The organism is Cereibacter sp. Soil_C_27, from assembly GCF_057657095.1.
This window is the reverse complement of record NZ_JBDGJD010000001.1, coordinates 1-54,353: the sequence shown is the minus strand read 5'-3', so window position 1 is coordinate 54,353 and position 54,353 is coordinate 1. Positions and strand designations below refer to the sequence as shown.

General features: G+C 68.4%; 53 protein-coding genes (1 of these 53 running past the window's edge). 23 read left to right on the top strand and 30 right to left on the bottom strand.

Going from position 1 to position 54,353, the window contains the following annotated elements; translation table 11 throughout:
- Window positions 1-246: the 5' portion of a heat shock protein HspQ gene (hspQ, locus tag AC3A5Z_RS00265; protein ID WP_487518600.1), read on the bottom strand. The gene continues 81 nt to the left of window position 1, outside the view; only the first 246 of its 327 coding nucleotides appear in the window; it begins with the start codon at window positions 244-246; its stop codon lies beyond the left edge, outside the window.
- Window positions 247-547: 301 nt separating this feature from the next.
- Between hspQ and AC3A5Z_RS00260 the strand changes: the two genes are divergently transcribed.
- A complete protein-coding gene (locus tag AC3A5Z_RS00260; RefSeq protein ID WP_487517426.1) occupies window positions 548-1,129 on the top strand; it encodes a transglycosylase SLT domain-containing protein in 582 nt (193 codons plus the stop codon).
- Between the two features lie 40 nt (window positions 1,130-1,169).
- On the opposite strand, the gene AC3A5Z_RS00255 is transcribed toward AC3A5Z_RS00260, so the two are convergent.
- The 4 genes from AC3A5Z_RS00255 to AC3A5Z_RS00240 form a co-directional block, all read right to left on the bottom strand.
- Entirely contained in the window at window positions 1,170-1,775 is a 606-nt protein-coding gene (locus tag AC3A5Z_RS00255; protein ID WP_487517425.1) for a LolA family protein, read from the bottom strand.
- Window positions 1,776-1,858: 83 nt separating this feature from the next.
- Window positions 1,859-5,185 (bottom strand): DNA translocase FtsK, encoded by a 3,327-nt coding sequence (locus AC3A5Z_RS00250; RefSeq protein WP_487517424.1) that lies wholly within the window; start codon window positions 5,183-5,185, stop codon window positions 1,859-1,861.
- 11 nt (window positions 5,186-5,196) lie between these two features.
- Window positions 5,197-6,375, bottom strand: coding sequence for an aminotransferase class I/II-fold pyridoxal phosphate-dependent enzyme (locus tag AC3A5Z_RS00245; RefSeq protein WP_487517423.1), 1,179 nt, complete (start codon window positions 6,373-6,375; stop codon window positions 5,197-5,199).
- A 124-nt stretch (window positions 6,376-6,499) separates the two neighbouring features.
- Window positions 6,500-7,825 carry an amidase gene (locus tag AC3A5Z_RS00240; RefSeq protein WP_487517422.1) on the bottom strand — a complete coding sequence of 442 codons (1,326 nt, stop codon included), beginning with the start codon at window positions 7,823-7,825 and terminating at the stop codon, window positions 6,500-6,502.
- A gap of 81 nt (window positions 7,826-7,906) precedes the next feature.
- Here AC3A5Z_RS00240 and AC3A5Z_RS00235 point away from each other — a divergent pair, with 81 nt between their 5' ends.
- Window positions 7,907-9,130, top strand: a complete 1,224-nt coding sequence (locus tag AC3A5Z_RS00235; RefSeq protein WP_487517421.1) for an FAD-dependent monooxygenase — start codon at window positions 7,907-7,909, stop codon at window positions 9,128-9,130.
- A gap of 24 nt (window positions 9,131-9,154) precedes the next feature.
- Here AC3A5Z_RS00235 and AC3A5Z_RS00230 read toward each other — a convergent pair whose 3' ends face one another.
- From AC3A5Z_RS00230 to trxA, 3 genes are read right to left on the bottom strand one after another with little or no spacing between them, the layout of a single operon-like run.
- Entirely contained in the window at window positions 9,155-9,331 is a 177-nt protein-coding gene (locus AC3A5Z_RS00230; RefSeq protein WP_487517420.1) for a Trm112 family protein, read from the bottom strand.
- Window positions 9,328-9,972: an LON peptidase substrate-binding domain-containing protein gene (locus AC3A5Z_RS00225; RefSeq protein ID WP_487517419.1), complete on the bottom strand. Its 645-nt coding sequence runs from the start codon at window positions 9,970-9,972 to the stop codon at window positions 9,328-9,330. The genes AC3A5Z_RS00230 and AC3A5Z_RS00225 overlap by 4 nt, the downstream gene beginning before the upstream one ends.
- 27 nt (window positions 9,973-9,999) lie before the next feature.
- Window positions 10,000-10,914 carry a thioredoxin gene (gene trxA, locus AC3A5Z_RS00220; protein WP_487517418.1) on the bottom strand — a complete coding sequence of 305 codons (915 nt, stop codon included), beginning with the start codon at window positions 10,912-10,914 and terminating at the stop codon, window positions 10,000-10,002.
- Between the two features lie 131 nt (window positions 10,915-11,045).
- On the opposite strand from trxA, the gene AC3A5Z_RS00215 reads away from it, so the two are divergent.
- Window positions 11,046-11,684, top strand: coding sequence for a GDSL-type esterase/lipase family protein (locus tag AC3A5Z_RS00215; protein WP_487517417.1), 639 nt, complete (start codon window positions 11,046-11,048; stop codon window positions 11,682-11,684).
- Window position 11,685: 1 nt separating this feature from the next.
- On the opposite strand, the gene AC3A5Z_RS00210 is transcribed toward AC3A5Z_RS00215, so the two are convergent.
- Genes AC3A5Z_RS00210 through AC3A5Z_RS00200 form a run of 3 tightly spaced genes read right to left on the bottom strand, consistent with a single transcriptional unit; the run spans window position 11,686 to window position 13,458 of the window.
- Window positions 11,686-12,432 carry a VOC family protein gene (locus tag AC3A5Z_RS00210; protein ID WP_487517416.1) on the bottom strand — a complete coding sequence of 249 codons (747 nt, stop codon included), beginning with the start codon at window positions 12,430-12,432 and terminating at the stop codon, window positions 11,686-11,688.
- A gap of 9 nt (window positions 12,433-12,441) precedes the next feature.
- The gene (locus tag AC3A5Z_RS00205; RefSeq protein WP_136793079.1) at window positions 12,442-12,792 is read right to left on the bottom strand and encodes a DUF1428 domain-containing protein; all 351 of its coding nucleotides are present in this window, start codon (window positions 12,790-12,792) and stop codon (window positions 12,442-12,444) included.
- 24 nt (window positions 12,793-12,816) lie between these two features.
- The gene (locus AC3A5Z_RS00200) at window positions 12,817-13,458 is read right to left on the bottom strand and encodes a TetR/AcrR family transcriptional regulator (protein WP_487517415.1); all 642 of its coding nucleotides are present in this window, start codon (window positions 13,456-13,458) and stop codon (window positions 12,817-12,819) included.
- Window positions 13,459-13,662: 204 nt separating this feature from the next.
- On the opposite strand from AC3A5Z_RS00200, the gene AC3A5Z_RS00195 reads away from it, so the two are divergent.
- A complete protein-coding gene (locus AC3A5Z_RS00195; protein WP_487517414.1) occupies window positions 13,663-15,867 on the top strand; it encodes a DEAD/DEAH box helicase in 2,205 nt (734 codons plus the stop codon).
- Window positions 15,868-16,023: 156 nt separating this feature from the next.
- On the opposite strand, the gene AC3A5Z_RS00190 is transcribed toward AC3A5Z_RS00195, so the two are convergent.
- Together AC3A5Z_RS00190 and AC3A5Z_RS00185 are read right to left on the bottom strand one after the other, a co-directional pair.
- Entirely contained in the window at window positions 16,024-16,638 is a 615-nt protein-coding gene (locus tag AC3A5Z_RS00190) for an enoyl-CoA hydratase/isomerase family protein (RefSeq protein ID WP_487517413.1), read from the bottom strand.
- Complete coding sequence (locus AC3A5Z_RS00185; RefSeq protein ID WP_487517412.1) at window positions 16,635-17,387, bottom strand: SDR family oxidoreductase; 753 nt, start codon at window positions 17,385-17,387, stop codon at window positions 16,635-16,637. The genes AC3A5Z_RS00190 and AC3A5Z_RS00185 overlap by 4 nt, the downstream gene beginning before the upstream one ends.
- 125 nt (window positions 17,388-17,512) lie before the next feature.
- Here AC3A5Z_RS00185 and AC3A5Z_RS00180 point away from each other — a divergent pair, with 125 nt between their 5' ends.
- The 3 genes from AC3A5Z_RS00180 (at window position 17,513) to AC3A5Z_RS00170 (ending at window position 21,282) form a co-directional block, all read left to right on the top strand.
- Entirely contained in the window at window positions 17,513-19,042 is a 1,530-nt protein-coding gene (locus tag AC3A5Z_RS00180; RefSeq protein WP_487517411.1) for a DUF2125 domain-containing protein, read from the top strand.
- Window positions 19,043-19,175: 133 nt separating this feature from the next.
- Window positions 19,176-20,519, top strand: coding sequence for a TldD/PmbA family protein (locus AC3A5Z_RS00175; RefSeq protein ID WP_487517410.1), 1,344 nt, complete (start codon window positions 19,176-19,178; stop codon window positions 20,517-20,519).
- Window positions 20,506-21,282 carry a 3'(2'),5'-bisphosphate nucleotidase CysQ gene (locus AC3A5Z_RS00170; protein ID WP_487517409.1) on the top strand — a complete coding sequence of 259 codons (777 nt, stop codon included), beginning with the start codon at window positions 20,506-20,508 and terminating at the stop codon, window positions 21,280-21,282. The genes AC3A5Z_RS00175 and AC3A5Z_RS00170 overlap by 14 nt, the downstream gene beginning before the upstream one ends.
- On the opposite strand, the gene AC3A5Z_RS00165 is transcribed toward AC3A5Z_RS00170, so the two are convergent.
- From AC3A5Z_RS00165 to AC3A5Z_RS00150, 4 genes are all read right to left on the bottom strand, one after another.
- Window positions 21,283-23,301: an AI-2E family transporter gene (locus AC3A5Z_RS00165; protein ID WP_487517408.1), complete on the bottom strand. Its 2,019-nt coding sequence runs from the start codon at window positions 23,299-23,301 to the stop codon at window positions 21,283-21,285.
- A gap of 154 nt (window positions 23,302-23,455) precedes the next feature.
- A complete protein-coding gene (gene mmsB / locus AC3A5Z_RS00160; protein ID WP_487517407.1) occupies window positions 23,456-24,328 on the bottom strand; it encodes a 3-hydroxyisobutyrate dehydrogenase in 873 nt (290 codons plus the stop codon).
- Window positions 24,329-25,357: an enoyl-CoA hydratase/isomerase family protein gene (locus AC3A5Z_RS00155; RefSeq protein ID WP_487517406.1), complete on the bottom strand. Its 1,029-nt coding sequence runs from the start codon at window positions 25,355-25,357 to the stop codon at window positions 24,329-24,331.
- Complete coding sequence (locus AC3A5Z_RS00150; protein ID WP_487517405.1) at window positions 25,354-26,490, bottom strand: acyl-CoA dehydrogenase family protein; 1,137 nt, start codon at window positions 26,488-26,490, stop codon at window positions 25,354-25,356. Before AC3A5Z_RS00150 ends, AC3A5Z_RS00155 begins: the two co-directional genes overlap by 4 nt.
- Before the next feature lie 205 nt (window positions 26,491-26,695).
- Here AC3A5Z_RS00150 and modA point away from each other — a divergent pair, with 205 nt between their 5' ends.
- The 6 genes from modA to AC3A5Z_RS00120 all read left to right on the top strand — a co-directional run bounded on the left by modA (window position 26,696) and on the right by AC3A5Z_RS00120 (window position 31,759).
- Entirely contained in the window at window positions 26,696-27,472 is a 777-nt protein-coding gene (gene modA / locus AC3A5Z_RS00145; RefSeq protein WP_487517404.1) for a molybdate ABC transporter substrate-binding protein, read from the top strand.
- A 7-nt stretch (window positions 27,473-27,479) separates the two neighbouring features.
- Window positions 27,480-28,178 carry a molybdate ABC transporter permease subunit gene (gene modB, locus AC3A5Z_RS00140; protein WP_487517403.1) on the top strand — a complete coding sequence of 233 codons (699 nt, stop codon included), beginning with the start codon at window positions 27,480-27,482 and terminating at the stop codon, window positions 28,176-28,178.
- Window positions 28,175-29,290, top strand: coding sequence for a molybdenum ABC transporter ATP-binding protein (gene modC, locus AC3A5Z_RS00135; RefSeq protein ID WP_487517402.1), 1,116 nt, complete (start codon window positions 28,175-28,177; stop codon window positions 29,288-29,290). The genes modB and modC overlap by 4 nt, the downstream gene beginning before the upstream one ends.
- A gap of 102 nt (window positions 29,291-29,392) precedes the next feature.
- Entirely contained in the window at window positions 29,393-30,205 is an 813-nt protein-coding gene (locus AC3A5Z_RS00130) for a VOC family protein (protein ID WP_487517401.1), read from the top strand.
- A gap of 1 nt (window position 30,206) precedes the next feature.
- The gene (locus AC3A5Z_RS00125; RefSeq protein WP_487517400.1) at window positions 30,207-31,157 is read left to right on the top strand and encodes a glutathione S-transferase family protein; all 951 of its coding nucleotides are present in this window, start codon (window positions 30,207-30,209) and stop codon (window positions 31,155-31,157) included.
- Entirely contained in the window at window positions 31,154-31,759 is a 606-nt protein-coding gene (locus AC3A5Z_RS00120) for an alpha/beta hydrolase (protein WP_487517399.1), read from the top strand. Before AC3A5Z_RS00125 ends, AC3A5Z_RS00120 begins: the two co-directional genes overlap by 4 nt.
- A gap of 84 nt (window positions 31,760-31,843) precedes the next feature.
- On the opposite strand, the gene AC3A5Z_RS00115 is transcribed toward AC3A5Z_RS00120, so the two are convergent.
- The gene (locus AC3A5Z_RS00115) at window positions 31,844-31,978 is read right to left on the bottom strand and encodes a hypothetical protein (protein ID WP_487517398.1); all 135 of its coding nucleotides are present in this window, start codon (window positions 31,976-31,978) and stop codon (window positions 31,844-31,846) included.
- Between the two features lie 322 nt (window positions 31,979-32,300).
- Here AC3A5Z_RS00115 and AC3A5Z_RS00110 point away from each other — a divergent pair, with 322 nt between their 5' ends.
- Entirely contained in the window at window positions 32,301-32,939 is a 639-nt protein-coding gene (locus AC3A5Z_RS00110; protein WP_487517397.1) for a hypothetical protein, read from the top strand.
- Window positions 32,940-33,022: 83 nt separating this feature from the next.
- Window positions 33,023-33,946: a hypothetical protein gene (locus AC3A5Z_RS00105; protein ID WP_487517396.1), complete on the top strand. Its 924-nt coding sequence runs from the start codon at window positions 33,023-33,025 to the stop codon at window positions 33,944-33,946.
- Window positions 33,947-33,949: 3 nt separating this feature from the next.
- Here AC3A5Z_RS00105 and AC3A5Z_RS00100 read toward each other — a convergent pair whose 3' ends face one another.
- The 12 genes from AC3A5Z_RS00100 to AC3A5Z_RS00045 form a co-directional block, all read right to left on the bottom strand.
- A complete protein-coding gene (locus AC3A5Z_RS00100; protein WP_487517395.1) occupies window positions 33,950-34,591 on the bottom strand; it encodes a response regulator in 642 nt (213 codons plus the stop codon).
- A complete protein-coding gene (locus tag AC3A5Z_RS00095) occupies window positions 34,588-36,012 on the bottom strand; it encodes a sensor histidine kinase (RefSeq protein ID WP_487517394.1) in 1,425 nt (474 codons plus the stop codon). Before AC3A5Z_RS00095 ends, AC3A5Z_RS00100 begins: the two co-directional genes overlap by 4 nt.
- A 55-nt stretch (window positions 36,013-36,067) precedes the next feature.
- Window positions 36,068-36,970, bottom strand: coding sequence for an EamA family transporter RarD (gene rarD / locus AC3A5Z_RS00090; RefSeq protein WP_487517393.1), 903 nt, complete (start codon window positions 36,968-36,970; stop codon window positions 36,068-36,070).
- Window positions 36,971-37,065: 95 nt separating this feature from the next.
- Entirely contained in the window at window positions 37,066-37,704 is a 639-nt protein-coding gene (locus AC3A5Z_RS00085) for an alpha/beta hydrolase (protein WP_487517392.1), read from the bottom strand.
- Complete coding sequence (locus AC3A5Z_RS00080; protein WP_487517391.1) at window positions 37,701-38,615, bottom strand: ring-cleaving dioxygenase; 915 nt, start codon at window positions 38,613-38,615, stop codon at window positions 37,701-37,703. The genes AC3A5Z_RS00085 and AC3A5Z_RS00080 overlap by 4 nt, the downstream gene beginning before the upstream one ends.
- A gap of 114 nt (window positions 38,616-38,729) precedes the next feature.
- Window positions 38,730-39,032 (bottom strand): chaperone modulator CbpM, encoded by a 303-nt coding sequence (locus AC3A5Z_RS00075; protein ID WP_487517390.1) that lies wholly within the window; start codon window positions 39,030-39,032, stop codon window positions 38,730-38,732.
- 4 nt (window positions 39,033-39,036) lie between these two features.
- Window positions 39,037-39,963 (bottom strand): DnaJ C-terminal domain-containing protein, encoded by a 927-nt coding sequence (locus AC3A5Z_RS00070; RefSeq protein WP_487517389.1) that lies wholly within the window; start codon window positions 39,961-39,963, stop codon window positions 39,037-39,039.
- Window positions 39,964-40,047: 84 nt separating this feature from the next.
- The gene (locus tag AC3A5Z_RS00065) at window positions 40,048-42,015 is read right to left on the bottom strand and encodes a sigma-54-dependent Fis family transcriptional regulator (RefSeq protein ID WP_487517388.1); all 1,968 of its coding nucleotides are present in this window, start codon (window positions 42,013-42,015) and stop codon (window positions 40,048-40,050) included.
- Window positions 42,016-42,106: 91 nt separating this feature from the next.
- Window positions 42,107-42,583 carry a hypothetical protein gene (locus AC3A5Z_RS00060; protein ID WP_487517387.1) on the bottom strand — a complete coding sequence of 159 codons (477 nt, stop codon included), beginning with the start codon at window positions 42,581-42,583 and terminating at the stop codon, window positions 42,107-42,109.
- 144 nt (window positions 42,584-42,727) lie between these two features.
- Entirely contained in the window at window positions 42,728-42,931 is a 204-nt protein-coding gene (locus tag AC3A5Z_RS00055) for a hypothetical protein (RefSeq protein ID WP_487517386.1), read from the bottom strand.
- A gap of 16 nt (window positions 42,932-42,947) precedes the next feature.
- The gene (locus tag AC3A5Z_RS00050) at window positions 42,948-44,045 is read right to left on the bottom strand and encodes a WD40 repeat domain-containing protein (protein WP_487517385.1); all 1,098 of its coding nucleotides are present in this window, start codon (window positions 44,043-44,045) and stop codon (window positions 42,948-42,950) included.
- A 13-nt stretch (window positions 44,046-44,058) separates the two neighbouring features.
- On the bottom strand, window positions 44,059-44,382 hold the full coding sequence (locus tag AC3A5Z_RS00045) for a hypothetical protein (RefSeq protein WP_487517384.1): 324 nt from the start codon (window positions 44,380-44,382) through the stop codon (window positions 44,059-44,061).
- A gap of 348 nt (window positions 44,383-44,730) precedes the next feature.
- Here AC3A5Z_RS00045 and AC3A5Z_RS00040 point away from each other — a divergent pair, with 348 nt between their 5' ends.
- The 8 genes from AC3A5Z_RS00040 to AC3A5Z_RS00005 all read left to right on the top strand — a co-directional run bounded on the left by AC3A5Z_RS00040 (window position 44,731) and on the right by AC3A5Z_RS00005 (window position 53,638).
- Window positions 44,731-46,398, top strand: coding sequence for an aromatic/alkene/methane monooxygenase hydroxylase/oxygenase subunit alpha (locus AC3A5Z_RS00040; protein WP_487517383.1), 1,668 nt, complete (start codon window positions 44,731-44,733; stop codon window positions 46,396-46,398).
- Window positions 46,399-46,500: 102 nt separating this feature from the next.
- Window positions 46,501-47,568: a 2Fe-2S iron-sulfur cluster-binding protein gene (locus tag AC3A5Z_RS00035; RefSeq protein ID WP_487517382.1), complete on the top strand. Its 1,068-nt coding sequence runs from the start codon at window positions 46,501-46,503 to the stop codon at window positions 47,566-47,568.
- Between the two features lie 22 nt (window positions 47,569-47,590).
- Entirely contained in the window at window positions 47,591-48,649 is a 1,059-nt protein-coding gene (locus AC3A5Z_RS00030; protein WP_487517381.1) for an aromatic/alkene monooxygenase hydroxylase subunit beta, read from the top strand.
- A gap of 11 nt (window positions 48,650-48,660) precedes the next feature.
- Window positions 48,661-49,029 (top strand): MmoB/DmpM family protein, encoded by a 369-nt coding sequence (locus tag AC3A5Z_RS00025; RefSeq protein ID WP_487517380.1) that lies wholly within the window; start codon window positions 48,661-48,663, stop codon window positions 49,027-49,029.
- Window positions 49,030-49,103: 74 nt separating this feature from the next.
- Window positions 49,104-50,126, top strand: a complete 1,023-nt coding sequence (locus AC3A5Z_RS00020) for an amidohydrolase family protein (protein ID WP_487517379.1) — start codon at window positions 49,104-49,106, stop codon at window positions 50,124-50,126.
- Between the two features lie 4 nt (window positions 50,127-50,130).
- Entirely contained in the window at window positions 50,131-50,892 is a 762-nt protein-coding gene (locus tag AC3A5Z_RS00015) for an iron-sulfur cluster assembly protein (protein WP_487517378.1), read from the top strand.
- Window positions 50,893-50,943: 51 nt separating this feature from the next.
- Window positions 50,944-52,575, top strand: coding sequence for a chaperonin GroEL (gene groEL, locus AC3A5Z_RS00010; protein ID WP_487517377.1), 1,632 nt, complete (start codon window positions 50,944-50,946; stop codon window positions 52,573-52,575).
- Window positions 52,576-52,588: 13 nt separating this feature from the next.
- Window positions 52,589-53,638, top strand: a complete 1,050-nt coding sequence (locus tag AC3A5Z_RS00005) for an NAD(P)-dependent alcohol dehydrogenase (RefSeq protein ID WP_487517376.1) — start codon at window positions 52,589-52,591, stop codon at window positions 53,636-53,638.
- Window positions 53,639-54,353 lie beyond the last annotated feature (715 nt).

Below are 54,353 nucleotides of genomic sequence, written 5' to 3'. Positions count from 1 at the left end.
TTCGCCGGTCTCGTCGGGCACGAGGTTCTGCTCGGAGACATAGGCGACGTAATAGCTCTGCTCGTTCTCGGCCAGCAGGTGATAGAACGGCTGGTCGCGCGACGGACGGCTGTCTTCGGGGATGGCGTCATACCATTCCTCGGTATTGGAGAACATCGCGTCCACGTCGAACACGACCCCGCGGAACGGATGCTTCCGATGACGGAGCACCTGCCCGAGATGGTACTTGGCCTGTGTTTTCAACATCATCTGACGGTCCCCAATCGCACCCATTATTCTGCTGTCCTGCGAATTGTCCACCGGGAGAGGCTAGAGAAGCGGGAAACAGTCTGTGGACCATTGTCCACCGCACCGACATCCTGAACAATCCGCAAATTGCTGCGCCGTGACATGACCGCGCGGAGCGGTGCATATCTGCTCAAACGCCCCGGACTGCAAGGCGGGTTCCGTCCTGCTCGCGTTTTTCTGATCCCCGCGGCCCCGGTTGCCATTTCCCCCAAAGACGCTTTGCCCTATCTTTCGGCAAAACAGAACGTGCGAGGGGCAGATGAGCAGACTTCTCCGTGCGTCGATCCTGATGGTATTTCTGGCGTCCTGCGGCGGTGGCTCCTACGAGGCTCCCCGCGATCTGGAAAACGCCTGCAGCATCGTCGCGGAACGGCCGCAATACTACCGCGCCATGCGCGCCACCGAACGCAAATGGGGCGTTCCCGTCTCGGTGCAGATGGCGACGATCCATCAGGAATCGAAGTTCATCGGCAATGCGCGCACCCCGCACCAGTTCGTCCTGGGCATCATCCCGATGGGGCGGCAGAGCTCGGCCTATGGCTACAGCCAGGCGCTGGACGGCACCTGGGAGGAGTATCAGGACGAACAGCGCGCCCGCCGCGCCCGTCGCGACCGCATCGAGGACGCGACCGATTTCATGGGCTGGTACATGCACGGCTCCACCCAGCGGCTTGGCATCCCGAAATATGACGCGGCGAACCAGTATCTCGCCTATCACGAGGGCCGCACCGGCTTTGCCCGGGCCAGCTACAATGCCAAGCCCTGGCTTCTGACGGTGGCGCAGCGCGTGGGGCAGCGCGAGGCGCTCTATCGCGCGCAGCTGGCATCCTGCCGGCGGTGATCCCGCCGGCGGCCCAGGGTGCCGCCTGAGCGGCGCCCGTTCAGCGGCGGCTGCGCTTGGTTTCTTCGGCGGTGATGCTGAACAGCGAGGCGGGCAGGTTGCCACCCTTCTGCAGCTCGCCCAGGATCACGGTCGTCTGGCCGCCCGCGTCATCGGTGATGACCCATTGGCGCAGCTCCACCGGGTTGGCGGTAAAGACCATCTCGATCGTGCCGTATTCCGGATGCTGCGGGTCCTGCGCCCGGACGCGGGTCGAGGTGCCATCCTCGCTGTGGCCGACCACCATGCGCGCCTGCCCGAGATTGACGTTCTCGGCGAGGATCAGGCTGAGCGGGGTGCGGCTGAGCGGGTATTGCTCGGGCGGCTGGTTCGACTTCGAATCGAAGATCGCCACCTGACCGCCACCCGCCATCACCAGATTGGGATCGGGCGGCGCATATTCGAAGCGCACCCGACCGGGGCGCTTGATGAAGAGCTTGCCGGTGGAGATCGAGCCGTCGGAGTTCACCTGGGTGAAATCCGTCTCGGCGGTGGTCAGCTGGTTCAGATACTGCGACAGCTGGCCAAGGGGGATCTTCTCGGCTGCCGCGGGCAGCGCGAGGGCGAAGACGGCGGCGGGCGCCAGGAGGAAGCGTAACGGGTTCATGCTGTTCAACCTAATCGCTGGCCTCCGGTTCCGCACCCCCCGCCGCGTCACGTTGCGGCGAGGCGTGTTTCAATGCCCCTGTCTCAATGTTCGGGCAGCAGGATCTCGCGCTTGCCGACGTGGTTCGCCGGGGTGACCACGTTGTTCTCCTCCATCTGCTCGACGAGGCGCGCGGCCTTGTTGTAGCCGATCCCGAGCTTGCGCTGGATGTAGGAGGTGGAGCACTTGCGGTCCTTGGCGACCACGGCCACGGCCTGATCGTAGAGCGCATCCTCGCCGCCATCGCCACTGCCGAGGCCGAGCACGAGGTCGATGTCATCGGCCTTGTCCTCCTCCAGCCCCTCGACGACGCCGGACTGGTAGGTCGGCGGGCCGAAGGACTTGAGGTGGTTGACGATCTCCTCGACCTCCTCGTCGGAGACGAAGGGGCCGTGGATGCGGGTGATCTTGGCGCCGCCGGCCATGTAGAGCATGTCGCCCATGCCCAGGAGCTGCTCGGCCCCCTGCTCGCCCAGGATGGTGCGGCTGTCGATCTTGGAGGTGACCTGGAAGGAGATCCGGGTCGGGAAGTTGGCCTTGATCGTGCCGGTGATGACATCGACCGAGGGGCGCTGGGTGGCCATGATCAGGTGGATGCCCGAGGCGCGGGCCATCTGGGCGAGGCGCTGGATGCAGGCCTCGATCTCCTTCCCGGCAACCATCATCAGGTCGGCCATCTCGTCGACCACCACCACGATGTAGGGGATGGTGACGGGCTGGTATTCGTCGGTCTCGAAGACGGGCTCGCCGGTGTCCTCGTCGAAGCCGGTCTGGATGGTGCGCTTGAACATCTCGCCGCGGTCCAGCGCCTCGCGGACGCGGCCGTTGTAGCCCTCGATGTTGCGGACGCCGAGCTTGGACATCTTGCGGTAGCGCTCCTCCATCTCGCCCACGACCCATTTCAGGGCGACGACCGCCTTCTTGGGGTCGGTGACGACGGGGGAGAGGAGGTGCGGGATGCCGTCGTAGACGCTGAGTTCGAGCATCTTGGGGTCGATCATGATCAGGCGGCATTCCTCGGGCGTCAGCTTGTAGAGCAGGCTGAGGATCATGGTGTTGATCGCGACCGACTTGCCCGAGCCGGTGGTGCCGGCGATCAGGAGGTGGGGCATCTTGGCGAGGTTGGCGATGATCGGCTCGCCGCCGATGTCCTTGCCGAGTGCCAGCGGCAGCTTCATCGCCGAGTCGCCGAAGTCGCGGGCCGAGAGGATCTCGCGCAGGACGACCTTCTCGCGGGTGGCGTTGGGCAGTTCGATGCCGATCACGGTGCGGCCCGGGACGGTGGAGACGCGGGCGGAGAGGGCGGACATCGAGCGGGCGATGTCGTCGGCCAGACCGATGACGCGGCTGGCCTTCAGGCCCGGCGCAGGTTCGAGTTCGTACATGGTGACGACCGGGCCGGGGCGGACCGAGACGATCTCGCCCTTCACGCCGTAGTCGTCGAGCACCGATTCCAGCATCCGCGCGTTCTCTTCCAGCGCCTCGACCGAGAGCGGGTTGCGCACGATGTTGGCGGGGTTGGACAGCAGCGCCAGCGGCGGCAGTTCGTACTCCACCTGCTGCTCCTCGAAGCGCAGGCGCGGCTGGGCTTCGGCCACGGCCTGACGCGAGGGCTGCACCGGCTTCTTCAGCGGCGGCTGCACCACGTGCTTCTGTTCGGCGACGCGCGGCACATGCACTTCGGGCGCGGGGTCGAGCACCCAGTCGCTGTCGTCGTCGAAATCCTCGTGCTCCTGCCAGGTTGCCTGATCCTCGACGGTATCGGCGTCGAACATCTCGTCGGCCATCGGCGCGTCATCGTCCAGATCGTCGTGCGCGGCGCCGTGCAGGCGCGGCGGGGCGGTCATCGGGTTCAGCGCGTCGAGCGCCGAGATCGCCAGCGGAACGGCATCCGGCAGGGCGTTGCGGCTGGCGATGAAGCCGGAGGCGAAGGTCTTCGGCTTGGGCTGCGAGGCGACCACCGGCGGCTCGGCGGGCATGCGCATCGGCGCGCCGCGACGCTGGTCGGCCACCATCGGCGGCGACGCCGAGCGCAACCGCGCCACCGGCGGCTCGCGCCGGGCGGCGACAGCGGCGGAGACCGGCGAGACCGGCGGCGCGCTCTGACGGACGCGCGAGCGGATCACATCGTTGATCCGCGCCTTGATGCGCTCGTCGGAGGGGCCGTCGGCCGTCGAGGCGGCATAGGAGAGCGACGGCTCGATCAGCTCGGATTCCGGGTCGGGCGTGCGGCGGATCAGCTGCGGCATGCGGGCCAGCAGGCCGGTGCGGGCCGGGGCCGGTGCGGGCTCGGGTTCGGCATAGCGCGGCTCGGCGCGCAGCGTGTCGGAGCGCATGGCATCGGCGCGGGGGCTGTCGGCGCGGGCGGCTTCGCTGCGCGGCAGCGGCTTGCGCGGCGTCTCGATCCGCATCGAGGTCGGGCGACCGTAGGCTTGCGGATACTCCTCGACCACGTCGTCCTGCGAGGCGGCCGGGGTGACCAGCGGCTTCAGCCGGCTGAGGAAGCTGAGGGCGGCAGCCTTCGGCCCCTGTGCCGGGGCGGTGGCGGCGACGGCGGAGGTGGCGGCGGATGCGGCGGCAAGGCCCCTGCCCTGCCCGTGACGCGGCGCGCTGTGGCGCACCGGATCGTCGCGCACCGCGGCTTCGGCCACGGCGGCGCGGTCCTCGCGGTGCTGGCGGTAGCGGTCCTGCATCGCCAGCGCGGCCTGCGCCGACCCGGAGGCGCCGCGCGTGGCGAGGATCAGCACGTTGTTGTAGGTGACGACCAGCCCGACGAGCAGGAAATGCGCGATCGCGCGCAGCTCGCGCAGATCGAAGCCGCAGACATAGAGGCCCATGGCCAGCAGCGCACCGCCCGCGAGCAGCGAGAACATCTTGAGCCCGATGGCGGCACCGAGCGGCGTCACCTCGAGCAGCGCGCCCAGAACGGTGTCGCCGAAGAGCCCGCCCAGCCCGAAGGAATGCGGCCAGTCGGCGCCCGGCACATGGGTGGCAGCGAAGACCGAGCCCAAGGCCACGGCGATCACGGCAAAGACCACCCGGCTCAGCGCGCGCTCTTCGCCCTTGTGCAGCACGAAGCGCACACCCCAGGCGAGCAGGATGACCGGCAGGCCCCAGGACCCCATGCCGCCGATGATCATCAGCGTCGAGGCCACGGCGGCGCCGAAGCGGCCCATGACGTTCTGCGCCGGTTCGTCGGTGGCGACCATCCAGCCGGGGTCTTCGGGCGAATAGCTCATCAGCATCAGCGCGAAGATCATCCCGGCGAGGATCAGCGCCGCGCCCATCAGCTCGCGCCCGCGCCGTTCCAGCATGGCCTGGGTGTTCTGGTCCAGAAGCGGATCGCGCTGCCTGACGTGATAGGATGCCATTCGTTCCGACCTCACCCGTAAAGGCAGTCGCGAAGCCTGGTGAGCCCGCGCTGCATTTCGTCAATCGGGGCCACCAGAGCGACCCGGATATAGCCCTTGCCGGGGTTTTCCCCGTTCACGTCACGCGACAGATAGGCGCCGGGCAGGACCCGCACCCCTGTCTCCTGCCAGAGCGTCAGCGCCGCGGCCTCGCCATCCGGCACCGGCAGCCAGAGGAAGAAGCCGCCTTCCGGGCCCTTGTAGCCCTGCATCCCGGCGAAGACCTGATCGGCCAGCGCGAATTTCTGCTGGTAGAGCGCGCGGCTCGCCTCGACATGCGCCTCGTCCTGCCATGCCCGTTCGGAAACGCGCTGGATCGGCAGGGGCAAGGGGGCCCCGGCGAAGGCGCGGAGCTGGCGGATGCGCGCCATGCCCTGCGGCCCGCCCGCGACGAAGCCGGAGCGCATGCCGGGCAGGTTGGACCGCTTGGACAGCGAGTGGAAGACGAAGACCCGCTCGGGGTCGGCGCCGGTCGCCGCGGCCACCTCGAGCGCGCCCGCGGGCGGGGCGGTGCGCCAGATCTCGGAGTAGCATTCGTCGGCGAAGATGCGGAAATCGTATTGCTCGGCCAGCGCCATCAGCCCGGCCCAGTAGTCGCGCGAGGCCACGGCGCCCTGCGGGTTGGCGGGCGAGCAGAGATAGGCGACGGAGACCCGGTCGAGGATGTCTTTCGGCAGGCTGGCGTAATCGGGCAGGAAGCCGGTGGCGGCGGTGGCGGGGACGTAGACCGGCTCGGCGCCAAGTGCCAAGGCCGCGATGGCGTAGACCTGGTAGAAGGGGTTCGGCATCAGCACCACGGGGCGCTTGCCGTTCTTCTGTTCGGGGCAGAGCGCCACGGCGGCGTTGAACAGCCCCTCGCGGGTGCCGTTCAGCACCATGATCCGGTTCTGCGCCACATCGACGCCGTAGCGGCGCTGCAGCCAGCCCGAGATCGCGCCCAGCAGCTCCGGCGTGCCGTCGTTGGGCGGGTAGATGCCGAAGCCCGAGAGCGAGTCGGCCAGCACCGGACCGACGAACTCGGGCATCGGGTGCCGCGGCTCGCCGATGGTCATGGCAATGGCCTCGCCGCCGGGCGCATGGGCGTCCAGCAGCGCACGCAGGCGCGGGAATGCGTAATCTGGCAGGTTCGAAAACCGCTCGGGGAAAGTCATTGCTGCCTCATCTGCGGAGTCGTGTCGCTCCGCTTTGTCACAGGATAGACAGAACTTCCCGAGGGGTCCAGAAAAACGCAGGCGAAGTCGCGGCTTGACAGGCGGTGTTGTGTCTTTTTCGCCGTCAGCCGAGCGCCCGTTCGGCGGCCGAACCCATGCGCAGAAGGCGTTCCTCCTGCCCCGGCCCGGCCATCAGCGAGATCCCGCAGGAGGGCTGGCCGGTGGGCAGGCTGAGGCCGCAGAGCCCGAAGAGATTGCCGATCCTCGTGTTGCGCAGGGCGAGCAGATTTTCGGCGACGTAATAGGCGTCGTCGGTCATCAGCCGGGCCGCGTCGGGCGGCAGGATCGGCGAGGTGGGCACCAGAACCGCGTCGTAGACGGCGGTCTTCTGCGTCCAGATCCGGCGCAGCTCGTGCATCCGGCGCCAGCACGCCACGTAGTCGGAAGCGCGGAAATCGGCGCCGGAGCGGAAGCGTTCGAGGATGCGGGGGAACATCTTTTCCGGGGCGGCCTCGATGGTCTTGCCCCAGATGCCATAGGCCTCGGCGGTGAAGAGGATCGCGGCCATCGACATGGCCTCGGTCACCTCGGGGATCTTCGCCCGGGTGATCTCGGCCCCGGCGGCCTCGAGACGGGTGACGGCGTCGTGAAAGCCGCGGGCGGGGGCGTCGCGCAGGTCGTCGAGGGCGACGGTTTCCAGGACGAGGAAGCGCTGGCCCTGAAGGCTCGCGCCGCGCAGGTCGGGGGCGCGGGTGCCCTCCATCGCGGCAAGCAGCAGCGCGCAATCCTCGACGCTGCGGGCGAGCGGGCCGATGGTGTCGAACATCTCGCAGAGCGGCACGGTGCCTTCGAGCGTGACGCGCCCGGCGGTGGTCTTCAGCCCGACGAGATCGTTCCAGGCGGAGGGGATGCGGACCGAGCCGCCGGTGTCGGAGCCGATGCCCGCCGCCGCCAGCCCGAAGGCGACCGAGGCCGCAGCGCCCGAGGAGGAGCCGCCGGGCACAGCGGCGGGATCGTTTATGCAGGGCGGCGTCGCGGTGACGGGGTTGAGCCCGAGACCGGAGAAGGCCAGTTCCGACATGTGGGTCTTGCCCAGACAGACGAGGCCCTGGGCCGTCGCGGTGCGCAGCACGGCGGCATCGGCGGCGGGCACCCGGCCTTCCAGCAGCGCCGAGCCGGATTCGGTGGCGACACCCGCCGAATCGAACAGATCCTTCCACGAGATCGGCACGCCATCGAGCGGGCCGTGCCGCAGCCCGGCCTTGGCGCGTTCGGCGGCGGCCATCGCCTCGTTGCGGGCGCGGTCGGGGGTGGTGCGGGCATAGATGCGACCGGCCTCGGGATGGGCGGCAATGGCGTCGAGATAGGCCTCGGTCAGTTCCACCGCATGGATCGAGCCATCGGCAATCCCGCGCCCGAGATCCGCCGCCGTCATGTAAAGCCAGTTCATCTTTCTTCCCCCGTGATTTGCCCGAACGGTAGCGGCGCTCTGCGCTGTGGACAATCCCACCCGGCCCGCCATATCTAGGCCATGACCCATGATGCCGATATTCTCATCGCCGGAGGCGGGCTGAACGGCCCGGCGCTGGCCCTTGCGCTGGCGCAATCCGGCTTCACCGTGACGGTGGTCGATGCCCGCCCTGCCCCGGCCCGCGCCGAGGCCGGATTCGATGGCCGCGCCTATGCGCTGGCCATCGCCTCGAAACGGCTGCTGGGCATGCTCGGCATCTGGGACAAGGTAGCGGCGAAGAGCCAGCCGATCCTGCAGATCAAGACCAGCGATCAGGCGGGCAACGGCCCCGCGCCGTTCTTCCTGACCTTCGATCATGCCGAGATCGAGGAAGGCCCGATGGGCTTCATGCTGGAAGACCGGCATCTTTACGCGGCCTTCCTTGCCGCGATGCAGGCCGACCCGCGCATCACGCTCCTGTCAGGCGAGAGCGTGGTGGCGCAGGAGGTGACGGCGTCCGGCGTGACGGTGATGCTGGGCTCGGGGCGCAGCCTCGCGGCGCGGCTGCTGATCGGCTGCGACGGGCGCGGCAGCGGCACGGCGGAGCGCGCGGGCATCAAGCGCAGCGGCTGGGGCTATGGCCAGACGGCGCTGGTGACGGCCATCGCGCATGAAAAGCCGCATCACGGCATCGCGCATCAGTATTTCATGCCCTCCGGCCCGCTGGCGATCCTGCCGCTGCCGGGGAACCTCTGTTCCATCGTCTGGAGCGAGAGCGAGGCTGCCGCCGCCGCGATCCAGGCGCTGCCGGATGCGGAGTATCTCGCGGCGCTGCGGCCGCGCTTCGGGGATTTCCTCGGGGAGATCTCGCTGGCCGGGACGCGCTTCACCTATCCCTTGTCGCTGAGCCTCGCCAACAGCTTCATCGCGCCGCGCATGGCTCTGGTGGGCGATGCGGCGCATGGGGTGCATCCGATCGCCGGGCAGGGGCTGAACCTCGGGCTGCGCGACGTGGGGGCGCTGGCCGAGGTGCTGACGCTGGCTTCGCGGCGCGGCGAGGATATCGGCGCGATGGATGTGCTGGAGCGCTACCAGCGCTGGCGGCGGTTCGACGCGACGGCGCTGGCCCTTGGGATGGATACGGTCAACCGGCTGTTCTCCAACGACAACCCGCTCCTGCGGCTGGGCCGCGATCTGGGGATGGGGCTGGTGAACGCCATGCCGAACCTGCGGCGCGGCTTCATCCGGCAGGCGGCGGGGCTGACCGGCGATCTGCCGAAGCTCTTGCAGGGCAAGCCGATCTAGGCACGTCCTGCAGCGGGGCGCGCGTCAGATGGTGCGCGCTTCGGAGACCAGCATGATCGGGATGCCGTCGCGGATCGGGAAGGCCAGCGCGGCGGCCTTCGACACCAGCTCCTGCTTCTCGGCGTCATAGCTCAGCACCGCATGGGTGACGGGGCAGACCAGCGCCTCCAGCATGCGGCGGTCGAACACGGTTCCGGTCATTGCATCACCTCGTCACCATTGCCGCCCCGCAGGGCGAACTCGATCAATGTTACCAGCGTCTCACGCCGGGTTTCCAGCGAGGGCGCCTCCAGCAGCGCCTGCTTGTCTTCAGGATCGAAGGGACAGAGCATCGACAGCGAGTTGATCAGCAGCTCTTCCTCCGCCTCCTTCAGGCTACCCCAGTCGGTAGAGAGTTCCATCGCGGCAAAATAGCGGCCCAGAAGATCGAGGAAGGGCGCGCGGCGGAAGCCCTTGTCGTCCTCGGTGCCGCCGAGATCGCGGGTGAAGGCGGCCCAGTCCACCGAACAGCGGCGGTAGGGGGCGAAGCCCTGCACCTCGGCCACCACGCGGAAGCGCGAGATGCCGGAGAGCGTGACCATGTAGCGGCCGTCCTCGGTTTCGGAAAAGCCGGTGAGGCGACCGGCGCAGCCGATGGCGTGAAGGCGTTTTTCGGCGCCGCCCGGCACCTCGCGCGGCTGGACCATGCCGATCAGCCGGTGCGAAGTCTTCATCGTGTCGTCCAGCATCTGCAGATAGCGCGGCTCGAAGATGTGCAGCGGCAGACGCGCGCGGGGCAGCAGAAGCGCCCCGGGCAACGGAAAGACCGGAATGGTATCCGGGAGATCGGCTGGCTTCATCATGAGGGGCAACCTAGCCCGCGCCCCCCATCAGGCAAATATCATCGACGACAGGCGACGACGGCCCTTGAGCACGATCGGGTCCTGCGGCTTCAGCGCCTCGAAGATGATGAAGAGCTGCGCCCGGGCGGCGCCGTCGTTCCACTCGCGGTCGCGGCGGAAGAGATCGAGGAGCTGATCCACCGCCTCCTCGACCTTGCCGGCGGCGTGGAGGGCGAGCGCCAGATCGAAGCGGGCCTGATGGTTGTCGGGCTCGGCCTCGACCGCGGCGCGCAGCTCGGCCTCGGGGCCGGCGTTGGCGGCCTGCCGGGCCAGCTCGATCTGGGCGCGGGCGGCCTCGATCTCCTTGGCCTTGGCGATGGCGGCGGGGGCGGCATCGGCCAGCGCCTGCGCCTGGTCGAGATCGCCCGAGGCCAGATGGCAGCGGATAAGCCCGCCATAGGCCGCGGCATTCTCCGGCTCCTCGCCGAGGATGGCGGCGAAGGTTTCCAGCGCGTCGAGCACGGCGCCTTCCGACAGCATCTGTTCCGCCGCCTCCAGCGCCTCGCCCAGACCGCCGTCACCGGCGAGGGCGGCGATCTTGTCGACGAACTTCTTCAGCTCGGATTGCGGCAGAGCGCCCTGGAAGGCATCGACCGGCTGGCCCTGATAGAAGGCATAGACCGTGGGGATCGACTGGATGCGCAGCTGACCGGCGATCATCTGGTTCTCGTCGACATTCACCTTGACCATGCGGACCTTGCCGCCCGCCGCCTTCACCGCGGCTTCGAGCTGCGGGCCGAGGGTCTTGCAGGGGCCGCACCACGGCGCCCAGAAGTCGACGATCACCGGAACATCGCGGCTCGTCTCGATCACGTCCTTCATGAAGGTCGCTTCGGACGTGTCCTTGATCAGGTCGCCTTGCGGGGCGGGGCTGGGGGCGGTCTTGTCGCCAAATCCGAACATGGGGTCCCTCCGTCTGACTGTTGCGCCCTATATGCGCATGCCTCTGCAAAAGGCCAAGGGGCAAGTGGCGGCAGGCTTGTCGCGGAGGCGGGCCCGGCCTAGCCTGCCCAGGCACTCGGGGGGAGGATCGCATGCGCAGACTTCTGACATTCGGCGACAGCAACACCCATGGCACGCCGCCCATCGTGACGCCGGGGCTCTACCAGCGTTTCGACGCGGACACGCGCTGGCCGACGCTGGCGCGGGCGGCGCTTGGCGAAGGGTGGACGCTGGCCGAGGAAGGGCTGCCGGGGCGGACGGCGCAATTCGCCGATCCGGTGATGGGGGCGCATATGGACGGGCGGCTGGGGCTGCGCATGGCGCTGGAGAGCCACGGGCCGCTCGACGTGATGACGCTGATGCTGGGGACGAACGACACCAAGACCCGTTTCGGCGCGACGCCCGAGATGATCACCGCCGGGATCGCGGGGCTGCTGGACATCGCGCTCGGGCCCCTGATGCAGATGCGGCATGGCGGGTTCAGGGTGCTGTTGATCTGCCCGCCCGCGGTGAAGGAGCAGGGGCCGATCGCGTCGGAGTTCATCGGGGCGGCGGCGAAATCACGGGCGCTGCCGGCGCTTTACGCGGCGCTGGCCGAGGCGCATGGCGTGGCCTTCCTCGATGCGGGGCGGGTGATCGAGACCAGCGAGCAGGATGGCATCCACTATGGCCCCGCCGAGCATCGCAGGCTCGGCGAGGCCGTGGCGCAGGTGCTGGCGACGCTGGCCTGACTCAGCGCGCGGGGCTGACCAGACCGAAGAGATTGCCTTGCGGATCGAGGCACTGGAGGATCCAGAGCCCGCCCGGCACTTCCTGCGGGCCAAAGATCACCTTGCCGCCCAGCTCCTGCACCCTTGCGGCGGAAGCATCGGCCGCGGCGGAGCGGAAGTAGTAGAGCCAGGTCGGCACGGGCATGTCGGGCACTTTGGTCATCATGCCGCCGATGGGGACGCCGCCCGCCGTCACCTGCTGGTAGAGGCCGAGGGCGCCCATGTCGGTGGCCTCGCCCTTCTGCCAGCCGAAGAGCCCGGAGTAGAAGGCGACGTCGCTGTCGAGCGCGCCGCCGTGCAGCTCGTTCCAGGCCGGCATGCCGGGGGTGCAGGGATCGGGGCGAGGCGGCGGCGACTCCATCGGTGCGGGGGCGAAAAGGACGAAGCGCACGCCGTGGCGGTCGGTGGCGAGGGCCATGCGGCCGACGCCCTCCATGGTCTCGGCACGCTCGGCCTTGCCGCCGAGCTCCGCGACCTTCGCTGCGGCGGCATCGACGTCCTCCACCGCGATATAGCCCTTCCATCCGGGACTGCCCGCAGAAAGGCCGGTGATGCCGCCGATGCCGGAGCCCTGCAGCAGCATCACATGGTAAGGCGGCTCGGCGCCGGGAAAGGCCGCCCGCTCCCAGCCGAGGAGGCCGTGGTAGAAGGTGGCGGCGGCCTCGGGATCGGCGGTGGTCAGGTCATGCCAGACGAATGTGCCCTGCATGATCGCACCTCATGCCTCGAGCACGGTTTCGAAACCGCCGTAGATCATCCGCTTGCCGTCGAAGGGCATCTCGCCGGCCTCCTGCATGCGCGGGTCCTGCATGATGGCTTCCCATCCTTTCACCCGCGCCTCCTTCGAGGGCCAGATCACCCAAGAAAAAACGACGACCTCGCCCTCCTCCAGCTTCACCGCCATCGGGAAGGAGGTCAGCTTGCCTTCGGGCACGTCATCGCCCCAGTTCTCGACCAGTTTCAGCGCGCCGTGCTCCTTGAAGATCGCGGCGGCCCTTGTGGCGAAGGCGACATAGGCCTCGCGCTTGGCGGCGGGAACGGCTGCCAGAAAACCATCGACGTAACTCATCGGACTTCCTCCTCAGGTTCAGGGTCAGGTCTGTGATGCGGCCTTGGCCCGCCGCTCGGGCGTGTCGAACAGCTGTTCGATGTAGCGTGTCAGATGATCGAGGCTGTCGGCCACGATCCTGGCCCCCTGCCCCGCCTTGGCGAGGATGAAGGCGCCCTGCAGCACCGCCTGCGTGTGCAGGGCGAGGCTGGCCGCCGTCCAGTCGCCGCCGACGCCGTAGCGCTGGCGGGCCGCGTCGATATCCGCCTCCAGCGTGGCGGCGTGGCCGGTGATGGAGCGGGCGCAGGCCTCGCGGATCTCGGGCGAGGAAGTGTGGACCTCCTGCACCATGGTGCCGACGAGGCAGGTGAATTCGTGGATCGCGCCGGTCAGGAGGGCGCGGCGGAAGGCGAGATAGGCGAGCACCCGGTCGAGCGGGTCTTCCGGGGCGTGATAGGGGGCGGCGGCGAAGAGCTGGCCGGTCATCGCGGCCCAATGGTCGGCGGCGGCCACCCCCAGCGCGTCCTTGCTGGGGAAGTGGTGGAAGAAGGCGCCCTTGGTCACCCCCGCCTCGCGGCAGATCGCCTCGACCGAGGTGGCGGCGAAGCCCCGGTCGCGGATCAGATGCGTCGCGGCGGCAAGCAATCGGCTGCGTCCATCGGCGGCGGTCTCGGGCGCTGGCGGCATGCGGGTCTCCTTCGTCTAACCATACCAACCAGTCGGTATGTCGTCAAGCCTGACTCCGGCACCTATACATCGCCGGGCTTATGCTGTAGGAGGCCCGCTACGGCCCGAGAGTCCGGGGCGGTGGGCGAGGAGGCCCGACCGCGAAGGGGAATGGGTGCCGGTAAACCCGGACGCATGGCGCGTCCCCCTTTCTAGGCAGAATACATGACACATATCGAAATCGCCGCGCCGCTGGCAGCGGCACTGGCAGCCAAGGGCTATGAGTCCCTCACCCCGGTGCAGGACGCCGTTCTGGCCGAAGAAGCGGCGGGCCGCGACCTTCTGGTGTCGGCGCAGACCGGCTCGGGCAAGACCGTGGCCTTCGGCATCGCCATCGCGCAGGAACTGCTGCAGGGCGCCGACCGTCTGCTGTTCGCCGACGTGCCGGGTGCGCTGATCATCGCGCCGACCCGCGAGCTGGCGCTGCAGGTGGCGCGCGAGCTGGACTGGCTCTATGCCGAGGCGGGCGCCAAGATCGCCACCTGCGTCGGCGGCATGGACTATCGCACCGAGAAGCGCGCGCTGGAGCGCGGCGCGCATATCGTCGTCGGCACCCCGGGCCGTCTGCGCGACCATATCGAGCGCCGCTCGCTCGACCTCTCCGGCCTGCGCGCCGCGGTGCTGGACGAGGCCGACGAGATGCTGGACCTCGGCTTCCGCGAGGATCTGGAGTTCATCCTGCAGGCCGCGCCGGAAGACCGCCGCACGCTGATGTTCTCGGCCACGGTGCCGAAGGCGATCGCCGAGCTGGCGAAGGATTTCCAGAACGACGCGCTGCGGCTGCAGACGGCTGGCGAGGCCAAGCAGCATGTCGACATCGAATACCGCGCGCTGAACGTCACCGCCCGCGACCGCGAACATGCGATCTTCAATCTGCTGCGCTTCTACGAGGCGCGCACCGCCATCGTCTTCTGCAAGACCCGTGTGGCGGTGAACCATCTGCTGGCCCGCATGGGCAACCGCGGCTTTCAGGTCGTGGCGCTGTCGGGCGAGCTGAGCCAGCAGGAACGCACCCATGCGCTGCAGGCGCTGCGCGACGGGCGGGCGCGGGTCTGCATCGCCACCGACGTGGCGGCGCGCGGCATCGACCTGCCGGGGCTGGAGCTGGTGATCCATGCCGATCTGCCCTCCAACTCGGAAACGCTGCTGCACCGGTCGGGCCGCACCGGCCGGGCCGGATCGAAGGGCGTCTCGGCGCTGATCGTGGCGCCGGCGGAGTTCCGCAAAGCGCAGCGGCTCTTGCAGGGCGCCAAGGTCGTGGCCGAATGGGCCAAGCCGCCATCGGCGGACGAGGTGCAGGAAAAGGATGACCAGCGTATCCTCGAGCACCCGCTGCTCGGGGCCGATCTGGGCGACGAGATGGCGATGAGCGCGACCCTGCTGGAGCGCTTCGGCGCCGAGCAGGTGGCGGCGGCTTTCGTGAAGATGTGGCGCGAGGGGCGCTCGGCCCCGGAGGAGCTGCAGGATGTGGGTTCGGCCGCCGAGCCCTCGAAGCCGCGCGAGCGGGCGGAATTCGGCGAGGCGGTGTGGTACACCGTGTCGGTCGGCCGGTCGGGCCGGGCCGAGGCGCGCTGGCTCCTGCCGAAGATCTGCGACGCGGGCGACATCACCAAGAACGAGATCGGCGCGATCCGGGTGCAGGAGGACGAGACCTTCGTGCAGATCGGCAAGGCGGTCGCGGGCAAGTTCGGCGCCGGGATCGACCTGGAAGCGGGCGTGACCATGCTGCGGCTGGAGGGCGAGCCCTCGATGGACCGCCCGGAACGCGCGCCGCGCAAGAGCTTCGACAAGCCGGAACGCCGCGCCCCCGCCGCCCGCGCGCCGCGTGAAGACGCTGGCGAGACGAAAGCCCGACCGGAAAAGCCGGCCTATGTGCCGAAACCGTCGCGCATCGTCGAGGATGACGAGCGTCCGGCCAAGACCTGGACCCCGGACGACGCCGCGCCGCGCGCCGAGCGCAAGCCCTACGCGAAGCGGGAAGAAGCGGCCAAGCCCTATGCCAAGCGCGAGGAGGGCGCCAAGCCCTACGCCAAGCGCGAGGACGGGCCGCGCAAGCCCTATGTGAAGCGGGAAGAGGGCACCAAGCCCTATGCCAAGCGCGACGACGCGGCCCGGCCTTCGGCGCCGCGCGACGAGGCGGGCAAGAAACCCCGCTGGGCGGCTGGCGACAAGCCGGCGCCGCGCTCGGCCGGGTTCAAGTCGCATGGCGGCGGGACCGAGGGCAAACCGGCGCGGGCGAGCGGGTTCAAGTCGCATGCCGGCGAGGGCAAGAGCTTCGGCAAGCCGGCTTTCGGCAAGGCCAAGCCGGCCGCCGCGCCGAAAGATGCCAAGGACACCAGCAAGCGTTTCGTGCCGCCGAAGAAGAAGTGATCCTCTAGGGATCGAACGAAGGGCCGCGCTCCGCAAGGGCGCGGCCCTTTTCCGTTGTCGGGGTGTTTCGCCGGTGTGTTTGGCCGGGGGGCGCCGTCCTCGGGGGCATCGAGCCCTCTCGGGCGGCATTGCCATGGCGGGCCGAAGCCGGTCGCCTCAGCCGATCAGCGCCTTGATCCCGGCGACATGGGCGGCGCTCGCGCCCAGCGCATCGGCGGCGAGAGCCCGCGCCTCGCCCAGAAGCGCGCCCGGGGCGACGATCCGGTCGACCAGACCCCAGCCGAGCGCCTCTTCCGCCGTCACCTTCATCCCGCCCATCAGCAGCAGCTTGGCCCGCGACGGCCCGACCAGCGCCGCCAGCCGCGCCGGGTCGGAGGGTTGCGGCAGGAAGCCGAGCCGCATCACCGGGTAGAACAGCTTCGCCTCCGGCACGGCGAGGCGCAGGTCGCAGGACAACGCCATGCCCATGGCGCCCCCCGCCAGCGTGCCGTTCAGCGCGGCGATGGTGAGGCAGGGCAAGGCGGCGATCCGGGCCGAGAGCCGCTCCCACACCGGGTCGGTGGCGAGGCCGTTCTGCGCCTCGTCGAGATCGGCGCCGGCGGAGAAGACCTTGCCTGCCCCGGTCAGGATCAGTGCCCGCACCCCGGCGGTAGCGGCGGCCTCCACCGCGGCGTCGAGTTCGCGCAGCATGGCGCCGGTCAGGGCATTGGCCTTGTCGCTGCGGTCGAGGGTGAGGATGCGCAGCCCTTCCTCCGCCTCGACCCGGATCACGCGATCAGGCCCACGGCGCGGCGGATGCGCTCGTCGCGCAGCGAGATCTCCTGCCCGAGATAGCCGTTGGCCGCCGGGCTGCACATCCAGAGCAGCGCGCGTGCCGGCCAGTCGGTGGGGATATGAGCGGAGGGATCGAGCTGGCTCACCGGGTTTACGCCGCTGGCCTTGATCTTGATCTGCATGTCGGTGGCCACGGTACCGGGGGAGAGGCCCATGACCCTGAGGCCGTGGCCCACCTCCTCGACATGCAGGCAGCTGGTCAGCATCGCCGCCCCGGCCTTGGAGGCGCAATAGGCGCTCCAGCCCTCGAGCGGGTTGTGCGCGGCGCCCGAGCTGATGGTCAGGATCGTGCCGCCCTTGCCGCGCATGTGCGGCACGGCGGCGCGCATGCCGTTGAAGACGCCGGTGAGATTGATGTCGATGGTGCGCGCCCAGTCGGCGGGGTCGGCTTCGGCCAGATGGGCAATCGGCTCGATCACTCCTGCGTTATTGATGAGGACGTCGAGACCACTGCAGCGGGCAACGATGGCCTCGACCGCCGCGTTCAGGGAGCCCCAGTCGGCCACGTCGCAGGTGAGCGCGAAGGCCTTGTCGCCGATCTCCTGCGCCAGTGCCTCGATCTCGGTCGCGCTGCGCGCCAGCAGGGCCACGGTGGCCCCCGCCTCGGCGAAAACCCGGGCCGCCGCCGCACCGATGCCCCGGCTGGCGCCGGTGATCGCCACTACCTTGCCGTCCATACCGCTCATGCTCCGCTTCCTTTCCTGTCGTCGTGATGCCTTGTTACCCCAAGCCTGCCGGGAACGGAAAGCCTTGACCCTTTCAGCGCCGCATCGGATGTTGCGGCACCATGTGATGTTTGGGAAGGTAGATCATGCAGATCAGGACACTGGCCGGCAGCACCGCCATGGCCGCACTCGTCTTCGGCAGCGCCGCCTCGGCGGATGTGACGCCGGAAGAGGTCTGGCAGAACTGGCAGGACATGAGCGCTTCCTACGGGCAGAGCATGACCGCCACCGGGCAGCGGACCGAAGGCGATACGCTGACCGTGACCGGGCTGAAGGTGGTGCTGACGCAGGACGGCAGCGCGATCGAGGCACTGATCGACGAGGTGCAGTTCAGCGACAACGGCGACGGCACGGTGGATGTCACGGTGTCGGACGACTACCCGGTGACGGTGACCGTCGATGACGTGCCCGCCGAGGGCGAGACCGCGGGCGAGCCGACGCGGATCGAGCTGCTGGTGAGCCAGCCCGGGCTGAAGATGACCGCGGGCGGCGGCGGCGAGGAGACGAGCTATGTCTTCAGCGCGCCGACGCTGGGGATCGCGGTGACGGAAGTCGACGGCGTCGATGCCGAGGCGATGGACCTCGAGGCCGATGTGACCCTGACCGACGTGCAGGGCAGCTACCTGATCAAGGGGCTGGACGACAAGACGCTGACCAGCGACTTCTCCTCGGCCACCGCCGAGATGGTGTTCTCGATGAAGGACCCCGAGACCAGCGGCACGACGAACCTGCGCGCCAGCGTCACCGACCTGAAGGGCAATTCCGGCGGGACGCTGGTGGGCGGGGTCGACATGGCCGACATGGCGGCGGCGCTGAAGGCGGGCTTCACCTCGACCGGCACCTTCACCTATGGCCCCTCGACCATGGAATTCGACTTTGCCGACGGCACCGACACGGCCAAGGGCTCGGCCAGCGCGGCGAGCGGGCGGTTCAACGTGGCGATGGACGATTCGAAGCTGGCCTATGGCGGCGGCGGCACCGGCGTCAGCATGACGATGAGCGGCTCGCAGATCCCCTTCCCGCAGTTGACGCTGACCTATGCCGAGGCGGCCTTCGATCTGCTGATGCCGATCTCGAAATCCGAGGAGCCGCAGGACTTCAGGCTGCTGACCAAGCTGGTCGATCTGAAGATCTCGGACGAGATCTGGGCGATGTTCGATCCCACGAACCAGCTGCCGCGCGATCCGGCGACGCTGGTGATCGACACGTCGGGCAAGGCCAAGCTGGATGTCGACATCCTCGACCCCGCCGCCCAGCCCGCTATGGAAGCGGCGCCTCCGGGCGAGATCCATGCGCTGAACGTGAACGCGGTGCAGCTGAAGATGGCGGGGGCGGAGCTGACCGGCGAGGGCGGCTTCACCTTCGACAACAGCGACACGACCACCTTCCCGGGCATGCCGGCGCCGACCGGCAAGATGGACATGAAGCTGGTGGGCGGCAACGCGCTGCTGGACAAGCTGGTGGCCATGGGGCTGATCCCGCAGGATCAGGCGATGGGCGCGCGGATGATGCTGGGCATGTTCGCCCGCACCGTCGAGGGGCAGGACGACACGCTGACCTCGCAGATCGAGTTCAGGGACAAGGGCTTCTACGCCAACGGCCAGCGCCTGCAGTAAGGCGCCACGGCAGGACACCAAGGGCGGCCCCGGCGACGGGGCCGTCTGGCTTTTCGACGGTGGCCCGGGGCTGCCCGCTTGTGCCGCTGCCACCGGCGGCTTACCTCGGAGACGGATGCAAGAGGAGACGCGCATGACCCAGTCGCTCGAACGGCTGACCGAAGCCCTGCTTGACGCCGCACGCCGCGCGGGGGCCGAGGCCGCCGATGCGCTGGCCGTGCAGGGCACCTCGGTGTCCATCGACATCCGCGTGGGCCAGCTGGAGCAGGCCGAACGCTCGGACGGGATCGAGCTGGGGCTGCGGGTGCTGATGGGCGGGCGGCAGGCCTGCGTGTCGGTGTCGGACACGTCGGAGGCGACGATCGCCGCGGTGGCCGAACGTGCCGTGGCAATGGCCCGCGAGGCGCCCGACGATCCGACAGCGGGGCTTGCCGCGCCCGAGCAGCTGGCCCGGGACTGGGATCTGGCGGGGCTGGAACTGATCGATCCGTCGGACGAGCCTGCCGCCGCCGCGCTGGAGCAGGACGCCCGCCGCGCCGAGGCGGCGGCGCTGGCCCATGCCGGGATCACACAGGTCGAGGCGAGCGGCAGCTACAACCGGCGCCAGATGCACCTCATGGCCTCGAACGGCTTTTCCGGCGGCTATGCCCGCACGTCCCGCTCCGTTTCGGCGGTGGCTTTCACCGGGTCGGGCACGCAGATGGAGCGCGACTGGTGCGGCGAGAGCCGGATCTTCGGCGCCGACATGCCGACGCCGGAATGGATCGGCTCGCTTGCGGGCGAGCGGGCGCTGGAGCGGGCGGGGGCGCGCAAGCCGAAGACCGGCAGCTATCCGGTGATCTATGACGAGCGCATCTCCTCCTCGCTGATCGGGCATCTGCTGTCGGCGATCAACGGCGCGACCATTGCCCGCGGCGGGTCGTGGCTGCGCGATGCGCTGGGCCAGCCGGTGCTGCCCGAGGCGCTGTCGCTGATCGAGGACCCGCTGCGGCCGCGCGTCTCGGGCTCGCGCCCCTTCGACGCCGAGGGCCTGCCGACCCGCCGCCGCGCCATCGTCGAGAACGGCATTCTCACCGGCTGGACGCTAGACCTCGGCACCGCGCGCAAGCTCGGGATGCAGAGCACCGCCAGCGCCTCGCGCGGGACCTCCTCGCCGCCCTCGCCCTCGGCATCGAACACCGAGCTGACGCCGGGCGCCGTGACCCGCGCCGACCTGATCGCGCAGATGGGCACGGGGCTTCTGGTGACCTCGATGATCGGCTCGTCTATCAACGGCACCACGGGGGATTATTCGCGCGGGGCCAGCGGCTTCTGGGTCGAGAAGGGCGAGATCACCTATCCGGTGAACGAATGCACCATCGCCGGCAACCTGCGCGACATGCTGTTGCGGATCATCCCGGCGAACGATGCGCGGCAGCATCTGTCGTCGCGGGTGCCGAGCCTTCTGGTGGAAGGGATGACCCTTGCCGGAGCATGACCTCGCGCTTCTGACCGACGCCGCGCTGGCGGCGGGCAAGATCGCGATGCGGTTCTGGAAGAAGAGCCCGCAGGTCTGGGACAAGGACGCCAATGCCGGCCCGGTGACCGAGGCCGATCTGGCGGTGAACGACATGCTGGCGGCGCGGCTCCGGGCGGCGCGGCCGGACTATGGCTGGCTGTCGGAGGAAAGCGCCGACACCACCGACCGGCAGGCGGCGCGGCGCTGTTTCATCATCGATCCGATCGACGGGACGCGGTCCTTCATCGCGGGCGAGGATACCTTCGCCCATTCGCTCGCCGTGGCAGAAGAAGGACGGGTGATCGCGGCGGTGGTCTATCTGCCGGCGCTGGACCGGCTCTATACCGCGGCCAGCACCTGCCCCGCGCTGCGCGACGGCCAGCCGATCCGCGCCAGCACCTGCGCCGCGGCGGAGGGGGCGACGCTGCTGACGACGCAACACATGCTGAAGCCGGAGTATTGGCCGGGTGGCGTGCCCGAGGTGAAGCGCAGCTTCCGCGCCTCGCTGGCCTTCCGGCTCTGCCTCGTGGCCGAGGGGCGGCATGACGGGATGGTCACGCTGCGCGACGCCTGGGAGTGGGACATCGCCGCGGGCTCGCTGATCGTGCAGCAGGCGGGGGCTCGGGCCACCGACCGCTTCGGCAAGCCGCTGCGTTTCAACGCCGAGCGGCCTCTGGCGCCGGGGGTGCTGGCGGCGGGCGCCGGGCTGCATGCCGATCTGCTGCGGCGGCTGACACCCTGATCAGGCCCCCGCCGGCAGCGCCCGCAGCGACGTGCGGCGCTGACGCAGCCGCACCGGCTCCACCGGCTTCGGCGCATCTTCGGCAAAGCTCTGACGCAGCGCCTCGTCCAGCGTGCGCACGGCGAAATCGGCGCCGATGTCCAGAGCCTCCTGCAGCTTGGCATCCGAGACCTGTGCCGGGCGCACGGTCATCGTCTTGTCCTCCTCGGTCGGCGGCATGTTCCAGATCACCACGCCGACGCGCAGATGCGGTGCCGCGCGCTTGATACGGCGGACGTGCAGCAGCGAGGCGCGGACCGGTGAGGGATCGACGAAGTTCAGCACGACGCAATCGACGCCGGTCACCACCACCTCGCGGAAGCGGTTCAGCCCGAGGTCGCTGTGCGGCAGATGCTCGGCGGTCGCGCCTTCGGCCCGCATGATCTGCGTCAGCATCGAGGCCGAGACGTCGTCGAGCAGATTGCGCCCGCCGACACAGAGGATCGAATGGCCGGTGCCGTCCTGCACCGCATTGGCCACCAGATCCGGCGTCGCCTCGGCGTCCTTCTCGGGGCCGATGATGGCGATCTCGCGCTCTTCCTCGACGACTTCGGAGAGGTCGATCACGATCTCCTGCGCGGTGGTCGCCACCCGCTCCTGCTGCTCCAGCGTCAGCACGCCGCGACGGTGGTCGTTCTGGGCGATGAGCAGCGCCGGGATGCCGATGTCGCGGTAGTATTCGCCCAGCGTCATCGTCTCCAGCGCCTCTTCGGCGCGCGAGGTGGCCTCGATGGCATCGCCCGCCAGCAGCCGCTGGTAAAGCCGGGCATGAGGCTCCAGCACCGGCTCGTCGCCGAAGAGCGTGTCGAAGACCTCGAACTGCGGGATGTGGCGGCCAAGGACCACGAGACAGACGGTGAGCGGGGTGGACATGACGAGGCCGAGCGGACCCCAGAGCCAGGTCCAGAAGATCGCCGAGATGATGATCGCCAGCGGGCTGACCCCGGTGCGCGAGCCGTAGAGCCAGGGCTCGATGGCGTTGCTGGTGACGGTCTCCACCACGCCGAACAGGATGATGGTCCAGAGCACCATCGACCAGTCGGGCGAGGAGGCGAAGGCGAGGAGGATCGGGAAGGCCGCCGAGAGCACCGAGCCGATATAGGGGATGAAGCGGAGGACCAGCGTCAGCAAGCCCCAGAGCAGGGCGTTGGGCACGCCGATGAACCAGAGGCCGACGCCGATCGGGATGGCGTAGATGACGTTCACCAGAAGCTGCACCAGCAGATACTGCGCCACCCGCCGCCCGGCATCCTGCAGCACCTGCGTGGTGCGGTGCAGATCGTTGGAGCCGACGAGCTTGATGAAGCGGTCGCGCAGCTCGGCCCGCTCCAGGAGCATGAAGACGACGACCACGACGACGAGGCCGGTGGTGGCGATCGGGCTGATCAGCGGCAGGACGATGTCTTGCAGGATTTCCATCGCGCTTTGATCTTCGACGACCTGCACCGCGACCGGATCGGGTTCAGAGGGGGCGGCGCCCGTTGCGGGCGCGGCGTCCTCGTCGGCAATGCGCTCGGCGATCTGGTTGTTGATCGATTCGACCATGTGCGAGACGCGGCCGATGAATCCGTCGCTGCTGCTGCCGGCCTCCATCAGGCTTTCGACCTTGGTGATGATGTTGGCCTGAAAGCGCGGCAGGTTGCTGGTCAGGGTGCTCAGCTGCCAGCCGACGACGAGAATGAACATGCTGATGGCAAGGAAGGCTGCCGTCACAACGATCAGCACGGCGGGCAGGTTGGGCAGGCCGATGCGGCGCAGCCGCGTGGTCAGCGGCGAGAGCGCGAAGGTGATGAGCATGGCGATGGCCAGCGGCAGCACCACGTTCTGCGCGAAATAGATGATCGCCACCACGGCGGCGATGGTGGCGAGCGTCGGCAGGTTGATCCGGCGCGCCTGCATCGGCGAGCCGGTGATCATGCTGTCCTCGGTCTGCGGTGGGGCGCTGCGCGCGTTCGTGGCTCTTGCGTCGATATCCGGCATCCGGTGTCCCCAACCCTGCGCTCCGGCGGGAAGCTCCCGGCGGTCAGACGGGGCCGGGCAAGGCGCCCGCCGTCAGCACCTGCACAACGCCGCAGAAGCCCCGGGCGGTTCCCTGCGATCCGAAATCCTTGATCCCGGATGCAGGATTGCCGCATCAGCCGCGCCCGCGCGTCTCGAAGCGCGGCAGCATGGCCGAGAAATCGCGGCCCTTGCCGCCCTCGTCCTCGACGAACTGCCGGTAGAGCTGCGCCGCCAGTTGACCCATCGGCGTGTCGGCATCTGCGGCCTCGGCGGCCTGCTGGCTGAGCCGCAGGTCTTTCAGCATCAGCTCGGCGGCGAAGCCGGGCTTGTAGCCGTTGTCGGCGGGAGAGGTCGGCCCCACCCCCGGCGCCGGGCAATAGGCGTTCATCGTCCAGCTGTAGCCCGAGGAGGTGGAGACGACGTCGAACATCTTCTGCCGGTCGAGACCCAGCTTGTCGGCCAGCGCGAAGGCCTCGCAGGTGGCGATCATCGTGACCCCGAGGATCATGTTGTTGCAGATCTTCGCCGCCTGCCCCGCGCCGGAGGTGCCGCAATGCACCGCCTTCTGGCCCATGATGTCAAAGAGCGGCTTCACCGTGGCGAAGGCCGCGTCGCTGCCGCCGACCATGAAGGTCAGCGTCCCCGCCGCCGCACCGCCGATGCCGCCCGAAACCGGGGCGTCGAGCGCGCCCAGCCCCGCGGCCTCGGCCTGATCGGCCACGGCGCGGGCGCTTTCGACATCGACGGTGGAGCAGTCGCAGAGCACGGCGCCCGGCTGCATCGCCGGGATCACCTCGGCGGCGACACTGCGCAGGATGGCGCCGTTGGGCAGCATGGTCAGCACCACCTCGGCCCCCGCTGCCGCCTCGGCGGCGCTGGCGGCCTGCGCCACGCCCTCGGGCATCGGCGCCGCGGTGTCATAGCCGGTGACGCCATGGCCCTCGGCGACAAGGTTGCGGGCCATCGGGCCGCCCATGTTGCCAAGGCCGATGAATGCGATCTTCATTTACTGCTCCTCCTCGAACGTCAGTCTGTCCTCGCCCAGAGGGGCGAGCAAATGGTCGACCAGCCCTTGCGGCAGCGCCGCCGCATCGGCGTGTTTCCAGCGCGGGCTGCGGTCCTTGTCGATGATCGCGGCACGAACGCCCTCCAGCAGATCCGCCTCGCCCTGCGCGCGGAAGGTGAAGCGGAACTCCATCTCCAGCGCCTCGCGCAAGGAGGGATCGGGGCCGAGGCGGCGCAGGATCTCCAGCGTGGCGGCGATGGCGAGCGGGGAGCCGCGTTCGAGCGTCTTCAGCGTCTCGGTTGCGAAAGGGGTGTCGCTGGCCTGCAGGCGTTGCAGGATCGCGGGCAGGTCATAACTGGCGAAATGCCGGTCGATCTCGGGCCTCAGCGCGGGAAGGGTTGCGGGCGGCGGCTCGGCGGCGGGGAGGGTCAGGGCGCCGCTGCACAGCGTCTCGATCAGCGCGGGCCAGTCGGCCTCGGGCAGGTAATGGTCGGCGAAGCCCGCGAAGATCGCGTCGCCCGGCCCCATCCGCCGCCCCGTCGTGCCGAGATAGGCGCCGAGCCGCCCCGGCGCCCGCGCCAGAAGCCGGGTGCCGCCCACGTCGGGCACAAGGCCGATGGCGCATTCCGGCATCGCCATCTGCGTCGTCCCGCCGACGATGCGGTGGCTGGCGTGGCAGCCGAGGCCGACGCCGCCTCCCATGCAGAAACCGTGCATCAGGCTGACCACCGGCTTGGGATAGGCGGCGATGCGGGCGTTCATCCGGTATTCCTGCCGCCAGAAGGCGCGACCGAAGCCGAAGTTGCCCTGCACCCCCTCGGCATGGATCTGCGCCACGTCGCCCCCGGCGCAGAAGGCGCGCGGGCCCGCGGCGTCGATCAGCACCAGCGCCACTGCCGGATCGTCCTGCCAGCCGATCAGCGCCCGCTCGATGGCGAGGCTCATCGCCGGGCTCAGCGCGTTCAGCGCTTCGGGACGGGTGAGGGTGATGCGCCCGGCGCGGCCCTCGATGCGCAGATCGACGCTCATGCGACCAGCCCCCGTGCGATGATGACGCGCATGATCTCGTTGGTGCCCTCGAGGATCTGGTGCACGCGCAGATCGCGGACGATCTTTTCGATCCCGTAGTCGGCAAGATAACCGTAGCCGCCATGCAGCTGCAGGCACTGGTTGGCGACCTCGAAGGCGGTGTCGGTGACCTGCAGCTTGGCCATGGCGCAGAACTTGGTGGCGTCGGGCGCGGCCTGATCCAGCTTCCACGCCGCCTGATGCAGGAAGATGCGGGCGGCCTGCAGCCGGGTCTCCATCTCGGCCAGCCGGAACTGCAGCGCCTGGAAGGCGTCGAGCCTTTGCCCGAAGGCGCGGCGCTCGGCCATGTAGGCCAGCGTCGCGTCGAAGGCCGTCTGCGCCCCGCCCAGCGCGGTCGCGGCGATGTTCAACCGCCCGCCGTCGAGCCCGGCCATAGCATAGGCAAAGCCGCGCCCCTCCTCGCCGATGAGGTTGGCGGCGGGCACGGCGCAGTCGTCGAACTGGACCTGCCGGGTTTCCTGCGCGCGCCAGCCCATCTTGTCTTCCAGCCCGCCGAAGCTGAGGCCTGCGGCCCCTGCCGGCACCAGCAGCGCCGAGATGCCCTTCGGCCCCTCGCCGCCGGTGCGGGCCATCACAAGATAAAGGTCGGAATAGCCGCCGCCCGAGATGAAGGCCTTGGTGCCGCTGATCCGGTAGCCGTCGCCTTCGCGCGCGGCCTTCGTGCGCAGCGCGGCGGCGTCGGAGCCCGCGCCGGGTTCGGTCAGGCAGTAGGAGGCCACGACCTCCATCGCGCAGAGCCGGGGCAGCCACTCGGCCTTCATCGCCTCGGAGCCGTAGCGGTCGATCATCCCGGCGCACATGTTGTGGATCGACAGGAAGGCCGCGACCGAAGGGCAGGCCATGGCCAGCGCCTCGAAGACCAGCGTGGCGTCGAGACGGCCGAGGCCGGAGCCGCCGAACCGGTCGGAGACATAGATGCCGCCGAGACCCAGCGCCGCCGCCTTGGGCCAGAGCGCCTTCGGAATGGTGCCCGCCTTCTCCCAGTCGCGGGCGAAGGGCGCGATCTCGGCAGCGCCGAAGTCGCGCGCCATGTCGGTGATCGCCTGCTGTTCCTCGGTCAGCGAAAACTCCATGTTCCCTCCCCGTCACATGGCGGGGCCTGCGCGGCCCCGTGTCGCCCATGCTTCCCCGCTTGGCGCGGGGGATGCAAGGGGGCGTGCTGCGGCCTTGCGGCGCCGCGCCGCAGCGACGGGGATATGGCCGGGAAGAAATAACGCTTGCGGCAATGGTCAGGCACCGGGTTATATCCATTCGGACATAACGCAACCCGGAGCTTCCATGTCGCCGCATCCCCGCTTCAGCCGGGCGCTTGCCCTCGCCGCCGCCTTCGCCCTGCCCGCCACGGCTCAGGCCGAGGAGATCACGGTCTTCGCCGCCGCCAGCCTGAAGACCGCGCTTGACGAGATCGCGGCGGGGTGGAGCGCCGAGACCGGCAATAGCGCGGTGATCTCCTATGGCTCCAGCGGCACCCTGGCCAAGCAGATCCAGTCGGGCGCGCCTGCCGATCTGTTTCTCTCGGCGGCGACGAACTGGATGGATGTGCTGGAGGAAGACGCGCTGATCGACCCGGCGAGCCGCGCCGACATCCTCGGCAACAGGCTGGTGCTGGTGGCGCATGGCGCGGCGGCGCCGGTGGAGATCGGCGCGGGATTCGATCTGGCGGAAAGGCTGGGCGAGGGCAGGCTGGCGATGGGGCTTCTGGACAGCGTGCCTGCCGGGCAATACGGCAAGGAAGCCCTGACCTCGCTGGGCATCTGGGAGGCGGTGGAACCGAAGGTGGCGCAGGTCGAGAACGTGCGGGCGGCGCTGGCGCTGGTCGCCTCGGGCGAGGCGCCCTATGGCATCGTCTATGCCTCGGATGCGGTGGCGGGGGATGCGGCGGGCGACGATGTGACCGTGGTCGGCGCCTTCCCGGAAGACAGCCACAAGCCGATCGTCTACCCTGCCGCCGTCACGGCCACGGCGAAGCCCGAGGCGAAGGCGTTTCTCGAGGTGCTGGGCACGGAGGCGGCGGAGGCGGTCTTTGCGGCGCAGGGCTTCACCGTGCCGAAGTAAGGACCGCATGCCGGACTGGCTGACGAGCGATGAATGGCGCGCAGTGAACCTTTCGCTGCTCGTCTCCTTCTGGGCCTCGGTGCTCAGCCTGCCCTTCGGCATCGCGGTTGCCTATGTGCTGGCGCGCTTCGACTTCTGGGGCAAGCAGCTCCTGAACGGCATCGTGCACCTGCCGCTGATCCTGCCCCCGGTGGTGACGGGCTATCTGCTCCTGCTGACCTTCGGGCGCAGGGGGCCGGTGGGCGCGTTTCTGGAGCAGAGCTTCGGCCTCGTCTTCGCCTTCCGCTGGACCGGGGCGGCGCTGGCGGCGGCGGTAATGGCCTTTCCGCTGATGGTGCGGGCGATCCGGCTGGCGATCGAAGCGGTGGACCCGAAGCTGGAGCAGGCGGCGGGCACGCTGGGGGCCTCGCGCCCCTGGGTCTTCCTGACGGTGACGCTGCCCCTGATCCTGCCGGGGGTGATCGCCGGCTTCATCCTCGCCTTCGCCAAGGCGATGGGCGAGTTCGGCGCGACCATCACCTTCGTCGCCTCGATCCCCGGCCAGACCCAGACCCTGCCCTCGGCGATCTATGCCTTTCTGCAGGTGCCGGGCGGCGATGCGCAGGCGATGCGGCTGGTGCTGATCTCCATCGCCATCGCCATGCTGGCGCTTCTCATGTCGGAATGGCTGGGCCGCCGCGTCGCCCGCCGGATCGCCGGCACATGACGCTCGCCGTTTCCCTGCGCCACGGCTTCGCCGGTTTCACGCTGGACGTGGAGTTTGCCGCCCTTGCCGGGTTGACGGCGCTGTTCGGGCATTCCGGCTCGGGCAAGACCACCGTCATCAACGCGGTGGCGGGGCTGTTGACGCCCGATGCCGGGCGGATCACGGTGGACGATCTGGTGCTTTTGGACCGGGCGCGGCGCATCGCCCTGCCGCCACATCGCCGCAGGCTGGGCTATGTGTTCCAGGATGCGCGGCTGTTCCCGCATCTGACGGTGCGGCAGAACCTGCTCTACGGGCGCTGGTTCGCGCCGAGCGGGCCGGGGGCGGCCTTGGCCGATGTGGTCGAGATGCTGGGGATCGGCGCGCTGTTGCAGCGGCGCCCGGGCGGGCTGTCGGGTGGCGAGAAGCAGCGGGTCGCCATCGGGCGGGCTCTGCTGTCGAAGCCGCGGCTTCTCCTGATGGACGAGCCGCTCGCCGCGCTGGACGAGGAGCGCAAGGCCGAGATCCTGCCCTATCTCGAACGGCTGCGCGACGAGACGGCGATGCCGATCCTCTATGTCAGCCATTCGGTCGCCGAGGTGGCGCGGCTGGCGACGACGCTGGTGGTCATGGAGGCTGGGCGGGTGCAGCGCATCGGCCCGGCGCGCGAGGTGCTCTCCGATCCGGGGGCGGTGCCCGCGCTCGGCCCGCGCGAGGCGGGGTCGGTGCTGCGGGCGCGGCTGGTCGGGCAGGATGCCGACGGGCTGACCCGGCTGGAGACCTCGGCGGGGGTGCTTCTGCTGCCGAAGGTCGATCTGCCGCTCGGCGCGGAGCTCCGGGTGCGGATCGCGGCGCAGGATGTGATCGTGGCGCGGCAGCGGCCCGAGGGGATCTCGGCGCTGAACATCCTGCCGGCGGAGGTGGTGGCGCTGCATCTGGGCTCCGGGCCGGGGGCGGTGGTGCAGCTGCGCGCGGGGGGCGAGCTGATCCTCGCCCGGCTGACCCGCCGCTCGGCCGAGGCGCTGGCGCTGGCGCCGGGGCTGCCGGTCTTTGCCGTGCTGAAATCGGTCGCCGTGGCGCAGAGCGATGTCGGCGGCGCGATCACCGGGCCGGAGTTGCTGCTTCACAGCTAACAGTCGCTGTGCGCCGGTGCCGGTTGCCAGAAGGCGGCGCCTGCCCCACCCTTCTGCGTGACGCGGCCCCCTGCCGCGGGACAACAGAGATCGGGAGAGACCATGGCTACCAGTGATGCCCCGCTCGAAATCGGTCGGCTTGCGCTGACCGTCAACGACATCGGCGCCGTGTCGGCGTTCTACCAGCGCGTGCTGGGCCTGCAGCTTCTCTCGGGCGATGGCGAAACCGCGCTCCTCGGCGCCGGGGAGCGGCCGCTGATCGAGCTGCGCGCCGATCCGGCCGCGCGCCGCCGCAGCCCGCGCGAGGCGGGGCTGTTCCACACCGCCTTCCTGCTGCCCGACCGCCGCGATCTGGGGGCCTGGCTGCAGATGGCCTCCGAGACGCGGGTGCCGGTGGCGGGGGCTTCGGACCACGGGGTGAGCGAGGCGATCTATCTCAGCGACCCCGAGGGCAACGGGATCGAGATCTACACCGACCGCCCGCGCGACAGCTGGCGGCGCGAGGGCGATGGGGTGGCGATGATCACCGATCCGCTGGACTTCGACAGCCTCCTCCGCGCGGCGGAGGCGCCGTGGCGCGGGGCGCCCGAAGGCACGGTGATCGGCCATGTGCATCTGCAGGTCGGCGCCATTCCCGAGGCGGAGGCCTTCTATGCCGGGCGCTTGGGGCTGACGCTGACCGCGCGCTATCAGGGCGGCAGCTTTTTTGCCTCGGGCGGCTATCATCACCATCTGGCGGCGAACATCTGGAACAGCCGCGGCGCCGGGCCGCGCAGCTACCCCTCGACCGGGTTGGCCGAGTTGGAACTCCGCGCCGATCCCGCGACTTGTGCCGCCATCACCGCCCGGACCGGCGCGACGCGCTTCGCCGATCCCTGGGGCACCGAGATCACCCTGACCGAGAAGGAAGCCTGACATGCTGGTGGACGGAAAATGGACGGACGACTGGCAGCCGGTGCAGGTGAAGGACGAGAAGGGTGGCTTCGTGCGCCAGACCTCGAGCTTCCGGCACTGGATCACCCCGGATGGCAGCGCCGGGCCGAGCGGCGAGGCCGGCTATCCCGCCGAGGCGGGGCGCTATCATCTCTATGTCGCGCTCATCTGTCCCTGGGCCTCGCGCACGCTGGTGGCGCGCAAGCTGAAGGGCCTGGAGGAGGCGATCTCGGTTTCGGTGCTGGAGCCGGTGATGACCGCGCAGGGCTGGCGCTTCGGCGACTATCCGGGCGCGGACCGGGATACGCTGAACGGCGCCACCTATCTGCACGAGCTCTACAGCAGCGCCGATCCGGGCTACACCGGGCGCGCGACGGTGCCAGTGCTCTGGGACAAGGAGCGGCGGACCATCGTGAACAACGAAAGCGCCGACATCGTGCGGATGCTCGATCAGGGTTTCGGCGGGCTGGCGAGCGGGCCGGAGCTTTACCCTGCGGCGCTGCGCGACGAGATCGACGCGTTGAACGACTACATCTATCCCCGGCTCAACAACGGCGTCTATCGCGCGGGCTTCGCCACCACGCAGGAGGCCTATGACGAGCCGGTGCAGGATGTCTTCGAAGCCCTCGACACGCTGGAGGAGCGGCTTGCGGACGGGCGCAGCTATCTGATGGGCGAGAGCTTCACCGAGACCGACATCCGCGCCCTTGTCACCCTGGTGCGCTTCGATCCGGCCTATCACACGCTGTTCAAGTGCAACCTGCGCCGGCTGAGCGACTATCCGGGGCTCAGCGCCTATCTGAAGCGGGTGCTGGCGGTGCCCGGGGTGCGCGAGACGGTGAACCTCGACCACATCAAGCTTGGCTATGCCTCGATCCGGGCGGTGAACCCGCAGGGCATCGTGCCTGCCGGGCCGGTGCTCGACTGGGCATGAGCCGCAGCCTCGTCCTGCTGCTGCATGGCGTGGGGGCGCGGGGGGCGGATCTGGCGCGGCTGGGCGAGCTCTGGGCCGGGCTTTTGCCCGAGACCGCGTTCATCTCCCCCGACGCGCCCTTCGCCTTCGATCAGGGCGGGCCGGGGCGGCAGTGGTTCAGCCTTGCCAGCGTGACCGAGGCCGACCGCCCCGCCCGGGTCAGGGCGGCGCGGCCCGCCTTCGACGCGCTGATCGGCGGGCTGATCGGGGATCTGCCGCTGGAGCGGGTGGCGCTGGTCGGGTTCTCGCAGGGCGCGACGATGGCGCTGGATGCGGTGGCCTCGGGGCGCTGGCCGGTGGCGGCCTGCGTCGCTTTCTCGGGGCGCTTCTCGCTGCCCGAGCCGCTTACGCCTTCGGCGAAGACCGGGCTCTTTCTGGTGCATGGCATGGAGGATCAGGCGATCCCGCATGCCGAATCGAGCAAGGCACGCGCGGCGCTGGCGGGGCGGGTGAAGGGCGTGGATCTGCTGCTGCTGCCGGGCGTCGGCCACGGCTTCACCGACGAGGCGGCGCTGCAGGCGGGACGGTTTCTGGCGGCGGAGCTGCAGGGCACGGCGGTCTGAAAGGACCGCCGGTCAGGTTGGGGTGCCCGACCGGCGGCAAGTCCGGCCCGTGAGGGGCTCGGGCCGGAACCTGGAAGCCCTTGATCAGCGGCGGGGTGTCCCGCCCGGGCGGCGCGAGGCGCCGACGCGGACGACCGCAGGCTCCAGCGGGAACACCACGAGACAGGTGGCGAGGCCGGACCCCAGCAGCAGGAGGGCGAGCGTAAGGGTCGTCTGCATGGCAATCTCCACATCCCGGGCGGGCGCCGACGCGGGCCCCCGTGAAACGGGGCTAACGCAGTGCCGGCAACAATCTTACCCGAACGCTTTGCGCATGCACCGGACCTTGGTCCGATGACCTTCAAGCCCGGCTAAAATCCCGTGGCAAAACGGCTTGTCCGACCTTGGTCCGAAGACGGAGCCCGACTTATGGACGAGGATGGGTGGCGGACGTCGGGCGCTTGGTGCCAGAGGTCCCCCGCATCTGTGGGCAGGCCGGAACTCGTGTCATCACCGTGTCAGGCCCACGAACCCCGCGGGCAGACCCAGATGGAGAAGACCGATGACGCTGCACCTGATCACCCCCGCCCGCCTGTTCGCCACCACCTGCATCGCCGCCCTGCTGACCGCGGCCCCCGTCACGCTGGTCGCCGACGGCGCGGGCCTGAAGCTGGAACCGGCCTATGCCCATGCCAGGAACGGCTCGGACGATTCCTCCGACCATGACCGGGGCGACGACAAGGGCGGCGACCGCGACGACGATGAAAGCGACGATGACGACGACCACTCGGGCCACGGCGGGTCGCATGACGACGACGACGACGACCGCGACGATGACTCCTATGACGACGATGACTCCTATGACGATTCGGGCCACCATGGCCGCGGCCATGATGACCGGGGCGACGACCGCTTCGACGACAACCCCAGCGCCAGCGACATCGCCGAAGGCAAGGGCCGCAACGGTGGCAAGCAGGGCAAGGGTGCCAAGGGTGGCAAGTCGGGCGGCAACGGCAGCACCGGCGGATCGAAGCGCGTCGCCAAGATCGAGTCGTCGCGCACGGGCATCGAGGTGACCTATGCCGACGGCTCGCGCGAGGAGATCGAGAACGGTCGCTACGAGCGCAAGGACCGCTTCAACAACACCATCGTGGAGCGCCCCGCCCGCAAGGCCGATTACGACCGCCTGAACGCGCTCTGAGCGCCGCAGGAACCGAGGACATGGCGGCGGCCCTTGCGGAGGGGCCGCCGCCCGCAGACCAGCCGGAGGGGCGAAGGACCGAAATGACCCGCAGAGCCTTGCTGACCTTGCTGACGGTGCTGGCCCTTCTGGGACCGGCCGCAACCGCGTTGCCCGAGCTCGGCGGCGCGGCCTTCGCCAAGGATGGCGACCGGGGCGAGAAGTCGGATGACGACGGCGGGTCGGACGAGTCCGACGACAGCGACAAGGGCGACTCGGACAAGGACGACTCCGACAAGGGCGACGACAGCGACGACGATGACGACTCCGATGACAGCGGCGGCGGGGACAGCGACGACGACGATGACTCGTCCGGCAGCGGCTCTTCCGGGTCGGGCGGCGGGGATGACGACGACGACAACTCCGGGTCCGGGTCGGGCGGCAATTCCGGGTCGGGGAGCAACTCGGGTTCCGGCAGCTCCGGGTCGGGGGACAATTCCGGTGGCGGCAACGCGGGCGGCGGTGGCAACCCCGGCAGCGGTGGGAACTCCGGCAACGGCGGTGGCAGTTCCGGCAACGGCAGCTCCGGCGGGGGCGCCAATTCCGGCAAGGGCGGTGCCGCAGGCAAGGCGGGCGGGTCGGCCGCGCGGCAGGAGCAGGCCGGGGCGCGCGGCGGCATCAATGTGGTGTTCAACGACGGCAGCCGCGAGCTGCTGCATGACGGGCTCTACGAGCGCATCGATGCGCAGGGCCGTCTGCGCGAGCGGCGCGAGGCGACCGGCGCCGACCGGCGGCGGCTGCGCGACATCGGCCGGGTGATCGGCACGGCGCGGGCGCGGGATCTTCCGATCAGCGCGGTGGTGATCGCCAAGGACCGCGATACCGTGACGCTGACGGATTCCGCCGGCTGGTCCGAGAAACTGGACGGCGCGCGCTATTCGCTGACCGATCCCAACGGCAACGTGGTCACCCGCCGCCGCGCCACCCGGGACGACGCGCAGCGGATGCTGGGCTACCTCGGCAACTGAGCGCTATTTCAGGTGCTGCCGCGCCAGAACCGCCGCCTCGACGCGGTTGCGCACATGCAGCTTCTGCAGGATCGAGGTCATGTAATGCTTGACCGTCTTCTCCTGCAGATCCAGATCGCGGCCCACTTCCTTGTTGCTCTTGCCCTGCGCCACCAGACGCAGGATGTCCTCCTCGCGCTTCGACAGGTCATCGAGCGGACTGACCGCGATCTGTTGGCTGCGCGAGCGCATCGCGTTGAGGATGCGCGCCGCCAGCATGGGCGAGACATAGGACTGCCCGCCCGCCATGTCCTTGACCAGCCGCACCAGCTCGCGCGAACCGATGCCCTTGAGCACATAGCCGATGGCCCCGGCCTTCAGCGCCTGCATCACGTCGTCGTCTTCCTCCGAGGCGGTGAGCATCGCCACGCGCGGCGGCTCTGGCAGCGCCATGATCCGCAGCAGCGCCGAGATCCCGCCGCCCGCCGGCATCGAGATGTCGAGCAGCACCAGATCCGGCTTCAGCCGCTGGGTCTCCTCCACCGCCGCATCGGCATCCTGCGCCTGTGCCACCACCTCCAGCTCGGGGTCGTCGGCCAGACTGCGGGCCACGCCCTCGCGGTAGATCGGGTGGTCGTCGGCCACCACGATGCGGATCGTCGTCATAATGGTCCTCCCAGATCGAGTGTCATGCGCAGTTCGGCGCCAGCGGTGCCGATCTCGCCGGTGCGGCGCGGTGGGCGGTTCAGCCGTTCGAAAAGCCCGCCGAGGCTCTCCACCCGGTCCATCAGCCCCGAGAGCCCCATGCCCCCCTCGTCGTCACCGGGCACCGTCGTCTCGGGAAAGCCCGGGCCCTCGTCCAGCACCGAGACGCGCAGCAGGGTGTTCCTGACCGACATCCGCACCTCCTGCCCGCGCCCGCCCGCGTGGCGCCAGCCGTTGGTCAGCCCCTCCTGCACGAAGCGGTAGAGGCAGATCTTCACCGCCACCGGCAGGTCGGGCAGCGTCTCGGGCAGGCGCATCCGCAGCTTCACCTCGGCGCCGGTGCGGGCGGAATGGGCCTCGGCGAGGCTCTGCACCAGCTGGCCGATGCTGCGATGCGCCACCTCGGGCAGCGAGACGCCACGGGCGATGTGGCGGATCTCGCGCATGGCATCCTTCACCGCGCGCTCCACCTCGTCGAAGCGGCCCTGCGCCTCGGGCGAGGGATCGGCGCTGCGCAGATCGTCGATCCGCAGCGCGACGAAAGCCATCATCTGCGCCGGGCCGTCGTGCAGGTCGGCCCCGATCCGGCGCATCGCCTGATCGTTCATGGCGGTAAAGCGCGACACCGCCTGCTGCACCCGCAACCGCAGCGCGGTGTTGTGCTCGGAGAGGCGGATGAGGTCTTCCACCTGGCGGTCGATGGTGCGGCTGCCGCGCAGCACAATGGCATAGAGGCTGGCGCCGATCAGCAGCATGATTACCGCCACCGTCGCCCAACTGTTGCGCCGGGCGCGGGCCAGATCCTCGCTGAGCCCGGTTGCCACCTCGTAGAACTCGGCCACGCCGATGATGTCGCCCGACCAGACCTCGCGGATCGGGCTGTAGATCTCCAGCAGCGGCAAGCCCAGCGCGCGCTCTTCGCTGTCCTCCGGGTCGCCCAGCTGCTCGAAATCGGCGCGCACCTCGCCCTGGAAGGCCTGCCGAAGGTCGTCGGTCATCTCGAACCGCTGGCCGATCAGCGCCTCGTTGGAGGCATCGACCAGAAGCCCGTCCTCCTTCCAGATCTTGAAGGAGGCCACGCGCTCGCCCAGCGGGGTGTCGGTGAAGATCTCGTCCATCGCCCGCTTGGCACCGGCCGAAAGCACCGAGGATTTCGCCAGATCCTGACTGAGCGGCGAAATGAAGCTTTCCATGTAGAGCGCGGTGGCGTTGGCGGTGTTGCGCACCACCGCCTCCTCGATCCGGGCGGTCACCCAGCTGCCCACCGCCAGCATGGCCAGCAGCATCACCAGCCCGCCCGCAACCGCGAACTGGGTCGCCAGCGACCAGGAAGACCAGAGAAAGCGCCGCGCCGGGGCAGGCTGGGGAAGATCGGAAGCCATGCCAGCCTTCTAGCAGGTGGCCCGCATGGTGAGATACAGACTTTGGTCCGACCCTTCAGCGCCGCCGCGACTGGCTGATCAGCGAGGCAGTATAGATCACCAAGGCCAGCCAGATCATCGGGAAGGCGATCATCTGCGCCCGCAGGAAGGGCTCGCCGAAGAGGAAGACCGCCGTGAGGAAGATCATCGTCGGCGCGATATACTGCAGGATGCCGATGGTGGAGAGCTTCAGCAGCTTCGCGCCGTTGGCATAGAGGATCAGCGGCACGGCGGTGACGATGCCGCAGCCCAAGAGCAGCACCGTGTCGGTGGGCACACCGGTCAGGAAATGGCTCTGCCCGGTGAAGACCAGCCAGCCGATATAGCCGAGCGCCGGCGGCAGCAGCAGCAGCACTTCCAGCAGGAAGCCCTGGTTCGGGCCGATGGGCAGGGATTTCTTCAGATAGGCATAGGCGCCCCAGGTCAGGGTCAGCGCCAGCGCCACCCAGGGGAGCCGCCCGGCTTCCCAGGTCAGTACCGCCACGGCGAGGGCGGCGATGCCCAGCGCCAGCTTCTGCGCCGGGTAGAGCCGCTCGCCCAAGAGAAGCGCGCCGAGCAGGACCGAGAACAGCGGGTTGATGTAATAGCCCAGCGCCGCATCCAGCGCATGACCCGAGCCGATGGCCCAGACATAGATGCCCCAGTTCACCGAGATCAGCGCCGCCGTCAGCGCCGCCATGCCCAGCATCCGCGGGTTGCGCATCGCGACCTTCAGATCCTGCGTCCGCCCGAGGCTCCAGAGCACGGCGCCCGCGACGGGCACCGACCAGAGCACGCGATGCGCGATCACCTCGGCGGGCGAGACATGGGCGAGCGCCTTCATGTAGACCGGCAGGAAGCCCCAGAGCCCATAGGCCGCCAGCGCGAAGAACAGCCCGCGCAGGCTGTCCTCGTTCTTCACAATCTGCACATCCGCCATGGGTCAGCCCTCCGTCCGAGGGCGAAGGGCTAACCCATCCCTTTGAGAAGAACCAATGCCAAGTTGTGACCGTCACAATCAGGCGCGGTGATGGATCAGCGGTTGAGCCGGGCCCTGAGGGCGGCCAGATCCGCGCGCATCACGCCATGCCCCTCGCCGGGGTAGACCTGCAGCTCCACCGTCGCACCGGCGGCGCGCAGGGCGTCGGCGCTGTCCTCCACCCGTTTCAGCGGGATATGCGGGTCGCGCTGATGCACCGAGAGCCAGACGTCGCCGGTCGCCGCCGGATAGTCCAGCCGCTTGGGGCGATGACCGTAGAGCGCGGGCTCGGGCCCGCCCTCGGCATCGGCCGTGCCGACCAGCGCGCCGGAGAAACCGAGCACCCCGGCAAGCCCCGCACCCTCGCGGGCGAAGGCCTCGAGCGCGAGGCAGGCGCCCTGGCTGAACCCGGCGAGCCAGATCCGGTTGCGCGGCAGGCCCTCGGCCTCGAAGGCCGCGACCGCCTCGCGGATGGCGCCGAGCCCATGCTGGACGTGCGGCTCCATCTGCGCGGCGGGGGCGAGGAAGCTCGTCGGCCACCAGCTGCGCCCCGGGGCTTCCGGGGCGAGCGCCGCCACCTCGGGCAGGCCCAGCAGGTCGGAGAGCTGCAGGATATCCGCAGCCCCCGCCCCGCGCCCGTGCAGGAGCACGAGGCCCGCCGAAGCGCGCCCCGTAGAAGCCCCTGCCCGTTTCATGCCCGCACCTTCAGCGGCGGCAGCACCCGGGTGATCCGGTCGCGCATGGCCTCGTATTTCGCCGGCAGTTTCAGCGACTGCCCGAGCGTCTCGGGCGCCTCGTCCACGGCGAAACCGGGCGGATCGGTGGCGATCTCGAACAGCACGCCGCCGGGCTCGCGGAAGTAGATCGCGTTGAAATACTGCCGGTCGATCACCTCGGTGGTGCGGTGCCCCGCCTTGGCCAGGCTCTCGATCCAGCCGCGCTGCTCGTCATCGCTGCGCGCCCGGAAGGCGACGTGGTGGATCGTCCCCGCCCCCGGCCGCCCGATCGACGCCTTGTCGGAGCGGATCAGGTCGACGATGTTGCCGCGCTCGTCACCCGGCGCCTGCAGCCGCAGACGCTCCACCCCGCCGACCGTCTCGCTGCCCGCATCGCGGTAGCCGAAGACATCGCCCAGAAGCTTCGCCGTCGGCGCCGGATCGCGCAGCCAGAGCGTGACCGAGTGGAAGCCGTCGAGCTCCATCCCCGGGCGGGCGGTTTCCACCAGCTCGACCGGCGCGCCATCGGGATCGCGCAGGATGATGACCCGCGCGCCGAACCGCTCGAAGGGGCCGGCGAAATCGACCGCCTGCAGCGCCAGCTCTTCCATCAGCGCGTCGAAGCGACCGGCGGGCACGGCATAGGCATAGGCGCTCGCCATCCCCGGACCGGCGCGGCCGGGGCCGGCATCGACAAAGGGGAAGAAGGTCAGGATCGTGCCGGGCGAACCGGCCTGATCGCCGTAATAGAGGTGGTAGGTGCCGGGATCGTCGAAGTTCACGGTCTTCTTCACCAGCCGCTGTTTCAGCGTGCCGGTGTAGAAGTCGACGTTCTCCTGCGGCGGGCCGGAAATCGCGGTGACATGGTGGATGCCGGGAATGCTGGTCATGGTGTCCTCCTTGCGCCGCCATCGGGGCGGGCTTTCTTGAGAGCCAAGATAACGCAGATTGTGAAGCACAGAAGGCCGATCAGCTCACGGAGGATGTGCAGATTTGCACGGGTCTCACTCGCCGCGCTCGAAGGCCTCCAGCATCCTCAGCCGCCGCCGCAGCCGCGCCGTCTCCTCCGTCAGCGTCAGGATCGCCGCCGCGCCGGGCAGGTTGACCCCCAGATCGCGCTGCAGCCGCTGCACCCGGCTGACGGTGGTCAGGCTGACGCTGGCAAAGCGCCACTCGCTGCGACTGCCGCCACCGGGCTCGAGAATGCCCTGCTCCACCAGTTCGACGATCCACCGCCCCTCCACCCCGCAGGAGCGCGAGAGTTCGGTCAGGGTGAGCATCCCCACCACTTCCGGGTCTTCGGTCATCGGCTCAGCCTCCCATCGTCTTGCGCGGATCGAAATCCGACAGTTTCGCCATCTGGCGATAGAGATCGCGCATCGCCTCGGTGTCACGCGGCGGCACGACGATGCGCAGCACGGCATAAAGGTCGCCCGGCGGCTCGCCCGGGATGCCACGCCCCTTCAGCCGCAGCTTCTTGCCCGATTGCGCATGTGCGGGGATCGACAGCTCCACCGAGCCGCTCGGGGTCTCCACCGCGATCCGCCCGCCCAGCGCCGCCTCCCATGGCGTCACCGGCACGTCAAAGAACACGTCGCGCCCCTCGACGCTGAACACCGGATCGGGCCTGAGCGCCACCTCGAGGTAAAGATCGCCCGGCCGCCCCTCGCCATAGCCCGGCGCGCCCTTGCCCGGCAGGCGGATGTGCTGGCCCTCGGTCACGCCCTTGGGGATGCGCACCCGCAGTGTCCGGTCGCGCAGCACCATGCGGCCCGCGGCATCCACCTCGGGCATGCGCATCGTCACCTCATGCGTCGCGCCCTCGTAGGCGTCGCGCAGGGCGATCTCGATCCGGGCATGCTGGTCCTGCCCCTGCGCATGGAACTCTCGCGCGCCGCCACCGCCGCCGCGGCGGGTGAACAGGGTCTCGAAGAAATCGCTGAAGGCCTGCGCGTCGCCGGGGTCCTGCGCGCCACGCCCCTGCCAGTCGGGCGGCGGCCGGAAGGATTGCCCGGCCTGCCAGTCGCTGCCGAGCTGGTCATAGGCCGCGCGCTTCTCCTCGTCGCTCAGGACCGAATAGGCCTCGCCCACCTCCTTGAACATCGCCTCCGACTCGGCAGAGCCGACATTGGCATCGGGGTGGTGCTTGCGCACGAGCTTGCGGTAGGCCCGCTTGATCTCGTCCTGCGTCGCGGTCCGGGCGAGACCGAGCGTCTTGTAGTAATCCTTGTAGTCCATGCCTGCATGTCCTCGGCGCACCGCCATGCGGGGGTGCTGCCGGAAGGATAGCCGATTTCTCCGGCAATAGCAGTCTCGCCGTGCTCAGCCCTTGGTCGCCATCTTGATGCCGTAGGTCTGCATCTTGCGATAGAGCGTGGGCCGCGAGATGCCCAACGCCCGCGCGGCCTGGCTCATGTTGCCCTGATGCTGGATCAGCGCATTGCCCACCAGCATCTCCTCGGCGTGGCGCAGCGAGGCGGCGCTGGCCAGCCGCAGCTCCTGCGCATAGCCCGAGGCGGGCGGCAGCGGGTCGGCGGGCTGGGTCACGTCGCGCGGCAGGTCGTCCAGCGTCACCCGGCGCGACTTGGCGAGGAAATGCAGCCCCGAGATCGCGTTGCGCAGCTCGCGCACATTCCCCGGCCAGTCATGCGCCAGCAGCGCCTCCTGCACCTCGGGCCCCAGCACCAGCAGATCACGCCCGGTTTCGGCACTGATCTTGCGATTGTAATGCTCGGCGATCAGCAGGATGTCCTCGCCGCGCTGTTTCAGCGGCGGGATCTTCAGGATGATGCTCGAGATCCGGTAGAACAGGTCGCGGCGGAAGCGGCCCGCATCGACCTCGTGCAAGAGCTGCCGATTGGTCAGAGACAGCACCCGCGCCGAAGACCGCGCCGCCCCGCCTTGTGGCCCGGCGACCTGTTCTTCCAGCGCCCGGAGCAGATAGGGCTGCATCTCGGCCGGCAGCTCGCCGATCTCGTCGAGACAGAGCGTGCCGGTCTCGAGGCTCAGCACCGTGTCGCGGAACATCTCGGGGGTGACGACACCGCAGTTGATCGCGGTGAAGCCCTCGGTGCGGCCCTGATACATGCGCGAATGGATCAGCCGGGCGAAGAGCTCCTTGCCGACGCCGGTCTGGCCCTCGATCAGCGTCGGGCTGTTGACGGTGGCGATGCGCGAGGCCACGTCGAGCGCCTCGAGGATCGCCTCGCTGCGCCCGACGATCTTGAGGTCGGTGCCCGCCACCTGCATCCCCGGCAGCGGCGGCAGCGCCAGAGGGCGCGGCGAGCGGCGTTCGGGCTTGGCAAAGACCAGCGCCGCGCCGCGCACCTCGCCGTCGATGGCGATCAGCTTCACGTCCTGACAGCCATGTTCGGCGGGCAGCGAAGCCAGGATCTTCTCCTCGGTGATCCCGTCCGGCAACTCGAGAAACCGCGCGCCGAGCCCCAGATCGCGGTCGGTCTGCGCCATCTCCAGCCCGGTGTTGCGGTTGAAGATCAGCCGCCCGAACCGGTCGACGATGGCCAGCCCCTCGGTCGGCTCCTGCGCCCGCGCCGGGAACTTGCCGATGATCGCCTCCATCAGCCGCATGTTCTGCAGCCACTGGCCCTCCTTCAGCGCCACCTCGATGTCGCGCGCGGCGGTGGCGGCGAAGGCGGCGTTGTGCTTCTGGAAGATCGTGGTCAACCCCGAGAGGTTGATGACGCCGATGATGCTCTGGTCCACCGGGTCGCGGATCGGGGCGGCGGCGCAGCTCCAGGCCTTCATCCCCTCGCAGAAATGCTCCTCGCCATGCACATAGACCGGCTGTCCGGTCCAGAGCGCGGTGCCGATGCCGTTGGTGCCCGAGGCATGCTCGCTCCAGACGCCGCCGACGCTCAGGTTGATCTTGGCGGCCTTGCCCAGCGTGCTGTTGTCCCCCACCGTCTCGAGGATCACCCCGTCGCGGTCGGTCAGGATCAGCATGGCCTCGGCACCGGTCAGCAGCTCGCCGATCTGCGCCAGCGAGGCGCGGGTGGCGCGGCGCAGCTCGTCCTGATCGTAGGTGGACTTGCTGCGCGCCCGGCCCCGCTCCAGCGAGGGCGCCGCGCATTGCTCGGGCTTCACCCCGGTGGTGTTGCTGCGCACCCAGGACTGGTAGATCACCGACCGCACCCCTGTCACCGGCATGCTCGGCGCGTTGCGGCTGGCCAGAAAGCGTGTCCAGGCCTTCGAGGTTTCCTGCGGGTCTATGTCACCGAAATCGAAGCCGAGCCGGGGCGCACCCGGACGGGCGCGTTGGTCTGAACTCATCATTAAATCCCCTCCCGTGGATTTAATCGGAACTGCCGGGCTAAACGTCATGCGGCCTTGTCCGGCCGTCTCGCGCTTGGCTGGGGATGGGTCAGGCCATCTTCAGCCGCTGCTTCAGGTCGCGGGCCAGATCGTCCTCGGTATAGTCGCGGTCCAGTTTGCGCCCGCCGAGATCCGCAATCTCCTCCAGAACCTGCGGATCGAGCGGGGTGATGAAACCGTTTTCCGATGTCGCCAGCACGAAGCGCGTCTCGCCGGCCAGCCGCTTCAGCTGGCCGAGGAACTGCATCTGCAGCCCGCTCTCGGCATCGGCGACGACCACGCGGCCATTGGTGCTGATGCGAAGATAGGGTTGCGGATCGCTCGCCACCCGGCGCGGCGCCTGATCGACGAAGATCAGCCCCGAGGCCTGCGGTGGCGGTGCGGCCTTCCTGGCCTTGTCGGCAGAGTATTTCCCCCCGCTCAAGGTATCGGCCAGCTTCTCGATCGTCCCCCAGTTCTGGCGGAGATGCTGCTTGGCCTGCTGGTCTTCGGGTCGGGGGCCGCTTCGTTTCGAGATGATATCCAACGAACACACTCCCTTACGGTCCACCGCAGGATCAATATTCATGCAGTGGAGATGCAGACATTAGCACGCGGCCATGATTCGGGCGCATTTTCCACAGCCACGGGCGGAAAGGAGCGGATGTGGAACGTTTCTTTACACTCGGGCTCAGCTGGGCCTGACCGGCTGCTGCGGTGTCGCGGCACCGCCCATCCGCCCCTCGCTGATCCAGCGCGCCGCCAGCACGAAGGCGCCCACCGCGAACTCGCGGCCATGCGCGGCGATCATCTCCTCGCCGATCAGCGCGATGCGTTGGAAGAAGGCGTCCTTGCTCTTTTCCTCGTCGGTCAGGTCCATCTTGTCGGCGATCATCGGCAGTCTCCGGGTTTCAGGATTTGAACATGGCATCGGGAAGCTCGACCAGCGCGGCGCTGCCATCGGCACCGCCCAGCGCCAGACAGGCGCCGTCGGGCGAGAAGGCGAGCGCGGTGACCGCCGCGCCGGTATTCTCGCGCAGAAGGATCTCCGAGGGCCCGCCGATCTCGGCGAGGCTCAGAAGCCCGTTGGCATAGCCCACCGCGACCAGCGGGCGGTTCGGGGCCGCGGCCACCGCTTCGACCAGCACCAGACCGGGGCGACCGGTGCTGACCGGCACGCCCTCCGCCCAGCCCGCGACGCGGAAGGCGCCCGAGGCGAGCACCGCCTTGCCCGGCCGGCTGAAGGACAGGCTGCGCACCGGGGCGGGAAAGCTGCCCTGCCGCTCCACCGCGCCTGTGACCGCATCGATCAGGCAGAAGCCGTCGCCTTCCATCAGCGCCGCCAGCCGCTGCGCGGTCTCGTCCCAGACCAGTGCCACCGGGCGCGGCAAGGAGATTTCGGCCAGCGGCACGGCGAGGTCGGTCATCCGCCAGCGCGTCAGCCCCAGCCCATGCGCCACCGCCAGCTCCTGCCCGTCGGGCGAGAAGGCCAGGGCGGTCACCTCGGCGGGGGCAGTCAGCGTCAGGTCCTGGCTCTCGTCGCGCGGCGCCAGATGCACCTCGGCGCCACAGCCATAGGCGACGATCCCGCCATCCGGCGTCGCGGCCAGCGCGCTCACCGGCCCGTCGCAGCGCGCCGGAATATGCGCGGCGATCCCCCCGGGCGAGACCGAATTGATCCGGCCCGTGGTCTTGCCGAAGGCAAAGCCGCTCGGCCCCAGACGCGCCGGCAGAGAGCTGCGGCCGAGCGTGTGATCGCAGGGCTTCAGCGGCGGGCAGGGCTTGGCCCGCGGCGCGATGGTCAGCCGCCCGGTGTCCAGCGCCCGGCGCACCCGGCTGTTGGCCGACTCGCGGTCGGCCACCGCCGCCAGATGCACTGCGCCATCGGCAGAGGCGAAGGCCACGGCGCTGCCCGCGGCGTTGAACAGCACCTGATCCACCGCGGCGGGCAGGCTCCACTCCCGCGCGATCAGGTCGAACAGTTGCAGATGGGCGCGTTCGTCTCTCATCCTCTTCCCCCTGTCAGGACTGGCACAGCGCGCCGATATCGGCGTCGACCTTGGCCAGCAGCTCCTCCATGCGCGTGATCTCGTCCTCGGTGACCTTCAGCAGCTCGCGGGCCGAGGATTGCTCGTGCTTCGCCCGGGTCAGGGCCTTGCGCAGCGATCCGTCCTCGGGCAGCGCCTCCAGATCGCGCTCGGCGCAGAGCAGCTCGATCTCCTTGCCGGCGAGGCGCTGCTGGCGGCTCAGCAGCTTGGTCGTCTCCTGGCTCAGCATGATGACCAGCGTGACCCGCATCTTCTGCAGGCCCAGCATCCGCTCCTGAGTCTCCGCCGCGTCCGCCACAAGCCCGCTCCCTTCACCCGGATGCCGGCAGTTTACGAAACGCTGAAAAATTTCCCGGAAATTCGGAGTCTGTCACAGAGCGTTACAGTCGCGCATCGCTTCGTTACAGATTTTTTTCCCCTAGGTCGCAGCGATTTTCCGTCGCCATCATGCCTCATCGAACAAAGAAGACCGCAAGGCGGAACGCCCCGGCGGTTCAAGAACGAAGGAAGGGAGGCCTGCGTTTGGAAAATATTTTCAACAATGTCAGGCTGCCTGCCGGTCACGCCGCGACCGCACCTCTGACCTTTGCCGACGACAAGGGGGCCAGCCCCCACTGCCATCCCATTCATCCAGAAAGGTGAGCAAATGTCGACACTGACGCTGAACAAGATCACGTCGCAGAAGGGCATCTCGGTGGCCGATGCGACGAAGAAGATCTCGGACCTCGGGTGGAACCCCTCCTACGTGCAGGAGGCGATGACCTATCCCTCCGACTACAAGATCACCAAGGCGCCGCGCGACCCGATGAAGCAGGTGCTGCGCTCCTACTTCTCGATGCAGGAGGAGAAGGACAACCGCGTCTACGGTGCGCTCGATGCTGCCCTGCGCGGCGACATGTTCCGCAACGTCGAGCCGCGCTGGGTCGAATGGATGAAGCTGTTCCTGGCGATCATCCCCTTCCCGGAGATCTCGGCCGCCCGCTCCATGGCCATGGTCAGCCGCCTCGCCCCGGGCGAAGACCTGCGCACCGGCTTTACCATGCAGATGGTCGATGAATTCCGCCACTCCACGATCCAGATGAACCTGAAGAAGTGGTACATGGAGAATTACATCGATCCGGCGGGCTTCGACATCACCGAGGAAGCCTTCGGCAAATGCTATGCCACCACCATCGGGCGCCAGTTCGGCGAGGGCTTCCTCACCGGCGATGCGATGACGGCGGCCTGCATGTATCTGACCGTGGTGGCCGAGACCGCCTTCACCAACACGCTCTTCGTCGCCATGCCATCCGAGGCCGCCCGCAACGGCGACTATGCGCTGCCGACCGTCTTCCTCTCGGTGCAGTCCGACGAGAGCCGCCATATCGGCAACGGCCACTCGCTGATGATGGCCGCGCTGAAGGAGCCGGAGAACCACCTGCTGATCGAGCGCGACATGAAATATGCCTTCTGGCAGAACCATGCCATCGTCGATGCGGCCATCGGCACCTTCATCGAATACGGCACCACCGACCGCGACAAGAACAAGGAAAGCTATGCCGAGATGTGGCATCGCTGGGTCTACGAGGATTATTACCGCACCTACATGCTGCCGATGGAGAAATACGGCATCAAGATCCACCATGACGACGTGACGGCGGCCTGGGAGCGGATCACCAAGAAGAACTACGTCCACAAGGTCGGACAGTTCTTCGCCGTCGGCTGGCCGGTGAACTTCTGGCGGATCGAGGCCCAGACCGAGAAGGACTTCGAGTGGTTCGAGCACAAGTACCCGGGGTGGTATGCCGAGTTCGGCGATTTCTGGAAGTGGTATGCCAAGCTCTCCAAGCCCGGCCAGCAGGTCATCACCTTCAACCAGGAGGTCGGCTACGTCTACCCGCACCGCTGCTGGTCCTGCCTCGTGCCCTGCCTGATCCGCGAGGACATGGTGGTGGACGAGATCGACGGCCAGCTGCACACCTTCGCGCATGAGATCGACCGCTGGACCGCCGTAGAGGCCTTTGCCGACGAATATCAGGGTCGGCCGACCCCGGCGATGGGCCGCTTCTCGGGCAAGCGGGAATGGGAGACGATCTATCACGGCGTCGATCTGGCCGATGCGATCGTCGATCTGAACTTCGTGCGCTCCGACGGCAAGACCCTCGTGCCGCAGCCGCATCTGCGCTTCGACGACAAGGACATGTGGACGCTGGACCACGTCCGCGGCAACACGCTCGGCTCGCCCCTGATCACGCTGCGCGAGATGTCTCCCGAGGCCCGCGAGGCGCATCTGGCCGAATACCGCGCCGGGTTCACGATCAACCCCTGCCACTGACCGCCTGAGAGCGGGCCGCCCCGAACGGCCCGCGACCCAGACCCGGCGCCCCCCTTCCCCGGGGCGCCGGCCCCCCGGTCATACCCTGAAAAGGCGTTTCAGATGTCCCAGACCTACACCGTCCGACTGGAGCCCGTGGGGGTCGAGTTCGACGTCACCGATGACGAGACCCTGCTCGATGCCGCCTTCCGCCAAGGCATCTCGCTGCCGCACGGCTGCAAGGAGGGCCAGTGCTCGGCCTGCAAGTGCAACCTTCTGGAAGGCGAGGTGGAGTTGAAGAAATACTCCACCTTCGCCCTGTCGGATGGCGAGCGCGAGAATGGCGGCATCCTGCTCTGCCGTTCGCTCGCGCAGGACGACCTGACCATCGAGCTTCTGAACTTCGACGAGGAGCTGCTGTCGAAATCCATCGCCGTGAAGGACTTCAAGGGCCGGATCGCCGCGAAGGCCAACCTCACCCACGACATCCGCGCCATCGAGATCGAGCTCGAGTCGCCGATCAAATTCTGGGCCGGGCAATATGTCGACATCACGGTCAGGACCAAAGAGGGGGAGGAGATTACGCGCTCGTTCTCCATGGCAAATACGCCGGACCAAACCCAGAGGCTGCAGTTCATCATCAAGAAATACCCCGACGGACGCTTCTCCAGCGAGCTCGACAGCGGAGGCATCGAAGTCGGAGCCCCCGTCACCGTCCGCGGACCCTACGGCAGCTGCTTCCGCCGCGAAGAAAGAACCGGACCGATAGTGCTGGTCGCCGCGGGTTCGGGCATGTCACCGATCTGGTCGATCCTGCACGACCACATCGCCAGCGGCGAACAGCGTCCGGTCTACTTCTTCTACGGCGCCCGCAGCCGGGCCGACCTGTTCTACCTCGACCGCATCGCCGCGATCACCGCGGCCCATCCGGAAATCCATTTCATCCCGGTGCTCTCGCACGCCGATGACGATGCCGACTGGTCCGGGGCCAAAGGCTTCGTGCACACGGTCGTCGGCAGCCACCTGCGCGCGCTCGGGATCGAGGGACAGGGAGACGCCTATGCCTGCGGCCCGCCGCCGATGATCGACGCGCTCAGCCCGGTGCTGTTCATGCTCGATTTCGACCCGGACCGCACCTTCTACGACAAGTTCACCACATCGACCGCGCCCGCCCCCGTGAAGGCGCATTGAACCAGCAAAGGGAGAGAGACAGATGGTTGCCACGTCAAGCTCGGTCGGCTCGGGTGCCGCAGGTGCCGCGCAATTCGTCGACAGCGAAAGCCGGAAATACCGCTACTTCGAACCGCGCGGCAAGCGCGCCACGCATTACGAGGATGTCACCGTCGACGTCCAGCCCGACCCCGAGCGCTATCTGATCCAGAACTGGATCATCAATTTTCCCAATGGCAAGGGCGCCTACGAGAAGGACAGCACCCGGGCGAAAAGCTCCAACTGGCATGCCTTCCGCGCCCCGGATCAGGAATGGGAGCGCACCCATTACCAGCGCCAGTCGCGCATCGAGGTGATGGTGCAATCGGTCATCGCCAACGGGCGCAAGTCGGGCGCGCAGCATGCCTTCGACGCCGCCTGGGGCAAGATCCTGCAGAAGCATCTGGGCGCGTGGAAACATGCCGAATTCGGCCTCGGCACCTCGCTCATGCAGGCGCAGCGCTACGGCTACACCCAGATGATCAACAACGCCACGCTGACCAATTCCAGCTACAAGCTGCGGCTGTCGCAGGACATCACGCTCTATCTGGCCGAGATCGGCATGGGTATCGCGGGCTGGGACGACGAGGCGGGCAAGCGTGCCTGGCTCGAGGACGACACCTGGCAGGGCACGCGCGAGGCGGTGGAAACCATCATGGGGACCAGCGACTTCCTCGAGCAGTATTTCGCCATCAACCTCGTCTTCGAGCCCCTGGTGGGCGAGCTCTTCCGCTCCGGCTTCCTGATGCAGGCCGGCGCGCCGAACAACGATTTCATGACACCCTCGGTGATCGCCGCGGCAGAGGGCGATTACGAGCGCAATCTCGCCAACACCATCGACCTCATCTACCTCCTCGCCAATGACGAGGTGCATGGCGCGCAGAACCGCGAGTTGTTCCAGCACTGGATCATGACCCACGCCAGCCTCGCCGACAAAGCCTCGCGCCAGTTGCAGCCGATCTGGTCGCAGGCCCATGCGAAGCCCGTCAGCTACGACGAGGCGCGCGCCGTGGCCGAGGAGCGCTTCGGCAAGATCCTCACCGAACTCAACCTGTCCCGCTAAGGAGAAGCCCCATGTCGAACATCGCGCGCGACAACTCGCACGACAACATCTTCAAGGCGATGAAGGACATCACCTTCGAAAAGACCGTCTCGCACCAGTGCGGCGTCACCATGTCGGATTCGGTCGAGGCCCGCGCCATCGCGGAATACATGGCAACCAAGCCCGGCGTCACCGTCACCTACAACCCGGCGCTGATCCGGATCGATGGCGACGGCAAGATGATCTTCAAGATGGACGAGATCGGCGAATACCTCGGCCGCGAGATGACGGCCGAACTGTTCGAGGTGAACTCCTCCACCCATTACGGCCGCATGGTCCGGACCGACGACAACACCGTGATCCTGTTCGGCGACATGAACGAGATGCTCGAATTCATCTGACCCTCCGGCGCGGGGGGATCGCCTCCCGCGCCTGCCCCCACCATCCGCATCTGCGACAGCGAAAGGCAGCAAAGATGTTCGTGACACCCGAAGGCAAGGAGATTTTCGTGGTCGACGGCCATACCCATTTCTGGGACGGCTCCCCCGAGAACCAGGCCAATGTGCATGGCAAGCAGTTCATCGACTGCTTCTACGCCTATCACACCGGCCTGAGCCCCAAGGAGCAGCTCTGGGAAAAGGCCAAGTTCGAGAAATACGGCGCCGACCAGCTCTACAACGACCTCTTCGTCGATGGCCCCGATGACATCGCCATCTTCCAGACCACCTCGCTGAAGGATTTCTACAAGACCGGCTTCGGCTGCATCGAGCGCACGACCGAGATCGCCAAGAAATATCCCAACCGCTTCATCGTCAACGGCGCCTTCGACCCGCGCGAGGGCGAGAAGGCCTTGGAATACATCCACTTCATGAAGGAGACCTACGACATCAAGGGCGTGAAGATGTATACGGCGGAGTGGAACGGCGCCTCGAAGGGCTGGCGGCTGAACGACCCCGACGCCTACAAGTGCTTCGAGCTCTGCGACAAGCTCGGCATCAGGAACATCCACGTCCACAAGGGCCCGACGATCATCCCGCTGAACAAGGATGCCTTCGACGTGCATGACGTCGACCATGCCGCGACCGACTTCCAGAACCTGAACTGGATCATCGAGCATTGCGGCCTGCCCCGGCTCGACGATTTCTGCTGGATCGCCACGCAGGAAACCAACGTCTATGCCGGGCTTGCCGTCGCGCTTCCCTTCATCCACGCCCGCCCGCGCTACTTCGGCGAGGTGATCGCGGAACTCCTGTTCTGGATCGGGCCGGAGAAGATCCTGTTCGGCTCCGACTACGCGATCTGGACGCCGAAATGGCTGGTGGAAAAGCTCTGGGCCTACCAGATCCCGGAAGACATCGCGGCGGAGCGTGGCGTGCAGCTGACCGACGAGATCAAGGAGAAGATCCTCGGCCTCAACGCGGCGCGGCTCTACGACATCGACATCGCGGCGCGCAAGGCCGAGTTCGCCTCGCATCCCGTCTCGATCGCGGCGGAGTAGCCCGATGCCTCTGGCAGATCAGCTTGCCGAGGTCTGGGCGCGGCTCGACCGGGTGACGGACCCCGAACTCGACGATCCCATCACCGACATGGGCTTCGTCGAGACGGTCTCCGTCACCGGGGCCGAGGTGGCGGTTGCCTTCCGCCTGCCGACCTACTGGTGTTCGCCCAACTTCGCCTTCCTGATGGCCGAAGGCATCAAGCGCGAGGTCGAGGCCCTGCCTTGGGTCTCGCGCTGCCGGGTCAGCCTCGAGGATCACATGGCCGCCGAGGAGCTGATGACAGCTGTCAACGCGGGGGGCAGGTTCTCCGACGCCTTCGCCGAGCTGACCGGGGGCGAGGATCTCACCGCGCTCCGCGAGAAGTTCGCGCGGAAGGCCTTCCAGCGCCGGCAAGAGGTGGTCGTCAAGGCCCTCCTCGCTGCCGGCACACCTCCCGGTGTCGTCGTCTCGATGACCCTGCCGGCGCTGGACGCCTGCCCCCTCGACCCCGAGGCCAGCCGCCAACGCAGCCGCTACACCGAGCTGCTGCGCGACCGCGGTCTGGCCGAAGGCCCGGCGATCTGCGCCTTCGACGGCACGGCGATCGCCGCCGAGGGGCTGCGCGACTACATGGGTCTCCTGCGCAGCGTCCGCATAAACATGGAGTTTTCCGGCTCGCTCTGCCGTGGGCTGAAGGAAACCCGCTACAAGGAGGCCGACCTGACCGGCGCGATGCCGGTGCTGGTCGACCTCGCCCGGCGGCAGGGCGAGCCCGCCTGCCGCTGAGGCCCCCGCACCATCACCTGACAATATCGGCCTTGGCCGAGGGAGGAAGCTATGCCGAAAATCATCGCTCATGGAAACGACGCCCGCCGCGCACTGGCCGTCGGGGTGCAGAAACTCAGCGCCGCCGTCGAGTCGACGCTCGGCCCGCAGGGCATGAATGCCATGATCGACCGCCCGATCGGCACCCCGCTGATCAGCCGCGACGGCGTGTCGATCGCATCCGAGATCGAGCTGTTCAACCGCTTCGAGAACATGGGCGCGCAGGTCGTCCGCGAGGTCTCGATGCAGACCAACGACGTGGCCGGTGACGGCACCACCACCTCGATCGTGCTGGCCAATGGCATGATCCAGTCCGGCGTCGCCCTGATCGACCGCGGCGCCAAGCCGGTGGAGCTGTGCCGCGGGATCGACAAGGCCGTCGCCGCCACCATCGCGGCGCTGCGCGCCGCCGCCAAGCCGGTGCGCGACCACGAACAGCTCTCGGCCATCGCCCGGATCTCCGCCTCCAGCAAGGGGCTGGGCGATCTGGTGGCCGAAGCCTTTCGCCGCGTCGGCGCGCAGGGCGTGATCCTGACCGATTACGGCCTCGGCCCGCATTCGACGCTCGAAGTGGTCGACGGCATGTCCTTCGACCGGGGCTACATCTCGCATCACATGGTCACCGATCTCGAGGCGATGCGCGCCGTTCTGCATCATCCCTACATCGTGCTGACCGACATCAAGATGAAGACCCCCGACCAGCTCGCCGCCGCCCGCACCATCGCCGCCGAGGACGACCGCCCGCTGGTCATCATCTCCGAGGAAACCTCGCCCGAGGTGCTGCAATCGCTGCTCGGCAAGGATGCCGCGGCGCGCTTCCTCGTGGTGCATCCGCCGGAGTTCGGCCACTGGCGCCGCTCGATGATGGAGGATCTGGCGATCCTCACCGGCGGCAAGGTGCTGGCCCGCGATCTCGGCGCGCGTCTGGAAGACATCACCCGCGCCGAGATGGGCAGCGCCGAGCGGATCGAGGCCACGAACTCCGACACGATCATCGTCCGCGGCGCGGGCGATCCGCAGGCCATCGCCGCCCGCCGCGCCCAGGTGCAGCGGCTGTTCGAGGCGGCCCCGCCCAACATCGACAAGGACAAGCTGCAGGAACGTCTGGCCAAGCTCTGCGGCGGCACCGCGACCATCCTTGCGGGCGGCGTTACCCCGGTGGAGCAGAAGCGCACCATCCAGCTGATCGAGGACAGCCTGAACGCCGTTCGCGCCGCCTCGGACGAGGGCGTGCTGACCGGCGGCGGCGTGGCTTTGACCCGGGTGGCACCGACGCTGACCGCGCTGGCGAAATCGCTCTCGGGCGATCAGCGCAAGGGGGTGGAGCTGGTGCAGTCGGTGCTCACCCTGCCGCTCGCCCGCATCGCCTTCAACGCCGGCGCCGAGCCGAATGAGGTGGTGCGCAAGGTCTCCGGCCTCTCGGGCGATCACGGCTACAACGCCGCGACCGGCGCCTTCGAGGATCTGATGGCCTCGGGCGTCGTCGATCCCGCCCGCGTCACCTGCGCCGCGCTGGAGAACGCGGGCTCGGTCGCCACACTGATCCTGACCACCGAAACCCTGATCGCCGATCTGGCCGAGGACGAAGACCCGACAGCCGGCGGCGCGCTCGGGGGCGGGGCGGAAAAACTCGGGCGAAAATGAGGGAGGAGACGCCATGACCATGCAAGCCGCGAGGCTCTACGACTACGACCCGGCGATGAACGTACAACTCAAGATCGAGGCGGTGAAGGAGCCCAACATCCTCGGCCCCACCGACGTGATCGTGAAGGTCGGCGCAGCCGGGCTCTGCCGCACCGACCTGCACATCATCGAGGGCGTCTGGAAGGACATCATGGACAGCAGCGGCACCCTCCTGCCCTATATCATGGGGCACGAGAACGCCGGCTGGGTCGAGGATGTCGGCTCCGGCGTCACCTCGGTCAAGCCAGGCGACACGGTGATCTGCCACCCGCACCGCACCTGCGGCATCTGCCTCAGCTGCCGCTACGGCGACGACATGCATTGCGAACACAGCCTCTTCCCCGGCCTCGGCCTCGACGGCGGATTCGCGCAGTATTTCGTTACCTCCGAGCGCTCGCTGATCAAGCTGAACCCCAACATCACGCCGCTCGATGTGGCTCCCATGGCCGATGCCGGGATCACCGCCTACCGCGCCGCGAAGAAGGCCGCCAAGGGCCTGCGCCCCGGCGCCTATTGCGTGATCGTCGGCGTCGGCGGCCTCGGCCACATCGCCCTGCAATGCCTGCACGAGATCTCCGGCTGCCGGATCATCGCGGTGGACCGCGAACCGGCGGCCCGCGCGCTCTGCAAGGAACTGGGGGCGGATTACATCCTCGACGGCGGCCCTGACGTGGTGGAGGAGATCCGGCAGATCACCGGCGGCGGCGCGCAATGCGTCATCGATTTCGTCGGCGAGCTCGGCGTCGAGAACCTCGCCTGGAAGATGGTGCGGCCCGGGGGGCAGCTGCTCATGGTCGGCTATGGCGGCAAGATCGAAGTGCCGACGGTGCATCTCGTGATCAACGAGATCAACATCGGCGGCAGCCTCGTCGGCAACTACACCGAGCTGGTGGAGTTGATGGAGCTGAACGCCGACGGCAAGGTGAAGATGCATTACACGCAATATGCGCTGTCCGACATCAACCAGGCGCTCGACGACTTCAAGAACCGCCGCTTCTCCGGCCGGGGCGTCATCGTGCCCTGACGCTGGGTGGTCACAAGAAAAAGGGGACGATCAATGATCGTCCCCGATAAGCATGAAAAAAACTGTGGCAGCAGCGAATGGTCAGGTCAAAAAGGCTCTGGTCTAGCAATTATTTAATTAGAAAGAGCTACTTTCGGAGGTGGGTCAACCACCCTTCGGGGGATAAACGGCTCTGATCGGCGCAAAGCCCGATTTTTTCCCTCGGCTTTCAACCCCCTCGGTTTGGCCATATTTCGGGCACAATCCATGGGTGTGCCGGATGCATCGGATTTGGGCAGCACAGGCAAAGTTCCGCTGATCCCTGAGGGTGGGAGGGGCGAGGCGGACCACTGATTCGAATCAGCTTATCCTTTGAGAAAGAACAGTATTTTCCTCGTTTCGGAAACAATGGGAGCCGGGAGCGCCGGATTGGCAAAGGGGTTTTGCGAAGATTCAGCGAGACGAGCCGCGCTCCCCATGACCAGCCTCGACAGGCCGGGCGTAGCGAAGCGTAACGCTGAAGATCAGCCTAAAACGCAGGTTGCGCGTCGCCGTGGAGGCGGACGACCTGTGAGCCACCGGGGGGCAAAGGCGCGATCTTAGCCGCTGTGCCCCAGACATGACAAAGCCCGCAGCGGAGCTACGGGCTTGATGTAGTGTTGGTTGCGGGGACAGGATTTGAACCTGTGACCTTCAGGTTATGAGCCTGACGAGCTACCGGGCTGCTCCACCCCGC

What these genes read in the sequence shown, in the direction of transcription:
- AC3A5Z_RS00230 (WP_487517420.1), bottom strand. Translation starts at nt 9,331, where the DNA reads ATGACCGGAACCGTGTTCGACCGCCGCATGCTGGAGGCGCTGGTCTGC.
- AC3A5Z_RS00215 (WP_487517417.1), top strand. Translation starts at nt 11,046, where the DNA reads ATGCGCAGACTTCTGACATTCGGCGACAGCAACACCCATGGCACGCCG.
- AC3A5Z_RS00015 (WP_487517378.1), top strand. Translation starts at nt 50,131, where the DNA reads ATGCCTCTGGCAGATCAGCTTGCCGAGGTCTGGGCGCGGCTCGACCGG.
- AC3A5Z_RS00065 (WP_487517388.1), bottom strand. Translation starts at nt 42,015, where the DNA reads ATGAGTTCAGACCAACGCGCCCGTCCGGGTGCGCCCCGGCTCGGCTTC.
- groEL (WP_487517377.1), top strand. Translation starts at nt 50,944, where the DNA reads ATGCCGAAAATCATCGCTCATGGAAACGACGCCCGCCGCGCACTGGCC.
- AC3A5Z_RS00120 (WP_487517399.1), top strand. Translation starts at nt 31,154, where the DNA reads ATGAGCCGCAGCCTCGTCCTGCTGCTGCATGGCGTGGGGGCGCGGGGG.
- AC3A5Z_RS00075 (WP_487517390.1), bottom strand. Translation starts at nt 39,032, where the DNA reads ATGACCGAAGACCCGGAAGTGGTGGGGATGCTCACCCTGACCGAACTC.
- AC3A5Z_RS00245 (WP_487517423.1), bottom strand. Translation starts at nt 6,375, where the DNA reads ATGACTTTCCCCGAGCGGTTTTCGAACCTGCCAGATTACGCATTCCCG.
- AC3A5Z_RS00050 (WP_487517385.1), bottom strand. Translation starts at nt 44,045, where the DNA reads ATGAGAGACGAACGCGCCCATCTGCAACTGTTCGACCTGATCGCGCGG.
- AC3A5Z_RS00085 (WP_487517392.1), bottom strand. Translation starts at nt 37,704, where the DNA reads ATGAAACGGGCAGGGGCTTCTACGGGGCGCGCTTCGGCGGGCCTCGTG.
- AC3A5Z_RS00025 (WP_487517380.1), top strand. Translation starts at nt 48,661, where the DNA reads ATGTCGAACATCGCGCGCGACAACTCGCACGACAACATCTTCAAGGCG.
- AC3A5Z_RS00055 (WP_487517386.1), bottom strand. Translation starts at nt 42,931, where the DNA reads ATGATCGCCGACAAGATGGACCTGACCGACGAGGAAAAGAGCAAGGAC.
- AC3A5Z_RS00200 (WP_487517415.1), bottom strand. Translation starts at nt 13,458, where the DNA reads ATGCCGCCAGCGCCCGAGACCGCCGCCGATGGACGCAGCCGATTGCTT.
- AC3A5Z_RS00180 (WP_487517411.1), top strand. Translation starts at nt 17,513, where the DNA reads ATGCAGATCAGGACACTGGCCGGCAGCACCGCCATGGCCGCACTCGTC.
- AC3A5Z_RS00020 (WP_487517379.1), top strand. Translation starts at nt 49,104, where the DNA reads ATGTTCGTGACACCCGAAGGCAAGGAGATTTTCGTGGTCGACGGCCAT.
- AC3A5Z_RS00150 (WP_487517405.1), bottom strand. Translation starts at nt 26,490, where the DNA reads ATGGAGTTTTCGCTGACCGAGGAACAGCAGGCGATCACCGACATGGCG.
- modB (WP_487517403.1), top strand. Translation starts at nt 27,480, where the DNA reads ATGCCGGACTGGCTGACGAGCGATGAATGGCGCGCAGTGAACCTTTCG.
- mmsB (WP_487517407.1), bottom strand. Translation starts at nt 24,328, where the DNA reads ATGAAGATCGCATTCATCGGCCTTGGCAACATGGGCGGCCCGATGGCC.
- AC3A5Z_RS00250 (WP_487517424.1), bottom strand. Translation starts at nt 5,185, where the DNA reads ATGGCATCCTATCACGTCAGGCAGCGCGATCCGCTTCTGGACCAGAAC.
- AC3A5Z_RS00040 (WP_487517383.1), top strand. Translation starts at nt 44,731, where the DNA reads ATGTCGACACTGACGCTGAACAAGATCACGTCGCAGAAGGGCATCTCG.
- AC3A5Z_RS00155 (WP_487517406.1), bottom strand. Translation starts at nt 25,357, where the DNA reads ATGAGCGTCGATCTGCGCATCGAGGGCCGCGCCGGGCGCATCACCCTC.
- trxA (WP_487517418.1), bottom strand. Translation starts at nt 10,914, where the DNA reads ATGTTCGGATTTGGCGACAAGACCGCCCCCAGCCCCGCCCCGCAAGGC.
- AC3A5Z_RS00210 (WP_487517416.1), bottom strand. Translation starts at nt 12,432, where the DNA reads ATGCAGGGCACATTCGTCTGGCATGACCTGACCACCGCCGATCCCGAG.
- AC3A5Z_RS00030 (WP_487517381.1), top strand. Translation starts at nt 47,591, where the DNA reads ATGGTTGCCACGTCAAGCTCGGTCGGCTCGGGTGCCGCAGGTGCCGCG.
- AC3A5Z_RS00115 (WP_487517398.1), bottom strand. Translation starts at nt 31,978, where the DNA reads ATGCAGACGACCCTTACGCTCGCCCTCCTGCTGCTGGGGTCCGGCCTC.
- AC3A5Z_RS00005 (WP_487517376.1), top strand. Translation starts at nt 52,589, where the DNA reads ATGACCATGCAAGCCGCGAGGCTCTACGACTACGACCCGGCGATGAAC.
- AC3A5Z_RS00110 (WP_487517397.1), top strand. Translation starts at nt 32,301, where the DNA reads ATGACGCTGCACCTGATCACCCCCGCCCGCCTGTTCGCCACCACCTGC.
- AC3A5Z_RS00165 (WP_487517408.1), bottom strand. Translation starts at nt 23,301, where the DNA reads ATGCCGGATATCGACGCAAGAGCCACGAACGCGCGCAGCGCCCCACCG.
- AC3A5Z_RS00105 (WP_487517396.1), top strand. Translation starts at nt 33,023, where the DNA reads ATGACCCGCAGAGCCTTGCTGACCTTGCTGACGGTGCTGGCCCTTCTG.
- AC3A5Z_RS00240 (WP_487517422.1), bottom strand. Translation starts at nt 7,825, where the DNA reads ATGAACTGGCTTTACATGACGGCGGCGGATCTCGGGCGCGGGATTGCC.
- AC3A5Z_RS00260 (WP_487517426.1), top strand. Translation starts at nt 548, where the DNA reads ATGAGCAGACTTCTCCGTGCGTCGATCCTGATGGTATTTCTGGCGTCC.
- modA (WP_487517404.1), top strand. Translation starts at nt 26,696, where the DNA reads ATGTCGCCGCATCCCCGCTTCAGCCGGGCGCTTGCCCTCGCCGCCGCC.
- AC3A5Z_RS00035 (WP_487517382.1), top strand. Translation starts at nt 46,501, where the DNA reads ATGTCCCAGACCTACACCGTCCGACTGGAGCCCGTGGGGGTCGAGTTC.
- AC3A5Z_RS00235 (WP_487517421.1), top strand. Translation starts at nt 7,907, where the DNA reads ATGACCCATGATGCCGATATTCTCATCGCCGGAGGCGGGCTGAACGGC.
- AC3A5Z_RS00225 (WP_487517419.1), bottom strand. Translation starts at nt 9,972, where the DNA reads ATGATGAAGCCAGCCGATCTCCCGGATACCATTCCGGTCTTTCCGTTG.
- AC3A5Z_RS00185 (WP_487517412.1), bottom strand. Translation starts at nt 17,387, where the DNA reads ATGAGCGGTATGGACGGCAAGGTAGTGGCGATCACCGGCGCCAGCCGG.
- AC3A5Z_RS00130 (WP_487517401.1), top strand. Translation starts at nt 29,393, where the DNA reads ATGGCTACCAGTGATGCCCCGCTCGAAATCGGTCGGCTTGCGCTGACC.
- AC3A5Z_RS00125 (WP_487517400.1), top strand. Translation starts at nt 30,207, where the DNA reads ATGCTGGTGGACGGAAAATGGACGGACGACTGGCAGCCGGTGCAGGTG.
- AC3A5Z_RS00195 (WP_487517414.1), top strand. Translation starts at nt 13,663, where the DNA reads ATGACACATATCGAAATCGCCGCGCCGCTGGCAGCGGCACTGGCAGCC.
- AC3A5Z_RS00100 (WP_487517395.1), bottom strand. Translation starts at nt 34,591, where the DNA reads ATGACGACGATCCGCATCGTGGTGGCCGACGACCACCCGATCTACCGC.
- AC3A5Z_RS00255 (WP_487517425.1), bottom strand. Translation starts at nt 1,775, where the DNA reads ATGAACCCGTTACGCTTCCTCCTGGCGCCCGCCGCCGTCTTCGCCCTC.
- AC3A5Z_RS00175 (WP_487517410.1), top strand. Translation starts at nt 19,176, where the DNA reads ATGACCCAGTCGCTCGAACGGCTGACCGAAGCCCTGCTTGACGCCGCA.
- AC3A5Z_RS00205 (WP_136793079.1), bottom strand. Translation starts at nt 12,792, where the DNA reads ATGAGTTACGTCGATGGTTTTCTGGCAGCCGTTCCCGCCGCCAAGCGC.
- rarD (WP_487517393.1), bottom strand. Translation starts at nt 36,970, where the DNA reads ATGGCGGATGTGCAGATTGTGAAGAACGAGGACAGCCTGCGCGGGCTG.
- modC (WP_487517402.1), top strand. Translation starts at nt 28,175, where the DNA reads ATGACGCTCGCCGTTTCCCTGCGCCACGGCTTCGCCGGTTTCACGCTG.
- AC3A5Z_RS00095 (WP_487517394.1), bottom strand. Translation starts at nt 36,012, where the DNA reads ATGGCTTCCGATCTTCCCCAGCCTGCCCCGGCGCGGCGCTTTCTCTGG.
- AC3A5Z_RS00070 (WP_487517389.1), bottom strand. Translation starts at nt 39,963, where the DNA reads ATGGACTACAAGGATTACTACAAGACGCTCGGTCTCGCCCGGACCGCG.
- AC3A5Z_RS00080 (WP_487517391.1), bottom strand. Translation starts at nt 38,615, where the DNA reads ATGACCAGCATTCCCGGCATCCACCATGTCACCGCGATTTCCGGCCCG.